The organism is Romboutsia sp. LXY-2, from assembly GCF_056171995.1.
Genome location: NZ_JBKFGI010000003.1, coordinates 112,149 through 169,819 on the forward strand (window position 1 = coordinate 112,149; position 57,671 = coordinate 169,819).

A 57,671-nucleotide genomic window follows, 5' to 3' on the forward strand; every position below is an offset into this window, starting at 1 on the left:
AGTATTATTACTAAAATTTATAGAAAAAATACTATTATTTGTAAGTATATGAATATTTTATCATATTATTGAGATAATTAATTTAATATTAATATAATAGTAAGGTTTCGTACATAAAGATTACCATTACTACATAAGATTTACGTGTATGTAAATACTAGTAATAATAATTACAATATATTTACAAAAGAAGTAATAATTAATTATATTCAAATTTATGTTATATAATGGTTAATAGTAAAAATGTAATAAATAGGGAGTAAATTGATATGAGTTCAAAATTTTCATTTAGAAAAATAAAAGAAATACCAAATGATCCAAAGGTAATCCATGCAAAGGGAGCGCTTTTAGAGAAAATGGGAAAAATAGATCAAGCTATAGAAATCTATAAGCAAGCGGCAATAGAAGGATATGTAAAATCTCAGTACACGTTAGGTAATATTTATAGAAGTAAAAAACAAAATGCGGAAGCAGAAAAATGGTATAGTATGGCATATAAAAATGGATATGAAGATGCTGCTTTTGACATTGGCAATATGTATTTTGAAATTGAAGCCTATGAATATGCATTATATTGGTACGAAAAGATTGCTGTATTAGGTGACATAAAGAGTCAAAACAATTTAGGAGTTACACACTTTTATTTAAAAGATTTTGCAAGAAGTGAAAAATGGCTTAAAGAAGCATGCGATACAAATTTTCCTAAGGCATGTTATAACCTAGGAGTTTTATATAATCATTTAGATAGAAAAGAAGAAGCACTTGAATATTATAAGAAAGGATCTATATTGTTAGATGAAGATGCAAAATATAACTTAGCAGTATTAAGTAAAGATGTTGATGAAAAAAGTGCAATAAGTTTATATAAACAGCTTCATAAAGTTGGGCACATAAAGGGGTGTTACAATATGGGTCTAATGATGGAGATATCTAATAATCTTGAAGAAGCGGAACGTTTTTATATAAAAAGTGCAGATAAAAATGATGTTAAATCTCAATATAGACTAGGATGTATATATGATAATCAAAATCTTAAAGAGGAAGCTATAACATATTATAAAAAGGCAATTGATAATAAACATACTAAATCGCAATATAAATTAGGTAATTTATATAATAAGGAAAATCATATAGAAAGCGCAAAGATGTATTACACAATGGCAGCAGAAAACAATATGTGTGAAGCTAAAAATAATTTAGCTGGTTTATATTTTGAAGAGGAAGATTACGAAAATGCAATAAAGCTTTATGAAGAAGCTATAGCTGATGGTTGTAAGGAATCAATAGAAAATTTAGGTGATTTATATTATAAAAAAAATGATATAGAAAAAGCTATATCATATTATTTGAGAAACTCTGGTAGTTTAACTTGTCAGAGTAAGCTTGGTACTATATATGAAGAGTGTGAAAATATAGATGAAGCGATAATATGGTATGAAAAAGCTGCAGAAAATAATGATGTATATAGTATGTATAAGTTAGGATGTATATATGAAAATAAACATGACTTAGAAAAATCAAAAGAATACTTTATTTCTGCATCAAATAAAAATCTAATAAATGCACGAATTCATTTAGGTAGAATACATTTTAATGAAGGTAGCTATGAAGAAGCAAAAAAAATGTTTGAAGTAGCGGCTAATGAAGATAATATATATTCACAACATATGGTAGCAGTGATACATGATATGTATTATAAAGACTATGATAATTCTAAGTATTGGTACGAAAAGGCAAGGAGCCAAGGGTGTGTTGAATCAATATATAACCTTGGACAAATAAATTTAAAGTTGAATGAAAACTCAGAAGCTGAAAAATACTTTAAAGAAGGAATGAAGTTAGGTAATAAAAAATGTGAGTATATGCTAGCAAATCTTTATTATAAAAAGAGTCTGGATATGTATGAAGTACTAGCCAATGAAAATTATGATGATTGCAAAGAAATAATAAATACTATGCCAAAGATAAATTTAAATTTTGATGAAGTATTAATAGCACCATTTGAATTGCAAGAAGAAGATGAAGAAGAGTATGTACCAATATATATACTAAGTATTGAAGAGGATTTAAACGAAGAATTTGAAGATATTCAAGGGGATATGAAGATTGGAACGATAAAAGAATAATAAATTAGTAATATTTTAAGCTATTCACATATATTATATTTGTGTATAGCTTATTTTTATACACATATATTATTGTTCTAATTATAGGTATTGAGTCATTAAATAATAACATACAAAAAATAATGTCCTTATGGAAGTAAAAGAGTTTATTTAAAAATTAAATAATAAGTGAGGGAGAGAGTAGTATGAGATTTTTACATGTGGGCATTCCAACAAAAGAAATCAAAGGAGAAGAAGTATATTTAAAAGATCTAAAAGTTTATTGTACGAGTCCAGAAAAACATCCTTACAGTGTAGAATATGTTAGATTTGAACCTTATTCTTCACTTCCAGAAATATTGAAAGTTCAACCACATATTGCTTATAAAGTAGATAGCATTGAAGAATCAATTAAAGATGCTGATGAAGTATTAGTTGAACCATTTAGAGTTGGAAACGCTATAATTACATTTGTTATAAAAGATAATTTAATTATTGAGTGTGTCAAATATAAATAAAATATAACAAAGCTATGTTAAATAACATAGCTTTGTTTCATACAAATCATATAAATATATTATTTCAAGTTAATAAGATGATAGAAGAAATAACACATATAGAACATATATACATATTAAAGATATGCTTTCAAATTTGTTGATATCTTTCTCTCGAAGAGCAAATATATAAGTTATTGTTGTAGCAATAATCATAAATATTATATCTAAAAGTAATTCTGAGCTAATAGGCATTGGTGAAGCTAGCGAAGAAACTCCTAAAATAAAAAGAATATTAAAGGTATTAGAGCCAATTACATTTCCTAATGCTATGTCTGATTCACCCCGTGAGGCAGCTATAATTGCAATAATAAATTCTGGAAGAGAAGTTCCTATTGAAATTATTGTTAGTCCAATAAGCTGGCTACTTACCCCCCAGTTATCGGCAATAATAATAGCACTTTCTACAACAATCTGACTACCAATTATTAATCCTATTACACCAATCAAAGAAAGCAGTAAAGCTTTGTTTAAACTTATACATTTTGCAACGCTATCTTGGCTACTACTATAACTATCAACATCTAAAGATAAAGAGACTTCATCTAGCATAAATTTATTTCTTGGTTTTAGTGTAACTTTTAATAAGGAATGAATAAAAACACCAAAAAAAATAACTAATATTATACCATCAGTTCTACTTAATCTGTTTACTAATCCAGGACTAAATACCATATCGCTACATAGTATCAAAATTAGTATTGAAGATAGTATCAGAAAAGGAAACTCTTTATAAATAGCGGCTTTTTCCATATATAAAGTTTTTATAAATCCTGCCATACCTATGACAATAAGTAAATTGAATATATTAGAACCGATAACAGTACCAAACGCTAAATCATTTTGGGATTTTAACGAGGCAGTAACACTAACAGCAAGTTCTGGTGCACTAGTGCAAAATGCAACTACAGTAAAACCAATTATAAGAGCCGGAATCTTTAGATATTCAGCCATAAATGAAGCGCCGTCTACAACATAGTCAGCACTTTTTATTAATAATCCAAAGCCTAGCAACAACAACATAAATTCCATATTATTCCCCCACCAGTGTTATGTAAAATGATAAAAAACCTTCAAAGCAAATAAATTATATTTGAATTGAAGGCTATGAATTTTTTGTATATAAACCTTATATGATAAAAATACTTAAATTATAATAGCTTATTTCTAGACATGAAGAAAGTTACTATTAAACATATAAAAGAAGTAATAAGCATAATTATCCAAAAACCATTATAATGACTTTCTAAAGGTATCCCACCAACGTTCATACCAAAGAATCCTGAAATTATAGTTGGTATAGTTGTAATTAAAGTAACAGACGTCAAGAACTGCATAACATTATTTTGGTTATTACTAACGATAGCACTAAATGCATCCATGATTCTACTTAATATATCTCCATAAATAGTGGCCATCTCAAGAGCCTGCCTATTTTCAACGATTACGTCCTCCAATAAATCCTCATCATCTGAGTATTTTTTTATTGTAGTTGTTCTAACTAGTTTACTTAATACTAATTCATTGGCTTTTAATGACGTAGAAAAATAAACTAGTGATTTTTCAAGTTCTAGAAGTTGAATTAGTTCCTTATTTTTCATAGACTTGTAGATTTCTCTTTCTATAACTGTAGTCATTCTATTTATTCTTCTTAGGTAATGTAAGTAATACGATGCATTTTTGTGAAGAATTTGTAAAATGAAGCGTGTCTTTTTAAAAGTATAAAAATCCTTTATATGTCCAACTATAAAGTCATTTAATATTTTTGTTTGAGCTGTACATACTGTTAATATTGCATTATCCATTACTATAATACCTAGAGGTATTGTAGTATAATGAGTAGCGTTTGAATCACTATCATCTACAGGAATATCTATAAGTATAAGGGTATGATTGTATTCTACTTCTATTCTTGAACGTTCCTCTTCGTCTAGTGCTGATTTTATACTTTCAACGTCCAAATTTAAAAGTTCTGATATTTCATTAATTTCACTTTGATTTGGTTCAATAAGATTTATCCAGCAGCCAGTTTCAAAAGAACTAAGTTTCTCTAATTTAGAATCAATAGTCTTATAATATCTTATCATGGCACACATCCTTTATTCAGTTTTATATAAATCTCATCATTTAATATTATCTATAAAATAACTAATTTATATAATCAAATAAAGGAATTAGTTTATTTATTTTAGATAATGATAAATGATGGCGCGAGTTTTTTTGTCCGGCAAGGGACTATGATCCATCTCTAATCACTCTCCTATTTTTTTTAAAGATTAATTACTCTTATATAATTTATCATTTTTAGAACATAGTTTCAATAGATTTTTAAAAAAGTATAAATACTATATAACTATAGTATAGCACGAAGTAAAGATCTATAATATAATTAAGGAAATAATTGTTAATAAGGGGGATACTATGCGATATAGAGAGTTTGGAAAATGTAAGGAAAAATTGTCTATTTTGGGCTTTGGATGTATGAGATTTCCAGAAAAAGATGGAAAAATAGATGAAGTAAAAGCAACAGAAATGTTAAGACATGCAATAGATAATGGGGTAAATTATGTTGATACAGCGTACATATACCATAAAGGGGAAAGTGAATCATTTGTGGGTAAGGCGTTAAAAGATGGATATAGAGAAAAAATAAACCTAGCTACAAAGCTTCCAACTTGGTTAATAAAAAGTAGAGAAGATATGGATAAATATCTAAGTGAGCAGTTAGGAAGATTAGATACTGAATATATAGACTATTATTTGATACACGCTTTAAATAAAGAGACTTATTATATGGTAAGAGAACTTGGTTTATTTGATTTTATAAATAAAATAAAAGAAGAGAAGAAGGTAAGATATGTAGGGTTCTCTTTTCATGATACATTAGAAGTATTCAAAGAGATAATTGATGATTTTGATTGGGACTTTACTCAAATACAATATAATTATTTAGATGAAAATTATCAAGCAGGTACAGAAGGATTAGAGTATGCTGCTTCTAAAAATCTAGGTGTAATAATAATGGAACCTTTAAGAGGAGGAGCTTTAGTAAATAATCTATCAAAAGAAATTAAAGCTATAATTGAAGAAGCTCCAACAAATAAAAATGCAGCAGGTTGGGCATTTAAGTTTTTATATGATAGAAAAGAGATTGGTGTAGTACTAAGTGGAATGTCATCTATGGATCATGTAATTGATAACTTAAAAATAGCTGATGAAGAAGGTACACAAAACTCTATGACTAATGAAGAAAAAGAGATTATTAGTAAACTTAAAGATAAATTTAAATCTAAGATTAAGGTTAATTGTACTGGATGTAAGTATTGCCTACCTTGCCCAAAGGGAGTAAGTATTCCAACATGCTTTGAGTTACTAAATAATGCTTCCATGTTTGACGCAGTTGAAAAAATTTATAATACACAATACAGTTCACTAGTAAAAAGTGATAATGATGCATCATTATGCGTACAGTGTGGAATATGCGAAACAAAGTGTCCTCAAAATATAGAAATTAGAGAAATGCTTAAAGTAGTAAACAATACATTTAATTCAAAATAAATAAGTATATAAAGAGCCAGCATAATAATGCTGGCTTATTATATTTAAGTAAGGAAATAAGGAAGAGTAAACTCAATTATTTATAAAAATATTAAGGTTTAGAAATGCTCCTAGACAATCTGAATTTTTACAATAATCAACTATATCATAATGGACGTTATTACTATCTAATATAGATATAGCTATATTTCCAAGTATTGCATGTGTAACACTGTTTGGACTGCCATCTATATCGGTAGCTATTTTAATTAACTCTGGCTCACTAAAATTGACTAATGATCCACTTAAAGCTTTAACGCAGTCATACGTTTTATCTTCCCAGTCATTGCTTTTAAAATATTATTTTTTTATAGTATGAGATTAAGGTGTTTAAGTCAATAATTTTTTTATAACTCATTTTATAAAATTAACTATTATGGATTTTGTAACTAATTTTAACTAGTTTAAAATGGAAAAGTCTTGTATGATTATATAAAGTAATTTTAAAATATTTTTTGTTTAAAAATATAAAAAACTAAGGGAAAAAATAATGGTATTAATATATAATTTTATGAAATATATTCTTAAATTACTATAATTATTCAAATAAAATTCATAAAGAGTTCATATAAGATGGATATAATAAAAGAAAAGGAGGTATTAAAAACATGGCAATTTTATTAATTACAGCAGCGTTAGTACTAGTTATGTACGGACTAACTGTTTTATCATATATATCAGAAAACCACATATTAGAAGACATGGTAGAAAATAATTAATTTTATATAGACGTGAAAATTATGAGATGGATTATCGCTCCGAGATTTATATATAAGTTCTATGTCATGCAGACCCAAAAGCGGTCTGCAAATGACATGTGAACTTACATATAAATCCCTGCGCTGGATCCATCTCATAATTTTTTTGCTATAAAAAATAGGGAAGAGCAGGAGTAATAAAAAAGAGTTGCAAAAATGATAAATCATTTTTACAACTCTTTTGTTTAAAGAGAATTAATTCTCTAATATTTATTATTTAGATGCTTGTCTTGACTTGTTGTATCTTAATCTATCATGCTCGTTTAAGAATCTTTTTCTTAATCTTATAGCATCTGGAGTTATTTCAACTAATTCATCATCTTCTATAAATTCTAAAGCTTCTTCTAGAGTGAATGTTCTAGCAGCTTGTAATTTAACAGCATCATCAGTACCAGAAGCACGAACGTTAGTTAACTTCTTGTTTTTACATGGGTTAACTGTCATGTCGTCTTTTCTTGAGTTCATACCGATTATCATACCTTCGTATACATTAACAGCAGGTTCAACGAACATTTGAGCTCTTTCACTTAAAGCACTAAGTGCATAAGCCATAGTTGTTCCAGAACCTTGAGCTACTAAAACTCCGTTTGTTCTTCCTGGTATTTCACCTTTGTGCTCTTCGTATCTTTCGAATGATCTAACTAATGAACCTTCTCCACGAGTATCGTTTATGAATTCAGATCTGTATCCAAGTAATCCTCTTGTTGGAGCGATGAATGTTATTTTAACATAATCACCTTCTATTTCCATAGCTTCCATCATTGCTTTTCTTAAGTTTAGTTTGTTTATAACAGTTCCTGAGTAAACTTCTGGACAGTTAACTATAACTCTTTCCATTGGTTCCATTAGTTTACCTTCTTCTTTTATGAATAAAACTTCAGGCTTAGAAACACCTATTTCATATCCTTCACGTCTCATGTTTTCAAGAAGTATAGATAAGTGAAGCTCTCCACGTCCTGATACTCTGTATCCATCAGTAGTATCCATTGGCTCAACCTTTAGCCCAACGTTAACTTCTAATTCTTTATCTAGTCTGTCTTTTAAGTGTCTTGTAGTAACGAATTTACCACTCTTACCGCAGAATGGAGAATCATTAACTAAGAAGTTCATAGATAATGTAGGTTCTTCTATGTGTATAAGTTCCATTGGTAATGGATTATTAGCTTCACAAATAGTTTCACCTATAGATATATCTGATATACCAGCTACAACAACTATATCACCTGCGTATGCTTCATCTTTTTCTACTTGGTTTAATCCTTCATAAACTGTAAGTTTAGCTATTCTTCCTTTAGCTACAGAACCATCAGCTTTACATATAGAAACAGTTTCACCATTTTTTACAGTTCCTTTGTAAACTCTACCTATTCCAAGTCTACCTACATAATCATCGTATGCAAGTGCAGAAACTTGTAATTGTAAAGGTTCATCACTATAGTCAGGGTAAGCTTCAACGTGTTCCGTAACAGTTTCAAATAATGGAGCTAAACTTTCGCTTTCATCTTCCATTTCTTTCTTAGCTATACCTTGCTTAGCTATTCCGTATATTATAGGGAATTCACATTGCTCGTCAGTTGCATTTAAGTCAACAAATAAGTCGAAAACTTCATCAACAACTTCTTCAGCTCTTTGGTCTTGTTTATCTATTTTGTTTATGAATAGTATCGGTCTAAGTCCAGCTTCTAAAGATTTTTGTAAAACGAATCTTGTTTGAGGCATTGGCCCTTCACTAGCATCTACTAGTAATATAACTGTATCAACAGTTTTTATAACACGTTCAACCTCAGAAGAGAAGTCACTATGTCCTGGTGTATCAACTATGTTTATTTTGTAATCCTTGTAGTTGATAGAACAGTTTTTTGAATATATTGTTATACCTCTTTCTGCTTCAAGGTCGTTACTATCCATTACACAGTCTTTTACTACTTCGTTATCTCTGAATGTACCAGATTGATGTAAAAAAGCATCAACTAATGTTGATTTCCCAGCATCGACGTGGGCAATAACTGCAATATTTATGATTTTATTTTTTGATGACATTATCAAATTTCCTTTCTATTTTAAAATAACTTATTAAGTATATCACAGTATATATGTGTATACAAGATACTATTAGTTAAAATCACAACTATTAATTATTAGAATGTGACAATAATATTTTGTGCAAAATAAATAAGTTTAAAGTCGATTGATGGTGTGATGAGAATACTATATAATATTAATAGAAGGGAAAATGTTTTATTCAGGGGGCGTAAGGGGTGTTAACGAAAAAAACAACAAATGTAATATCTTTTAGAAGAAGAAAATTAGAAAAAAAATACAGAGCATTAATAAAAAATAAAAAATATATTTTTTTATTTGTGGGAATACCAATTTTATTAAGTACTGTGCTCAGTATTGACAAGTATTTTGTTGTCACAAGCTTAGAAAGTAAAGGCATGGAATATAATCCATATGTTTACATTAATACTGATTATATTGCAAATGAAACCCAAGATAATCAGTATGTGGATATTAAAGAATATTATAGACATAAACAAAAAGTTGAAGATTTTTTTGAAGAAAAGAAAGAATCCATTTGTAAATATTAAAGTAATTTTGTTTAGATATTATTCATGTGGGTATAATTTTAATATCAAAAATATCTAGGAGGACAAAATTATGATTAGAGTATGCCCACATTGCTCAAATGTTGATGTAAATAAATTAAAAGAAACTTTTGGAGCTGAAAATATAAAAACAGGATGTATAGGTGCCTGTAGAGCATTTTCAAAAGAAGCAGTTGCAAAAGTTGATGGAGATTTAATTATAAAACAAAGTGAAGAAGATTTAATAGCTGAATTAAAAAAATAATAGATAAGACTTAAAGCCATAATCTAGGTATAGATTGTGGCTTTTTTACATATAAGGTGTTTTTAAGGACTAATTATATATATTAATAAAAAAAATAAATAAAATAAAAAACGATTTTCGGCTTTTTTATAAATGAGAAAAATGTTGTATTTTGCTTATGATAATAATAAGTAAATTAAATCTAAAAAAAACTATAAAAACATTAAATTGTTAAATTATTTCATGATTTGATAAAAATAACCATTTATATCATAATATATGTAGCATGGGATTAATTGGGGGAAAAAGGGGTGACTTTAAAATGAATTTAAAAGCATTAGTAAGTAAAGATTTAAGAAAAAAAATAGAACCAGAGGTGTTAACCAGGCATATTACTAGTTTGTGCTACATTACTAGCAATAAGTATTGCCAATAGTCCAATTAAGGAAGTTTATAATTATATTTTTAGTGATATTAAAATAATTGGCAAGTTTAACTTACATACAATTGTTAATGATTTTTTAATGGCAATATTTTTCTTAGTTGTAGGATGTGAGATAAAGCATGAAATACTTTATGGAAACTTATCATCAATGAAAAAGGCGGGATTTCCTGTTATAGCAGCTTGTGGAGGCGTTGCTGTACCAGCGCTAATATACTTATTTTTTAATTATAATACTAACTTTGTAAATGGTATTGGAGTGCCGATATCAACGGATATTGCATTTGCTATTGGAATATTTATGATATTAAAAAATAAGTTAAATCCGAGTCTTAAAATATTCTTACTATCATTAGCAGTAGTTGATGATCTTATATCGATTTTAGTAATAGGTATTGCTTATTCATCACATATTAATGTATCAGGAGTTATGGGAACAATGGTAATGATGTGTATTTTGGTTTATATGAACAAAATCCTTAAAATAACGAAAATATTACCATATATAATGATGGGTTTAATACTATGGTATTTTGTTTATACAAGTGAAATACACTCAACTATTAGTGGTGTATTATTGGCTATGGTAATGCCTTCTAAAAAAAATGATAATAAAGAGTCTTTGGTTGAAGAGGTTCAGAATAAATTAACGCCATTATGCAATTATTTTATTTTACCATTATTTGCATTTTCAAATACAGCTATTACATTAGGCATGGATCTAAACTATAATGATATGGGTACATTAATGATGGGTATAATATTTGGGCTAGTAATAGGGAAGCCATTAGGAATTATGTTATTTAGCTACGTAGGTGTAAAGCTACATTTAGTAGAGAAACCTAAAAATACAAGCTGGAGTTCATTACTTCAAGTTGCTATACTTGCAGGTGTAGGATTTACAATGTCAATATTTGTATCTGAAATTGCATTTTCATATAATCATAATATTGTAGATGCAGCGAAAATGTCCATTTTACTTGCTGCAATCTTATCGGCAGGACTTACATATATGTCAATTTCATTAAAGCCTATTTTAAGTAGAGATTTTATTTTATCTCATATAAGGCTTGGTAAATAGAAGAAAGGACAACCTTAAAAAATTAAGGATGTCCTTTTTTTATTTGATAATAATTTTATTTATTCATGCTAAATTCACAATAAAGAGATAAAATAGTAATATGAAAGAGAAATAATAAATGTTTAGGATAAGAATGGAGATGATAAAATGCCAAAATCTATATTGGTCGTAGAAGATGATGTTAATATACAAGAATTGATTGTAGAGTTCTTAGGAGCAGAAGGTTATAACGTAGATTCTGCTAATGATGGTTTAGAAGGAATACAAAAATTCAAGCAAGGAAATTATGATCTTGTAATGCTAGATATAATGATGCCAAACTTAGATGGATATTCAGTGTGCAAGATGATAAGACAACAATCAGATACTCCCATAATATTTTTAAGTGCATTAAATGAAGAGTCAAATCAAGTTAAAGGTTTTGAGTTAGAATGTGATGATTACATAACTAAACCATTTTCTTTTAATTTACTAATTAAGAGAGTAGAAGCAGTGCTAAGAAGAAGTAAAGATAGTCATAATGACAATAGCTTGTCATTTGAAAAATTAAAGTTAGACTTAAATACATATACAGCTCAAATAGAAGACGAGGTAATCGAATTAACTTTAAAGGAATTTAATATTTTAAAAATGCTTATAGAAAAATTCCCTCAAGTAATAACAAGAGAGCAGTTATTAGATAGCATATGGGGATATGATTATTATGGTGATACTAGGATAGTTGATGCACACATAAAAAATATCAGAAAGAAGATGCAATTGCCATATATTAAAACGGTTAAAGGGATAGGATATAGCCTTGAAAAAGATATTTAATAAGTGGGAACATGTAAATATAAGATATAAGTTATTTTCAATAACTTCAGCCTTATTAATTGGACTTGCTATTGCAATATATTTAGTCTTATATTTTTTATTACCTTCATATTATCATAGTTATAAAACTAAAAATCTTCAAGGTGCGATATATGGATTAGTCGAAACTGCAAAACATAATGATTTAGATTATCTAAAACAAGAACTTAAATATATTTCTAGAGAGCAAAACCTTGGGATTTCATTAAGAGATCCTAGTGGTAGAATTGTATATGGTAAGAATGAAATTATTTTACTTACTTACACCAAAAACAGACTTGAAGAAAATGCAGAGGAATATGCTACAACTGTTTTTATAAGAACAAATGAAAGTGATCAACCATATAAGTTAAGTGTAGTTATGCCTCTACAACCAATAGATGAGGCAAATGAAGTAATAAGAAACTTAATGCCGTTTATTATATTGTTATCTTTAGGTATAGCAATACTGGGGGCATATATTTATTCAAAGGTTATTACTAAGCCACTTATAGATATTATTGAAAGTGAAAGAGAAGAAGAAAACAGACGTAAGGACTTTGTAGCAACAATTTCTCATGAACTTAAGACACCAATAACAATAATCAGTGGGCAATTAGAAGGTATGATATATAATGTTGGAAAATATAAAGATAGAGATACATATCTACAAAAGTCATATGAATCTACTCAAGAGCTAAAGGATTTAGTCAATGAGATGATGGAAATGTCAAAAGCCGATATACTTGAAACTAAGCTAAAGCTTAGTAATTTTGATATAAGTGAACTTTTAATTAAACTTGTTGAGAGACAAACATTTTTAATTGAAGATAGAAAATTAAAAACAGAAATAACTATTGAAGAAAATATAATAATAAGAGCAGATGAAGAAAAAATCACCAAAGCTATAAATAATATAATAAACAATGCGATAAAATACTCGCCAGAAGGTGGGACTTTGATAGTTAGATTATATAAAGATAAAAATATAAAAAAAGCTTGGAGACATAGTCAGCGGAAGATTCGATTAGAAGTTGAAAACACTGGTACAAAAATAGAAAAGAAATACCTTGATGAAATTTTTAATCCTTTTTTCAGAGTTGAGAAATCTCGTTCAAGAAAAACTGGAGGAAGTGGCTTAGGATTATATATAGTAAGTAAAATACTAAAGAGTCATGGTTATGAATATTCTTTACGAAATAAGTCAAAGTCAGTAATATTTACAATTATTTTGTAAAAAAATATAATTTCAATGATTGTTCATAAAAAACTCACACTAAATTCACATTGAAGTATTATTATATAAGTATAGAAAAACAAGCTAATAATTCGTAAGATAATACAATACCCGAAAAGCTGATAATCTCCCCCTCACATCCTCCAAAGAGATTATCAGCCCCTTAGGCCCATAAATTTAATTTATGGGCTTTTTTTTATTATTTGCCAGATAATCAACTATATATCCCATTATTATTATACCGGGAATATCTATAAGTAGTCTAACAAATGTAAACTTGTAACCAAGAGCACCTATTTCAAAAAGTAGTGTAGATAACTTTGTTACACACCAGGCGTTCATGAATATTATTATATTTGAAAATTTTACTCCCTTTTTTAAAAGAACTGCTGTGAAAGGAAAAGCAGCATACATAGGACCAGCAGCCAATGATGCTATTAATATAGATAATAAAATACCGACAATTCCAGAATTATCTCCCATGTATTTCATCATCGACTCTCTAGAAACCCATACATCTAAAAGGCCGAGCATTAACATAATAGGTGGTAAAACTGATAGCATTTGTAAAAAGCTTGACTTTGTGCTATTAAATGCGCCAATGCCAAGATTCTTATTAAAAATAAAAATAGCGATCAAAACAAATATACAAATTAATGAGTACTTATATCTTTTTAGAAAATATTTAAGATTCATTTATAAAAACACCATCCCCATAATGAAAGCAACAATTATAGAAAATAAAAAAGCTATAAAATTTCTAAAGAATGCAGCTCTTTTTCCTATATACTTTGCCTCTAAACTAAATGTCAAAACACCTACTAAAGTAAGAGTAGATACTAATGCAGAAACCTGAGCATATCCAGCGCCACTTTTTAATAATGTATCAGCAGTAGAAAAGGCAACAAAGGTAGGCATCATTGTAATTGAACCAATTATTGCAGAAAATAATGTACCTAAAAATCCAGAATCTTCTCCTATTATTAGTGAAATAGTATTAGTATCAAGAATAGATAATATTATACCTACGATTATAATAATAGAAATAAATTGTGGCATAATATTTTCAATAGATTTATATGCAATTACTAATGCTTTTTTTGTTTTGTTTTTGTCTTTTTTTAATGAGAATAAAAACAATATTACAGCAACACCATAAAGAATATACGAAGTCATAATTATCCCTCCTAGTTATATTTAATAATATGAAAGAATCAGTAAATTAGTTAATGTATAATAATAAACTAAATATAGGAACTAGTTGGATAAATAATATTAGTTTTTTGGGGGAAAATAATAAAAACATATTTAGGAGGTTTTTATTATGTCTAAATTAACTAATGATTTTAATAATATGAAAAATGATTTACAACAAGGAATAAACAAAGTTGGACATGCTATTAAGCACACTGCCACTGATTTAAAATCTGATGCTCAAGGTGCATTACACAATATGAATAATATGAAGGATAATTTAGTAGACAAGTATGACGATAATGCATTTGGTAAGAAAATAGAAAAACAAGTGAAAAAAATAAAAAAATAGTTTGATTGAATATACTATATTTAAAACACCTAGTTTTTACTAGGTGTTTTTTTCTGTAGCTTATGTATTTAATACTGTAACTTATGTAAAATATTGGTAATATTATATGCTATTATATATAATTGTACTAGAAATATAAAAGTGGAGAAGAATTAATCATGACGAATATTGCAATATGTGATAATGAAATTATTATAGTAAATAAAACAAAAAAACTATTAGAGGAATACGGAAGTTATAAAATAAATATATTAACTTTCACATCTGGAGAAGATCTAATAAATAGTAGTATAAATTTTGATATTATTTTTTTAGATATAGATATGGAAGGTCTAAGTGGGATAGATACAGCAAAAAAAATAAGGGCGTATGATAAAAAAGTTAAAATAATTTATATTACTAATTACACTGACTATACATATGAGGCATTTGGTGTTCATGCTTTTGCTTATTTAATAAAGCCTATAAAAAGTAATGAATTATATAAACAATTAGATGAAGCCCTTTCATATACAGTAGAAGAAAATGATGAGATACTTGAATTTATCACAACAGAAGGTGTAGTTAGGGTTAAGTTAAATGATATATTTTATTTTGAGTATCAATCTAGAAAAATTATTATGAAGACAAGAGATAAATCTTATACATTAAACAAGAAAATATCTGAAGTGGTAAAAGAAATGGAGGATTATGGTTTTGAGATACCTCATAAAAGTTTCTGTATAAATTTATACAATGTTAAGTCTGTAAAGGGCTATGATATTTATATGATGGATGGAAGTATTTTACCTTTATCTCAGAAAAAATCTAGTTGCTTTAGAGACAGTCTGAATATTTATCTTAGCAATCGAATGGATAAACAAAGAGGGAGAAATAGATGATAGATCTTTATTTTATTGCATTTTTATTGTTCCCTATTATGGGAAATATGTTTTTAATATATACATTTTTTGATTTTATGAGAAGATTGGATAGAAATATATATGGAAAAAAAGTATATTATTGGGTTGCATTTATATTATTCTTTTTAATATCTACACTATTGTCATTTATGGGTAATATAGTTACAAATATTTTAAGCTTAGTGGTAGGAATATTATTAATAGGACATTTTCTTTTCAATAATTCTAAAATATATTTAATATATTATTTTATATTTTCAGTTAGCTTTTTATTATTTGATATTATAGCCCAGAATGCATTTTTAATAATAGTATCTTTACTGAAAATAAGCTTTAAAGATATGTACTATAAGCAAATCTTTGCAGTTGTGGTTGTAAGATTTATTGAATACATATTTGTTAAAATATTTACTAAGTTAATAAATAGAAAAAAAGTCGAAAAAGTTACATTATCACAATTTATTGGTTTTTTAATAATACCAACAATTAGTATAATATATATTTACACACTGGTAATGTATTTACAGTTGTATTCTGGATTTTTTGAGGTAGTATTATTCATCATTAATATATTTTTAACTATAGGTTTAAATATATATACAACCTATATTTTCGAGACTATATCGAAAAATAATGTACTGCAAAATGAAATTAATTTATTTCAGCAACAAACAGAGTTGCAGTACAAATACTATGATAATTTAGAAAAAAAATATGAAGAGTCTAGAAAGATAATTCACGATATTAGAAATCATTTACAAACCGTAGAAAGCTTGTATTGTGTTGGTGATAAAGAAACAGGAAAAAAGTATACAGAGGATATTCATAGGATGTTAAATGAATTGAATCAAAAGTATTACACTAGAAATAGAGTCCTTAATATTATTTTAAATGATAAGTTTAATAAAATAAAAAATACACATATAGATTTAAAATATAATACTGGTGATGTAGGTTTAGAATTTGTTAGAGATATTGATATTACAACAATATTCTCTAATCTTTTGGATAATGCTATAGAAGCTGCATATGATGTTAAAGAAAGTAGCTATATTAAATTAGATATAAATAAGTTTAATGACTTCATAGTAATAAACATAATAAACTCAACAAAGAGTAAGCCAATAAAAAAAGGTAAGACATTTAAATCAACAAAGAAAGACCATCAGGGGCTAGGCATTGGAAATATTATAAGAACTTTAGAAAATTATGAAGCATCTATGGTTATAGACTATACTGATAATGAATTTAGAGTAAATATTCTTATTCCTACTTAAAAATAGTTTTGGTTATTGGGGAGGGAAGTATGGTTTCCGAGAAGGTTATATTTGCTTTGTAATTTAGCGTATTAATATGTTTTTTAGCACCAATTTCTAGTTTTATATATTTTGATAAATCCAAAAATAAAACTGTAAAGCTTTTTTTATATGTATGTTTATATTCTTTGCTTCATAAATGTTAATAAGAATACCAATACTAACATATGTATTGCCGACTGCATCATGGTATATTAAACTAACATTCAATCCTTATTTATATGAATTATTATTGGGATTATAGGAGTTGAAGCATATATAGCTATATGTACATTATTATTAGGGATATTTATATTTAAATCTAAAAAATTATTAGATAAAAAGGATGGGGAGTTATTATGAAGAAATTTAAATTACTATCAATGGTACTTTTAATAGGTGGGATGATAGTAGGATGTAGCAGTTCAAAATTAAGTGATGTTTATGATGAAGAAGAAGTAAAAACAAGTGGAGTAGGAGTAATTGAATTATTAAATGAAGAAAACTATGATGGATTAGAAGCAAAAATGTCTGAAAAACTTAAATCAGCTGCTTCGATAGAAGAGCTAAAAAAAGTTTGGCAACCAATAAAAGAAACTGTAGGAGAATTTGAAAAAATTAAAAAAGAAACTGTAGTAGGAAATGAAGGTTTAGCAACTATAGCCCTAATGGCTAAATACAAAAATGGAAATGTAACATTTACAATTACATTTAATGAAAATCTTGAGCTAGAAGGATTATATATGAAATAAAAGATCAAAATATAATAAGCATAAACGCAAAAGACTAGAGTAATATCTAGTCTTTTTTTACACATTATGGTATTACAATGCTCGCAATATATGCATAACTCATGTAATCAAGTGAGATGAATTTTTAATTTGAAAATCTATTTCTTTAATATATTAATATAGCTATACTTATAGTAAGTAATATTGTATTAAAGTATGGGGGATGGGAATATGAGTCTAATTGAAGCACAAGTAAAAAAATATTATGAAAATTATGATGAGGACAAAAGATTAATAAAAGATAAGTCGCATAGTATTGAATTTATAACAACAACATCATATATAGACAAATACATACTAGACAAAAACAAAATGTTAGAGGTTGGAGCAGGAACAGGAAGATATTCTTTTTATTATTTAGAAAAAGGATTTGATGTTACAGCTTTTGAACTTTCAGAAAAGCATATAGAAATAATGAAAGATAAAAGTAATGAAATAAAAAAGGGTATAGATATTCAACAAGGCAATGCTTTAGACTTAAGTAGATTTAAAAACAACAAATATGAAACCGTATTATGTTTAGGACCCATGTATCATTTAACATCAGAAAATGACAGAATAAAGTGTATAGATGAATGTTTAAGAGTATTAAAACCAGGCGGAATAATAGCTGTTGCATATATAAGTAAATTTGCTCATTTTATAGATATGATAAGAAGAAATAAAGATGATATTAATGATAATGGACTTTTTGAGACATTAGAAACAGGGATAGAGTATGTAGATAACAAAGAATGTTTTTACTTTTCATCATACGATGAAATAGAAGAACTAATGATAAATAATAATGTTGAAAAATTAAGTCATATTGGAACTGATGGAATATCAGATATGCTTAGATCAAATGTAAATGATTTTAGTGATGATGAATTCCAATTATGGATGAAATATCACTTTAGTACATGTGAAAATAAAAGATTAGTAGGCTATAGCAAGCATTGTTTATTTATTGGAAGGAAAAAGTAAATATTATATGTTTAATAGATTGTGAAATTGTATGGGTACAATATACGTTTTTAAAGAAGTTATTGATAGAAACTACCAAACAATCACTTTTTTTAGTATTATAATTGTATGATATAAAATCAAGCAGACATCATAAGTATAAGCGTACAGTTAAAATAGAGGGAGTGGTTGAGATGGAAAATGTAAATAATATTAGTCATACTAAGACTAAAAATATGGTTATGTGTGGATTATTAGCTGCCATTATATGTTTAACAACTGCATATATTTTTCACATACCTTTAGGTGGGAATAATGGTTATGTTCATGTTGGAGATGCATTTATATATTTAGCAGCAGCAATATTACCAACACCATATGCAATAGCTTGTGCAGTAATAGGAGCAGGTCTTGCAGACATTGTAACAGGAGCAGCAATATGGTTTATACCAACTGTAATTATAAAATCTATATTAGTTTTATGCATTTCTTCAAAAGATGAAAAAATAATAAATACTAGAAATGTACTTGGAGCTGCAGTTGCTGGAACTTTAGGTGTAGTTCTATATATGGTAGCAGAAGGAATTATATTTGGAAGCTTTACTAGTGCCTTTGTACTTTCTTTACTAGGATTAGTTCAGCCAATAGGAAGCTTAGTAGTTTTTATAATATTAGGACTAGCATTTGACAAAATTAATATGAAAAAGCGCGTTTAATCATATAAATAAATATAAAATATAGAATAAAAGAGAGCCTAAAATAGTATTATTTAATAAGTAATACTATTTTTTTTATATAAATTTAAATATTAAAAGGTTTTAGGGGGTGTTGTTGTGCAAGCTAGTAAACAAAATATGACTACTATGCAGAAACTATTTCCCATTATGACAAATAAGAATTTAGACATGAAGAAAGAAATGTTAGCAGGTCTTACTACGTTCTTAACTATGGCATACATTATAGCGGTAAATCCAAACATATTATCAGCTACAGGGATGCCAGTAGGGGCACTAGTTACAGGTACCTGTCTTGCAGCAGCTTTTGGCTGTATATTAATGGGTATTATAGCAAATTTACCATTTGCTATGGCTCCTGGTATGGGACTTAATGCTTTTTTTGCTTTTTCAGTTGTTCTAGGAATGGGTGTCTCTTGGCAAGTAGCTTTAACAGCAGTTTTTGTAGAAGGGATAATCTTTATTTTACTGACGTTATTTAAGGTACGTGAAGCAGTTGTTAACTCAATACCAGTTAATATGAAATTAGCTGTAACTGGTGGGATAGGAATATTTATAGCATTTATAGGAATGGTAGGATGTGGATTAGTAGCTCCAAATGAATCTACATTAGTTATGCTGGGTGAGTTTTCTCCAACGGTAATAATATGTTTAATTGGTTTATTGATTATTGCAGTTCTTGATAAAAAAGGTGTAAAAGGTTCAATATTATTTGGAATAGTAATAAGTTCACTTATGGCTTGGGGATATGCTCTAATAAATCCAGAAACAGCACAAAGCTTAGGTATATATTTACCAAGCGGTGTGTTTAAGTTTGAGAGCATAGCACCAATTGCAGGAAAGATAGATTTAGGGTATGTTTTCCATCCAGATAACATAGGTACATTTTTAGTAGTTGTATGTACATTCTTATTCGTAGACTTTTTTGACACAGTTGGAACATTAGTAGGTGTATGTTCAAAAGCAAATATGTTAGATGAAAATGGTAATGTTCCAAATGTTGGTAGAGCATTGTTAGCAGACGCTTGTGCTACTACAGTAGGTTCATGTTTAGGTGTTTCTACAGTTACTACTTATGTTGAAAGTTCAACAGGTGTTGTATCTGGAGGAAGAACAGGATGGACAGCTATAACTGCAGGAGTATTATTCTTAATAGCAATGTTTTTCTCTCCTATATTTATTTCAATACCATCATGTGCTACTGCTCCGGCGTTAATATATGTTGGATACTTAATGCTAGGCGCTGTTAAGGAAATTAATTTTGATAATATTACTGAAGGTGTACCAGCGTTTATTACTATAGTAGGTATGGCACTTACTTATAGTATAGGTGATGGTTTAACTCTTGGTATATTGACTTATGTATTAATTAACGTATTATATAATATATTGGGAGCTAAGAAAGCCGAAGATAAGCAAAAAGTTTCAGTCGTCATGATTGTATTGGCAATTTTATTTGCAATTAAGTTGATGCTATTATAAATTAGTTAGATATACTTCACTAGTAATATGTAATGTATTACTGGTGATTTTTTTGCAAATATTGCAAAATTCTACATATTAATGATATAATAAATGAGTTTTATAATGTTGTATTTGGGTAAAGATAATTATATATACAATGACTAGTTCGTGACTATAAATTATAGATACAAAGGAGAAAAAATGAGAAAAGTAGAATTATTAGCACCAGCAGGTGATTTAGAAAGATTAAAAATAGCATTTACTTATGGAGCAGATGCATGTTATATAGGTGGAGAAATCTTTGGTATGAGATCGGCAGCTAAAAACTTCACTATAGAAGAAATGGAAGAAGGAGTTAAGTTTGCTCATGAAAGAGGAAAGCAAGTATTTGTTACAATAAATATTATTCCTAGAAATGAAGAGCTTGACCAATTAGAGAACTACTTATTAGAACTTGATAGAATAGGCGTAGATGCGGTTATAGTAAGTGATCCAGGTATATTAACTATGGTAAAACAAACTATACCAAACATGGAAATACACATAAGTACTCAAGCAAGTACTACAAACTCTCAAGGTGCAAACTTCTGGTACAACCAAGGTGCAAAGAGAGTCGTTATGGCTAGAGAATTATCATTTAAGGAAATAAAAGAATTAAGAGATAATACTCCAGAAGATATGGATATAGAAGCCTTCGTACATGGAGCTATGTGTATGTCATACTCTGGTAAATGTGTTATAAGTAATTACACAACTGGTAGAGATGCAAATAGAGGAGCTTGTGCTCAATCATGTAGATGGAAATATACGTTAGTTGAAGAAAAAGAACCTGGTAAATACGAGCCAGTACAAGAAGGAGTAGATGCTTCATTCTTCTTTAACTCAAAAGACTTATGTATGATAGAATATATTCCTGAAATATTTGAAAGTGGAATAACTAGTTTAAAGATAGAAGGAAGGATGAAAACTGCTTATTATGTAGCAACTACAGTTAGAGCATATAGAATGGCAATAGATGCTTACTATAAAGATCCAGAGAACTGGAAGTTTAATCCTATGTGGTTAGAAGAACTTAAAAAAGGAAGTCATAGAGATTACAATACTGGATTCTTCCTTAATAGACCTAATGAAACATCACACAACTATGAATCAGCATCTTATATAAGAAACTACGATTTTATAGGTATAGTTAGAGATCATGAAGAAAATTCAGATTTAGTTATAGTAGAACAAAGAAATAGAATGTTTGTTGGAGATAAAATAGAAGTTATAGGACCATTTAAAGAAACTATGAATGCTACTATATTAGAGATGTACAATGAAGAGGGAGAACCAATAGAATGTGCTCCACATGCAAGACAAATAGTTAAGATGAAGCTAGACTTAGAAGTTGGTAAAGATTATTTATTAAGAAAGCCAATTGCAACGATCAAAACAGTATAAGTTAACAAATAACTATTTGATAATTCAATCATAAGGAAAAGATGGATGCTTTAATAATTTTTTATTATTGTATTCATCTTTTTTGCTATGAATAATATTATATAGTATAAATTATTTTATATATCAATTTATAACCTAATATTGGAGGAATAAAAATGACATCTAGAAGTATCCTAGCAATACCATTAGTATGTATTGCGCTATTAACAGGATGCACAACTTCAAACACTAAAGAAAGCAAAGATACAAACATTACAAATATAGAAGCAATTAATATAGTTGAAGGTTATATAAGAGAAAATAAAATTTACTATCCAGATTATAATCAAGTTGTTATGTTAGATACTAAGGACAATGTATATCTTGTAGAGTCTTATTATACGATGTATGATGATGCAGGATTTTTAGATAAATATTGTATTGGTACCTTTAAAGTAGATGTAAGTAATGGTGAGGTTAGTGGAAGTACTAGTAAGCCATTACAAGAGTCTGTGTACAGAGGAATAGGTCAAGGCATTGAAAGAAGAACAGAGTGCTATTAATACTTTTAGATTGAATAAAAGGATATTACCATTAGATTGGTAATATCCTTTTGATTTTATAGTAAAATATGATAAGTAATTAGAATAGCAAAAGAAAATAGTATATAATAATCTATATAAAAAATAATAAAAATCGGAGAAAGGGAAGCTGAAATATTTAATGATACTTAAAATTATTATAAATATATTATTATCTATGTGTTTATTTTTTGAAATTATATCAAGAGAAAATAGCATGAACATATTAAGATATTCAATATTAATGAGTTTGATTTGTATTAGTATATCTTTATACATACTCAGTGATTTGAAAATTGTTAAAAAGCATAGAGAAAGAATATTATTAGGAAATGGAATATATATAGTAGTAGCATCTCTTCTATTTAATCCTTTGGTGGTTTTAATAGGACCAATAGTTAGCGATTATATTAAATCGAAGAAATATACTGAATTTTATATATGTATACTTTTAGTATTGAGTGTGATTTTACAAGTGAAACTTGGACTTAGCTATCTTTTAATATGTTTAGGAATTGTAGTAACAATGTTTACTTATGAAAGTGTAAAGAATCAACAGAGAAGAGAAGAAATTGAAAAGAATAATTATATATTAAGGGATAAAATACATTCGATAGAAGAAAAAAGACTGTTAGAGAAAAAGCTAAACTTACAAAATATAGAGTCAATAAAAATCGAAGAGAGAAATTTAATATCTCAAAAAATACATGATAATATAGGTCATACACTTGCTGGAAGTATAATGCAACTTGAAGCAGTTAAAATTGTAGTAAGTAAAGATGTTTCTAAAGGAATTGATATAATTGATAATATAGCTAATAACTTAAGAGAAGGGATGGATGAAATAAGACAAGCACTTAGAAACATAAAACCTGAGCAATCTCAAATCGGTATTAACCAACTAAGGCTAATCTTAGATGAATTTTCAAAAGAAAATAAAATATATACAGAGATAAAGCTTGAAGGCGATATTAATGATATAAGTGTAATATATTGGAGGGCAATAACAGATACAGTAAAAGAAAGTTTGACAAATACGATAAAGCATTCTGATGGAGATAATATTAGTATTGAAATTAGTGTATTGAATAAGATAGTAAGACTTTTCATTAAAGATAATGGAAGTAATAAGAGTAAATTTAATAAGGGTATGGGATTGTTAGGAATAGAAGAAAGAGTTGTTAATCTAGGTGGAGATGTGAGCTTTAATAATGGAGATGGATTTTCAACGCTAATAATTCTAAAGAGGTAAAGACATGATAAAAATAATAATAGTAGATGATGATATTTTAATAAGAGAAAGCTTAAAAATAATAATAGGAATTGATGAGGAAATAGAGGTTCTTGATACTTTAGAAAATGGTAAGGAATGTATAGATTATTTATTAAAAAATAATGTGGATATTGTTTTATTAGATATGAGGATGCCAATAATGAATGGTGAAGAAGTACTATCTGAAATAGAAAGAAGAAAAATTAACACAAAAGTACTAATACTAACAACCTTTGATGAAGATAGCTTAATTACCAGTGCGATAAAATATAACACTAATGGATATATATTAAAGAGCAGTAAACCAGATAAGATTATTAGTGCAATAAAGTCTGTCGCATTAGGAAATGGAGTTTTTGAAGCTGAGATAATTTCAAAACTTGCATCAACTAATGATGAGATAAAGAAATATGATTTCGATGAGTATGAGTTAACTGAAAGAGAAAAAGATGTTGTAAAATTAATCTCAAAAGGATTATCTAATAAAGAAATTTCTAAAGAACTTTTTTTATCTGAAGGAACAGTTAAAAATCATATCACTTCAATATTATCAAAAATGGATCTTAAGCATAGAACACAAATAGCAATTGAATATTTAAAGAAAGTCAAATAAAATAAGTTATAGCAATGATGTCATATACCTTTACAATAAATAAAAGCTAATCTAAGAGGTGAATATATGAAAATAAATGATTATTTATATGGAGAGTTTGAACTAGAAAATGTGTTAGAGGAATTAATTAATACAAAAGAAATACAAAGATTACATGGAGTATATCAAGGTGGAGCTAGTTTCATCGTAAATAAAAAATGGGATGTAACTAGATATGAACATAGTATAGGTACAATGCTCTTAATAAGAATATTAGGAGGAAGTATCGAAGAGCAAATAGCTGGTTTATTGCACGATATCTCACATACAGCATTTTCACATGTAGTAGATTATGCATTAGACAAAAGTTATGAAAATTATCATGAAATAATATTTGAAAAAGTAGTAAAAGAATCTAGTATTCCAAGTATACTAAAAAAATATGGTTTTAGTATAGATAATATACTAGATGAAAGTAAATGGAGCATTTTAGAAATGAAAGCTCCAAAGTTATGTGCTGATAGAGTCGATTACACACTTAGGGATACATACAAACATGGCAGGATAACAAAAAGTGAAGTAGATGATTTTATAAAATCACTATTTGTAGTAGATGGAGAAATAGTGATAAATTCAATAAAATATAGTGAGTGGTTTGTAGATACATATTATAAAGAAGTAGTAGAATATTTTATGCACCCATTAAACTTATTTGCATATGATAGGTTAGCTGAGGCAATTAGGATCTGCTTGAATAATGGAGAGTTAAGCAAAGATGATTTATTAAAAGAAGACAATCAAGTATTAGAAGTTTTAAATAAATCAAAGAATAATAGTGTAAAAAATATTTCAATGACTTTGAACAGCAAGCTAACAGTAATAGAAGATAAAGAAGATTATCAAATGCATAAAACTACAAAGTTAAGATTTGTAGACCCAACAGTTATAGTGGATGGAAGATGTATAGAATCATCTAAATTATCAAGTTTAATAAAAGATATAAACATGAAACTTACGGAAAAAGTAGAAAGTGGAGTATATTTAAAAAGGTTATAATATTAATACTTTTATCAAATTATTATGGAATAAGATATAGTAAACTGTTAATAATATCTTTTGTAAAAAATATTTATATATATGCTTGAATTTTCAGAAAAATAGTACTATAATCAACTTAAAATGTTATGTAAAGGAGGATTAAAAATGAAAAATTACTTTATTGATAGTATGTCAAAAATTAGACAATATTCATTTAACATTTCAGCATATTTTGCTGTTAGTGGGATAAGTGCGTCTAAAATTGAATATTACAACCAATAGAGTGAGAAAATAAATTTTTAATCTTGATATATAAATAACAAATAATGTATATCCGAGCAATTTATCTTGCTCGGATTTTTTAGTGTACAAATTTGTAGATTGATTTGCATGTTATAAACCCGAGGAAGATAAAAGTAAGGGACATAATATGGAGGTATTAATTATGATAGAGTTAGAAGTAAAAAACTTATGTAAGTATTATGGCGGAAATTTAATTTTTGATAATATAAATTTTGATGTTCATAGTAAAGACAGAGTAGCAATAGTTGGAAGAAATGGATGTGGGAAAAGTACAATTTTCAATATAATTGCTAATAAAGAAAGTAAGGATAAAGGGGAGATACTAATAAGAAAAGGGTTAAAGATAGGGTATTTAGAGCAAATACCAGAGTTTGACAATCTAAATGTTAAAGATATACTAAATCTTGGGTTTACTTATTTGATTCCAATTGAAGAGAAACTAAGAACATTAGAAAAAGAAATGCAAAATCTAAATTGTAATATGGATAGTGTTTTAGAAACCTATAGTAAACTTCAAACAGAATATGAAAACTTAGGTGGTTATGAAAAAGAAACATTCATATCAAAAATTTGCAAAGGATTAAATATTACTGATAGATACTTAAATCTAGATTTTAAAAGTCTTAGTGGAGGAGAAAAAACTAGAATATTAATAGGTAAAATATTACTAGAAAGTCCTGATATATTGTTATTAGATGAGCCAACAAATCATCTTGATATGAAAAGCGTAGAGTGGCTTGAAAATTATCTAAAAGACTATAGTGGATGTGTTATTATTATCTCCCATGATAGATATTTTTTAGATAAGGTGGTAACTAAGGTTGTTGAAGTAGAAAATTTATCATCAAAATTTTATATAGGGAATTACACAAGTTATGAAGAACAAAAAGAAGAAAATTTAGAATTAATGAAGCACCAATATAAAAATCAACAAAAGAAAATCGAATCTATGGAAGAGTCCATTAAACAATTAAAATTATTTTCTAGAAATGGATCAAATGAAAAGTTTATTAAGAGAGCTAAAAGTATGCAAAAGCGATTAGATAAGATGGATAAAATTAATAGACCATTTGAAAATAATGATAGTATGAAGATAAATATAGTCAATAATAGTAAACAATCACAAGATGTAATAAGTATAATTGACGGATCTAAATCTTTTGGAGATAAATTGTTATTTAAAGATATTGACATTTTAATAAGGAAAAGTGAAAATGTAGCACTAATAGGTGATAATGGTTGTGGCAAATCTACATTATTAAATATTATATTAAACAATGAAAAATTGGATAGTGGAAGCTTAAAGGTATCTGTTAACTCGAAAATAGGATATCTTCCTCAAAATGTTGAATTTGAAGATGATAATATGACTATTATAGATTGGTTCAGACAAGATATAAACATATTAGAAGGCAAGGCTAGAGAATATTTAGCTAAGTATATGTTTCACAAAGAAGATGTATTTAAAAAAGTTAAATCTCTTTCAGGTGGTCAAAAGTCTAGATTAAAGCTTAGTAAAATTCTTTACTTTGATATTAACTTGCTAATTCTTGATGAACCTACAAATCATTTAGATATTGAAAGTATTAAAGCTTTAGAGGAAGTACTGATGAAGTTTACGGGAAGCATACTATTTGTATCTCATGACAGATACTTCATAAATGTAATAAGTGATAGGATCTTATCTATAGAAAATAAATCAATATTTAACTATAATGGAGACTATGACTATTATAAAGAGAAAAGAGAAGAAAAAGAATTACTATATGATAATAGTAAGGTGAAAGAAACAGATATCGAAGCTAGTAATAATTATAAGAAAAATAATAATATCAATAAAACTCAGAAGGTGAAAAGTAATAATAAATATAAGTCTAACAATTTGGAAAAAGAGATCGAGAATTTAGAGATAAAGATAAAAGAAATAGATAATGTAATTGAAAATAATAGCTCTGACTATGAAAAGCTACAGTTACTTTATGAAGAGAAAAGTAAGATAGAAGAAGATTTAGATAATTTATTATGTAAGTATATGGAAATTTAATAATCATAGCTAGTAAATATAAGTTAGTAGTTTATTATTAAGTTCATATAAATATGAGTAGATTGAGGTAATTGTTATATGGTGGAAAATATATAAATAGAAAATTATGGGGGATATAATGGTAAATATAAAACGTATTGGTCAAAAAAATAAAAGTGATATAAATATTGCTAATGAGACATTTCCTATCTATGGAAAAATGGTTCCATCTTATATAAATGAACAATGGACATATACTATAAAACATTTTAATAAATATGAAGCCTATGAAATGACTTTTCCTGATACAAACTATAGCTACGATGAGCTTTATCAAAATAGTTTTTTTGTAGGTGCTTACTTAGGGGATGATTGCATTGGACTTGCCATTTATCAGAAATCATGGAATAAATATTTATATTTGTACGATTTGAAAGTGAACTTAAAGGCAAGAGGCTGTGGCATTGGACGAATGCTGATTGAGGAAGGGAAAAGTATAGCAAAGGAAAATGGGTACAAAGGAATATACACTCAAGGACAAGATAATAACCTTAATGCTTGTTTGTTCTATGTAAAGTCGGGATTTAAAATAGGAGGTCTTGACACTATGGTTTATTGCGGCACGAAGCAGGAAGGAAAAAGCGATATAATCTTTTATCTAAATATCTAAAATCCAGCTTATAGAGTAGTACAGTGAAGAATATTAATTTATTGTGAATTTTAAAATGCAACTATACAAGATAGAAAAATATCTTATATAGTTGTATTTTTTGTGCAATTAATCATGACTTTAGTCATAGTTAAATCATGACTATATACACTTAAAGAATTCCTGAAATTACCATATAATTAAAATATAAAGTTAAGATAAAGACATTATTAAATAAATGGAGGAGAAAAAATGAAATATGTTGAGATAAGTAATTTATATAAAAGCTTTGGTGATGAAATTGCAATTGAAAATCTGAATTTATCTATAGAAAAAGGAGAAATATTTGGATTATTAGGGCCAAATGGAGCAGGAAAAAGTACTACAATTAATATTCTTTGCTCTATTTTAGAAAAAGATAGAGGCAGTATTAAAATATGTGGTAAGGAGCTAGCGAAAAATGATCGAGGTATAAAAGGGAAACTAGGGATAGTACCTCAAGAATTAGCAATATTTGAGGATATGACAGCTTTAGAAAATGTAATGTTTTTTGGAAGTTTATATGGACTAAAAGGTAGAGAATTGAAAGCAAAGTCAATGGAGGCATTAGAGTTTGTAGGTCTAGAAAATACAAAAAAACTTAGTAAAACTTATTCTGGAGGTATGAAAAGAAGGCTAAATATTGCTTGTGGAATAGTACACAATCCAGAACTTTTAATATTAGATGAGCCCACAGTGGGAATAGATCCTCAATCTAGAAATCATATAATGAGATCTATTCAAAAACTAAATAAAAGTGGATGCACAATAATATACACATCTCACTATATGGAGGAAGTAGAAACTTTGTGCAATAATATTGCAATTATGGATAAAGGCAAGGTTATAGCAAAGGGTACAAAGGAAAGCCTAAAATTAATAATAAGTAATAAAAATAAGTTTGAAGTATTGGTAAGCGATATAACAGATATTGATGAGAATGAACTATTAGCTATAAAGGGAATTGATAGCATAGAGTTTAAGGAAAATAAGATATTTGTTAGCATAGATAGAGAAATCAATAGCTTAAATAAATTCATATCTTATCTATCTTCGAAGGAAGTAAAAATTTTAGATATTAAAAGTGATGTAGTAACTTTAGAAGATGTTTTCTTAAATCTTACAGGAAGAAAGCTTAGAGATTAGGGGTGGTGGTATGAGTATAATATTATCTTCTATAAAAAGGTCTATTCGAGACAAAAGTTCTTTATTAGCAAATTTAATGCTAGTATTGATTCTTCCATTTATATTTTCAATGATGTATGACACTGATTTAGAAAAAGAGACAATAAATTTGGGAATACATGGAGAGGAGAATAGCCAACTAACTATATCATATGTTGAGTTTATGAAAAACTTTGACAAAGAAAATGAAAATATAGAGTTAAATATTAAAGTAAATGATAAGGAAAATAGCAGTAATGTAGTTATTGAAATAGATGAAAGTAATAAATCTATAAATTTTAAAGGAAGTAAGACTTTAAGTATTGGAGAAAACATTGTAGCTGGAGTAAGTGAAGAGTTCTTTAATATGTTAAGCATGGAAGAAGTTATTTATCAGTCAGGAAATAATAAGAATTTTATTAATAATAATATAATTAAAAGTACTATCTTCGAAAATAATGAAGAAAAAGTTAATTATCAAGTATTTTTTTCAATTGTTATGTTAGAAATGGTAACTTTAGTTGGTAGTATATTTGCATTTAAAAATACATTTTATATAAAAGAAAATATAGGTCATAGAGCTAAAACATCGCCAATAAAAATTTCTAAGCTTATGACTTTTGAATTGGTAGGTTCCTTTATAATAATATTTTTACAATCAATAGTAATTTTATTTATGTCTTCAATTATTTATGGAGTAAATATTAATCTAAATAATATCATACCAATAGTTTTGTTGCTAGGGGCATTAAGCTTACTAGCTGTATCATTAGGTATATTGTGTTCTGCTATATCAAAGAAAAAGTCTATGGGAGAAAATATGGTATCGCTAATAGTAACAGCTATAACACTTGCTTCTGGGACACTAATGCCACACACAGATATTAGCAAAATGACGTTTACAGATATAAATCCATTTAAGTGGATACATCAATCTTTATTTTCTCTTGTAGAAAGTAGTAATGCACAATATTTTAATTTAGCACTAGGAATGACTATGACTTATTCAATAATAATGATGATAATAGCAGTAGTTATTTTAAATAGAAAGGTGGTGGACTAGATTGAAAAATATATTTATTATTTTAAAGCACAATTTAAAAAGTGTAATGAAAAATTGGTTCTGGTTAATAATCATCTTTCCACTAGTAATGGGTATAGGTTTTAATTTATTAATGAATAAAGTAGATAATAATATTACTAAAGGAGTATCTATAGCAGTATACAGTAATGATAAAAGTGAAGTGTTTGATAAATTGTTACCAAAAGATAAATTTAAAAAAATAGATATCAAAAATAGCCCACAAGAAGTAAAAGACATAGTAAACAATGGTAATGCAATAGTTGGATTAATAATCGATAGTAATGATTTATATAAAGATATAAAAGAAGGAAAAAGTAATCTTATAGAAATAATATCTAAAGAAGGATCATCAGAGAAAGACTATGTAGTGAGCATTATAAACAGTTATATTATTCAATTAACTTCTCTTGGAGATAGTAGAGAAGAATCTTTAAATTATTATAATAAATTTGATAGTAATAAGTATAGCTTTAATTATAGAGGTAGTGACTTAATTGTTGTCGTATATTATTTAACTACATTTGGTTTATTTAGTATGGGGTTCTTGCTTATAGCTGGAAGGGGACTAAATCCTTTATTAAAGGAAAAAGAAAATAAGATAGATAAAAGGATTTTGGTTTCAAAGATTAGCAAAGTAGAGTATATTTTAGGTCATATACTAGGCTGTTTTGTACTTCTAATGATGCAATGTTTAACACTATTGATTGCATTCATGGTTTTAAATAACAACTTCAATGTAGGCTTTGGATGGATGGTATTAATATCTTTTGCATTATCATTAATAGGAATTGCAATTTCTTTATTGGTGTTATCAGTTTCAAATAATTCAACTATGTACTATACCTTATTAACAATAGTAATTACTCCTATATCACTTTTAAGTGGAGGATTTATACCAATCGAGTTTATGCCAGATATGGTACAAAAGTTATCTTTAGTATCTCCCTTAACATGGATAAATTCAGCTTTTAAAAAGATAATTATGAGTGGGGAAGTTAGTGGTATAATATTAGATTTCGTAGCATCTATTGCAATATCAGTAGTGTTAATTATGTTATATTTGTTAATAGAATCAAGGAAAAAGGCTAAAACAGAATAAAAGAAGAAGGGATACAATTTAAATTTAATTGTATCCTTTTATAATGTTAAGAACTTTAGGTAAAACTAAATTGGAGATGTAAAAAGGAGAGTAAATATGGATAATAAATTTACAGCAAGAACATCATTAATTATTGGAGAGGATGGAGTAGAAAAACTGAAAAACTCTCATATTCTTGTAGTTGGAGTAGGTGGAGTAGGAAGCTTTTGTGCAGAAGCTTTAGTTAGATGTGGAGTAGGAAATATGACAATAGTTGATTACTCTGAAGTTGAGTTAACAGATTTTAATAGGCAGTTACCAGGACTTAACTCAAATTTAGGAAAAGATAAAGTAGAAGTAGTGAAAGAAAGGCTTATTGATATTAATAAGGATTTGAATATAAGCGCAATAAAAGCAATTTTTAATGAAGAAAACAGTAAAGATATATTAAACAAGCAATATGACTATGTAGTAGATGCAATAGATATGGTTTCATCTAAAATTCATCTTATAGAAGAATGTACTAAGAAAGAAATTCCTATTATTAGCTCCATGGGAATGGGCAATAAGTTAGATCCAACAAAGATAGAAATAAGTGATATTTCAAAAACACACACATGCCCTTTGGCTAAAGTAGTAAGAAAAGAGTTAAGAGATAGAAATATAAATCATTTAAAGGTAGTTTTTTCAACGGAGCAACCATTAGAAGTAAAGGAAAAAGTTTCTAATGGACATAGAATATTACCTGGAAGTTTATCTTTTATGTCATCAAGTGGTGGATTAGCGATGGCATCTCAGGTAGTAAAAGATATTTTAGGTTTATAAAAATATGTAAAGGTATTAATGAATTATAGTTAATACCTTTATTTTTATGTAAATATATAAAAGATTTATATAAAAGTTAACAAATGAACTACTAATGGAATATATATATTGTATGCAAGATATAAGGAGGTGGATTTATTGAATAGAGCAGAGTTAAAGGAACTTTCTAAGAGTCAACTGAAAGGGCATTGGAAAATACCTGTACTTACAATGTTGGCTTATTGTATAGTAACTATAATAATCTCTACAATACAGGAGCATTCCTATTCAGGAATAGGAGTATTTTTATGCTTTGTTATACTTTTAGGCTTTGAAGTTTGGGCATTTGTTGGATTCCCAAATTTTTATTTGTTATTCATTGAAAAAGAGGGAAATGCTACCTATAAAGATTTATTAGTTTCAAAGGGAGTATTATTAAAATCACTAGGATATATTGTTTTAATGTCAGTAATAGGAGCGATCATTGGTATTGTAATAGGATTAGCAACTGTTTCATCAATGACATATGTTTTATTTAGCGATGGACATTTTGGTGCAGTATCATGGTCTTTAATAATAATAACAATAATAATAGCGGTTGGATTAACTATTTTTAGTTTAGCAATAGCAATGACAGGATATATCATAGTAGATAAGCAAAATGTTGGATTATTTGAGGCAATAGGCCTAAGTATGAAGATGATGAAAGGTTATAAGTGGGAATTATTTGTAATATACCTAAGCTTTATTGGATGGGGAATTCTGAGCATCTTAACACTTGGTATTGGATATTTATGGTTAGCACCATACATGACTTTAACTGTTACTAATTTTTATAAACAATTAGACCATAACAATAGTAATCCAGAAGAATACTCAGAATACTAGAAAATTAGTGCTATTTAGTTAAGTTAATAAAAAATAAGTGCCGATAAACTATACTGCTTTAATCATATAGTTTATTGGCACTTTTTATATAAGAATTACTAATCTAGTAAAGTATTTACTATATATTTTTTATCATTTGTAATATAAACTCTATTTACTCTTTTTGTTAAGCAGCATAATATTTCATGGTCAATAGTTCCCATTTTGCTAGATATATCACCTATTCTGATTCCATCAATATCACCAATTAGTGTTACTTCATCTTCCATATTTACTTCTAAATCAGCCGGTATCTCTATCATAGTTTGGTCCATACAAATTCTACCTACAATATTAACTAATCTACCATTTATAAAAGCCTTAGGATACTTTTGAGTTCTAGGGAAACCATCTGCATAACCAACTGGCATAGTAGCTATTTTTACATCTTTTCTAGCTGTGTATACTCCTGCATAACTTACACTAGTGCCTTTAGTAATTGTTTTTATATTACTTATTTTACTTTTTAATTCTAAACCAGTTTTAAGTGAGATATCTCTTTTAACTTCATCAGAAGGGTAACATCCATATAAAGAAATACCTAATCTTACCATATTGAAGTCATAATCTCTTAAATCTAAGATTGCAGCACTGTTAGATACGTGCTTTATAGGAACATTTAAATTAGCTTCATTTAATGCATTTATTACAACGTTAAACTTACTCATTTGATTAGAAGTTGCTTCTTTATTTTCTTCATCAGACTTTGCAAAGTGAGTATATATACCCTCAACTAATACATTTTCTAGTTTAATTATTTGCTTTATTTCTTCTAAAGAATCATCGTTAACAACAAAACCAATTCTACTCATACCTGTATCTATTTTTATGTGTACATAAGCTTTTTTATTGAACACTTTAGCAAACTCATTTACCTTCTTTGCTACTTCTAGAGAGTACACAGTTATTCTTATATTATTTTCTATTGCATGTTGAATTTTACATTCATCTATATAACCCATACATAATATAGGTTTTTGAATATTTGCTTTTACAAGAGCAAGTCCTTCTTCTAACCTTGCAACTGAAAAGAAATCTACATTTTTTTCACTGTCTAAGAATTTAGAGACTTCTACAGCTCCATGACCGTAAGCATCTGCCTTAACAACACAGCAAAGCATAGTATCTTTATTTAAAGCTTTCTTAACATTATCTACATTGAATTTTATATTTTCTAAGTTTACTTCTATCCATGTACTTGAATTTATTTTCATATTATTACCTCAGCTTTCAATTAAACGTAAATTTTAAATAGATATATATAATTATTAAATTGAATTTAAAAATTTTGAGATTAAATTAATATGATTTAATTTAATCAACTGAAATGATAATAACATTTATACAATTAAAAATCAATATAATTTAATAAAGATGATTAAAATTAAATTATATTTAATGTCATATAATAAGAGATAGTTAAATTTAAGTAAATATAGAATATTAATTATCTATCGAAGATAGAATGTGTATAGAATTTATCTATACATATATATCTTAAATAATTATATGTTAAAATATTAATTAAGCAGTGTTTTATAGGAGGAGACTTATGATAATAGATACTCATATTCACGAAAATAAATATTCTTTTGATAGTTTTATAGATTTTAAAGAGTGCATACATAAAGCTAAAACTATTGGTTTAGATGGTTTGTGTATAACTAACCATGATAATAATGATATGATAAATGATATCGGAAACTCAACACTTATTGATAATACTCTAATCATTGTAGGTGCAGAAATATTAACATTTGAGGGAGATATACTTGTTTTTGGCGTAAGAGATATCCCAAAGCATAAGGTATCAGCTAAAGAGCTTTTGACATATGTAAATGAAAAAGGAGGTGCAGCAGTTGCAGCTCATCCTTTTAGAAATAATAATCGTGGTATAGGCAATAATATGAAAGAATTAAGCCATCTATTAGTAGGGGTGGAATCATTTAACGGAAGTACTCTACCTAATCATAATGTACAATCCTATAAATTATCAGCAGAGCTTAATTTACCATCTTTAGGTGCAAGTGATGCTCATATAATTGATAAAGTTGGAACTTTTGCTACTAACTTTAACTATAAAATAAGAGACCATAGAGATTTTATTGAAGCATTGAAAGGTGGTAATTTTAATCCTGTAGTGAAAGAAGGAAACATGTTTAAAGATATTAAATGTTATTACGAAAAACATATAAATACATTATTAGATTGTGTTTAATTGAAAATATGCATATTAGATTTTTTTAAGGTTATTTAGAAGTTATATTCTAGATAACCTTTTTTGATAATGAGACTAGTTTCATAAGTTATACATTAATCATACTATACTCTAATAGTATTTTATAATGATTACTAGGAGGGGACAATAGTATGGTGTTTAAGATATCAGATATAGTTGTTATTAAAGATGATGAAAACAAAGATTTGTGGGAAATTACAAATATAATAAATGGATATGTAAACTTGAAAGGTAAAACAAAGCGTTCACTTAAAGTAGTTAAAATTAATGAAATAGAAAAAGCACAAAAAGATATAATAGACATGAAAGTTAAAGAAAGAAAAGAATATTTAAATTACATGTGCAACAATGTTAATTACCTAGGTCGAAAAAATAGACGTAGGGGTAATTCTGAAGAAACTCAAATATTTCAACTTCCTGGGAGTATACTACATCTTGACACTGATAAAGATTATTTAGAACAGTGTCTAACATTATACAAAAACTTAAATATACAAGCAGTTGGGTTTGTATTAGATCCTAAAGAAATGCCGCTGCAGGTAACCTATTTACTTAAAAAAAATAATCCGGATATATTGGTAATTACAGGTCATGATTTATATCAAGAAGGTAAGGATCCATTAGATATTAACTCTTATACAAATTCTAAATATTTCGCCCAAACAGTTTCTAAAGCAAGAGAGTATGAAAAAGATTCAGATTCATTAATGATATTTGCAGGAGCTTGCTCATCTTTTTTTGAACTTTTAATTTTAGTAGGAGCAAACTTCGCATCTTCTCCTAAGAGAATAGAGATAGAAGCATTAGATCCTGCGGTTGTTGCGTGTCATATTGCTCTAACTCCAAGATTAACTCCTGTAGATTTAATGGACTGTATAGAAGATACTGTATCAACTTATGATGGGATAGGTGGGGTACAAACAGGTGGTGCTTTAAAGTACGCAACCTTTCCAAGCATAAATGGGCTATCAAATACTAGTATGAGTTGGCAATCATATGATCATTGTATGAATTCTTTTTCGCAGTATAGTGAAAATAGCTATGAGTACGCTAATAATATTTGTAATATTTTTTATGGGGAATCATTAAAGCAAAATGACTGTATGTATGAATGTGTATATAATAAAGGTCTTGATGAGGAAAATTGTAGTGCTTATGTATGCAGAAAAGCAAATTCAGAAGATGAAAAACTAAATAACATAACAATAGTTATAGATCCAGGACACTCTTCTGTAGGTAATGTGAAGAATTTAGCTAGTTTCGATAGATTTCCTAAAGATAAGGAGTATGAAATAAACTACAGTATAGGAATTAAACTAAAAGATATACTTGAGGGCTATGGTTATGACGTGATAATGACAAAAAGAAGATATGATGAATTAGTGAGTAATGAGGATAGAACTAAAATAGCCAATGAAGTGGATGCAGATTTAGTACTAAAGTTGCACTGTAATAGGGATAATGATAAATATACTAATGGAGCTTTAGGTATTGTATCTTACGATAGTGAATATGATAATGATATATTAAGTATGAATAGAAATAGTTATTGTGAGAATATAATAAATGAATATTGTAATAGAATTCACATTAAAAATAGAGGTGTAATAAAAAAGAAAAATTTTAGGTTATTTAGTGGTTATAATGTACCAGTAGTATTGCTGGGAATGGGATTTTTAACTAATAGCAACGATAATAATATACTAAATGATAATTTGAATTTAGAAAATATAGCACAGGCAATCGCTAACGGGGTAGTGAAATGTTTTAACAATAATTAATAAGTTTATAAAAATTGATAGTATTTAGCGGTTAAATTTACCTAAACTAAAATAGATTATAAAAAGGTATTGATGTAAATTTACATCAATACCTTTTTTATGTATGCTAAAATTCATGATAGCACACAATCTGCGTATAACCCATGTAACCAAGTGATAGAAAAGACAACGATAGTAAGTAAAATGAAATCGCCGACGTAGTCGCTTGAAAAAGCTTTTTAGCAACAGACGATGCATTTGGCTACATGCACGAAGCAAATTTATATTAAGATAAAGCTTTTACTTCTTTATAACAATCTAAATCGCTATATAACTCATCTTTGTATGGATTGACCTTAGTTTTACTAACTTTAGAAACCATGTAAATGAAAACTGATATATTTCCTAATAAAGCAACTAAACTTACTAAAAATAAAGCTGTAGGATTTAGAGAAGCTTTTACAGCAAATTTAGATGTATCAGTGAAGGAAGGTACAGTCATAGCAAACATTACCCAAAAAGCAAGGGTATGAGCTCTATGTTGTAACCAAGCACCTTTTCCAAATATAAATGCACATACTGTTGGAGCAAATAATAATGCAATACCACAGTACCAAGCATGATCACCTAAACAATTATATGTATAAGCGAAGTTCCATAAATCATATGCAATAATCCAGAACCAACACATATCAGGCCATAACATATCTTTACTTTTACTTTGGCTAATACAGATACCTACCCATCCAGTTATGGTAATAATATTTAATATTCCAGCAATACCATTCATGTAGTTCCAAGATCCACTTGTCATCATCATACCCTCGTATAGCTGAGCATTTAAACCAAGTGATCCAATTTGAAAATCACGAATTACAGCTTCAAGTATGTTAATAGCCAGGATTAATGGTGGAAAATATAAGACCCACTTATGATTAGTTGCACCTTTAATATGGCGCATCGCCCAGAACCCCATGCATCCAGCTAAAGCTGAGTAAACCTTTGCATAATGGAACCAAGTATCCATACTAGTACCATCTACAGTCTTTGGCCATACAAAGAAAGTAAGTATTATTGGCAATACCAAGAAAAATGCGATTCCTCCCCATTTCGAACGACGGCTAAGCTCATTAAATAAAATTAATACTATAAAAACGAAAAATAACATTAGCCAATTACTTATTGGCTGTGCTTCAAATAAGTACATAAGATTATCCCCTCATTTTAAAAATTGTTAAATAAACATCAATTCAAAGTAATAATAGCATAATAAAACGCAAAAATCATCAAAATAAATATAAATCAAAATAAAATAAATTCAAACTATAAAATATTCAAAATAAATAAATGTCAAGGTATTACGATTATGCTATAATTTAAGTAAGTAAGTCATTGTTACGAAAAAGGGGGGATATCTATGGAATCATATAAAATAATAGAAATTAAGGAGAGCGTTTTTGAAAATAATGATAAAGACGCAGATTTATTAAGAGAGCAGTTGAAAATCGAGAAAACGTTTTTGTTGAATTTGATGTCATCACCAGGTTCTGGAAAAACAACTACTGTATTAAGAACTATTGAAAAATTAAAGGGAGAAATGAATATAGGAATTTTAGAGGCAGACATAGATTCTGATGTAGATGCCAATACTGTTTCAAAGACGGGAGCAAAAGTGATTCAGTTACATACAGGGGGAATGTGCCATCTAGATGCTGATATGACAAGACAAGGACTAAATGGACTAGGAACAGAAGGTATTGATTTTGCGATATTAGAAAACGTAGGGAATTTAGTTTGTCCTGCTGAATTTGACACAGGAGCTTCAAAAAATGCAATGATTTTAAGTGTACCTGAAGGGCATGATAAATCATTAAAATACCCATTAATGTTTTCGATAGTAGATGTTTTATTAATAAATAAGATGGATGTAATAGATTATTTTGATTTTGATTTAGATGCTGTTACAAATCATGTAAAGAGGATAAATCCAAAGGTTAAGATAATTCCAATTTCAGCAAAAACTGGCGAAGGTATAGATGAATGGGCAAATTGGATAAGAGAAGAAGTATATAGTTGGAATAATAATCGTTAAATAAAAAATTAACTATATAAAGTTTGGGGGGGGGAGTTTATGGCGATTAAGATGAAAGTTTTAGAATTTGCTAATAAAGTTAGTAAAAAGAAAATGGGTTCGAAAAATGAAATTAAAAGTACAGATCCAGAGTATATGATACTAGAACCAGTAGTTAGTGATGAAATGGCTGAAGTAGCGTTGTGTCTAAAAATGCGTACTCCAATGGATGCTAAAGAAGTAGCAACATTATGTAATAAATCCATCGAAGAAACAGAAAAATTACTTTGGGATTTAGCAGTAGCAGGTGTTTGTTTTGTAAATAAAAGAGATGGTATTGATGTATATTGGTATGATACTTGGGTACCAGGCATAATGGAAATGATGGTCAACAATAAAGAAAATGTAAAAAAATATCCACAAATTGCTGAAGCCTTTGAAGCTTATGGAAGAGTTAGAGGACCAAAAACTGCAGGTAGTTTTCCAGTAGGTATAGGCTTAATGCGTGTTATACCAATAGAAAAGGCAATAGAAGGAGAAACAAGAAGAGCTTCATATGAAGAAGTATCGAAATATTTAAATGACAATACAATTTTCTCAGTATCTGATTGTTCTTGCCGTACATCTAGAGAAATAATGGGTGAAGGATGCGGTCACTTAAAGGAAGATATGTGTATACAAATGGGACATGCGGCAGAGTATTATATTCGTACAGGTAGAGGGCGTGAAATTACAAAAGAAGAAGCTTTTGAAATAATAAAAAGAGCAGAAGAAAACGGACTAATGCATCAGATTCCGAATCTTGATGGTTCAGGAAAAACTCATGCTATATGCAACTGTTGCGGATGTTCATGCTTAGCGTTAAGAACTGCAGGTATGTTTAGAAATACAGATATGGTTCGTTCAAATTATGTATCAAAAGTTGATAAAGAAAAATGCGTTGCTTGTGGCGAATGTGTAGATAACTGTCCAGTTAATGCATTAAGGTTAGGGCAAAAATTATGTGGAAATACACCAATAAAAGAGAAGAAGGTAGTTACACCTCGTGATACAGAATGGGGACCTGAGCACTGGAATCCAGAATATAGATACAATAGACAAGATGTGGTTGATACTGGTACAAGTCCATGTAAAACTGAGTGCCCTGCACATATAGGAATTCAAGGTTATATAAAGCTTGCATCTCAAGGCAGATATAAAGAGGCACTACAATTAATTAAAAATGAAAATCCATTTCCAGCAGTATGTGGACGTATATGCCCAAGAAAATGTGAATCAGCTTGTACTAGAGGAGATATAGATGAACCTGTAGCAATAGATGAAATAAAAAAATTTATAGCTGAACAAGATCTAAATTCAGAGCATAGATATATACCACAAGTAAGACATCAATATGGTAAAAAAATTGCAATAATAGGTGGGGGACCATCAGGTTTATCTTGTGCTTACTATTTATCACTTGATGGATACAAAGTTACAGTTTTTGAAAAACAAAAGGTACTTGGTGGTATGCTTACTCTTGGAATACCTAAGTTTAGATTGGAAAAAGAAGTAGTAAATGCGGAAATAGAAATATTAGCAGAGTTGGGCGTTGAGTTTAAGACTGGAATTGAAGTTGGAAAAGATATCTCAATAGATGAATTAAGGTATCAAAGCTATGAAGCTTTTTATATTGCAATAGGTGCACAAGCAGGTAGATTGTTAAATATAGAAGGCGAAAATGCTGAAGGTGTAATAGCAGGTGTTGATTTTGTTCGTAATATAAATTTAGGTGAAAAAATTAAACTTGAAGGAAATGTAGTAGTTATTGGCGGAGGAAATGTTGCTATTGATGTAGCAAGAAATGCCACAAGAGTAGGAGCATCTAAAGTAGATATGTTCTGCCTAGAAACTCGTGAAACTATGCCAGCACTTAGTGAGGAAATAGAAGAAGCTATAGAAGAAGGAATAAAGATAAATAACTCTTGGGGACCAAATAGAATACTTACTGATAGTGGGATAGTAGTAGGAGTAGAATTTAAAAAATGTATATCAGCTTTCGATGAAAATGGAAGGTTTAATCCAAAATATGATGAAAATGAAGTAAAGGTAGTAGAAGCTAACTATGTTTTAATATCAGTTGGTCAAGCTATAGAGTGGGGAAATTTATTAAAAGGATGTAATGTTAAATTAAATCCTAATAATACAATTATAGCTGATTCATTAACATATCAAACTGGAGAAACTGATATTTTTGCAGGAGGAGATTCATATACTGGTCCAAGATTTGCAATTGATGCAATAGCTGCTGGTAAGCAAGCCGCCATATCTATTCATCGTTTTGTACAACCAGGACAAAGCTTAACAATAGGACGTAGTAAAAGGCAATATCAATCTTTAGATAAAGCAGATCTCAATCTTGATGGATATGATAGAATGCCTAGACAAAGTGTACCTCATGTAAATCCTTCTAAATCAAAAGAAAGCTTTAAAGATTTAAGAGGTACATTTACTGAAGAGCAAATAATAAAAGAAACTGAACGTTGTTTAAGTTGTGGAGCAACAACAGTTGATGAATTTATGTGTGTTGGATGTGGAGCATGTACTACTAAATGTAAATTTGATGCTATATCATTAGAAAGAGTATATGATGGTGAAGGTGCAGCATATGAAGATGTAAAACCTATAGTGGCAAAACATATAATTAAGCGTAAAGTAAAGATAGGGGTTAAGAAGGTTAAAAATATTTTCTCAACTAATGAATAATGGCATTTTAAAGTAACTCATATAGATAAAAGTTAAAAAGGACGGTGACAGATATGCATGAGTTAGGTGTTGTAATTGAAGTTGTGAAAAGTGTAGAAAGAGTTGTTGCAGAAAATAGTTTAAGCAAAGTAGATACTTTAGTACTTCAAATAGGAGAATTATCTTCAATGATTCCTAAATATATAGAGCAGTGTTTTCCAGTAGCTGTTGATGGAACGATTTTAGAAGATACGAAACTAGAAATTGAAATATTACCAGGCAATGCTATTTGTAAAGATTGTAATAAGGTATTTAATATACTTGAAAATAATAGTACTTGTCCTAAATGTAATAATAAGGATTTTGATATTTTAGGAGGTAAAGAATTTATGATAAAAGAAATAATTGCTTGCTAAAATGACAAATCGTAGTGAGCATAAATCCACTATGACTTAATTTTTGTAGTCATAACTAGTAATTCTGATATGATTAAGCTAGGAGATGAGTATCTGATAGTAGATAGGGGGGATATTTTTGGATAGATTGGAAGAATTACTAGAAAAAAAGTTTTTAAAAGATAGTGAATTATTAGAACTTGAAGACAATGAAAAGGTACTAAAGTGTAAGTATATTAAACCATATAATGCACACTATAATGAGTTTTTAGTAGTATTAAATGAAGATGGTGAAATAGTAGAATATAACATATACTTAAAACATAGATAAAGTATATTTAAATAAAAAAAGGAGTCATATTGACTCCTTTTTTCATTTATTAATTATTATTCTATTCTTGTATAGATTTATTGTTTTTTTCATGATAGATTTTTTTCATCATATAAATAAATACTGTTAAAGCAAAAAGTATTAGTAAACCAGTCATAACAACTTTAGCTGAACCTGTTAACATACCACCTACATAAGAGTAAACTATTGTTGCTGGAAGTTGGCCAATACCAGTAGCAATTATGAAAGGTATAAACTTCATAGAAGTAAGACCAGCAGCATAACTTACTAGGTCAAATGACATAAAAGGTAATAATCTTGCTATTAGTATTGTATGCTTACCATATCTATTAAAAAAGTCATCAATGCTATCTAAAGCGTATTTACTTGTAAGCTTAATAACAACATCTCTTCCTAAATATTTTGCTATACAAAAACATAAAGCAGCTCCAGCCATAGCACTCGCCCAAGAAAGCATTGCTCCATAAATCCATCCAAATATTGTAGCATTTGCAAATGTTATTAAAAATGCAGGTAATGGTGCAGCTACAGATTGAAGTAACATAAGTGCAAAAGAAATTATTGGAGCCCATATTCCAAATGATAGTATATATTCTTTTACAGCATCCAAATCTAATGAGCTAAGGGATACAATCATTTGATTTACCATATTATTTACTGGAGGTACAAAGAAATAAATAGCAATAATCCCTAATAATATGACTATTTTAGTTAACATATTTTTATTTTTAGTATTAATTATACTCAACCCCTATCTTAATTAAAATTAAAATTTTATAATCTATTATTACAATTACCATATAATTATAACAAAATAATACAATATGAAATTACAAATGTAGAAATAAAGCATAGAAAATAACTATAAAGAATATTAGCATTATAGAACATATCTATAATACTATTTAATTTGCAAACTATGTAAAAAAATGTATTATTATAGAGAGTGGAGTAAATATATTAATAAGTAATAAATAATAGGATGTGAAATGATTAATGAAGATAAATTTAAGTAAAGAGACCTTAGAAGAAATAACTATTAATGAAAGTAAGTGTATAGATTGTAAAAGATGTTACAAACCATGTCCAATGATGAGAGAATATTCATCTTCTCCAAAATCTTTAATGAAAGATATCCTTGATGAAAGTAAAGTAGATAAAAATATACCTTATTCATGTATGCTTTGTGGAGCATGTGATAACAAATGCCCTAAAGATATTGATGTGAAAAATATGTTTTATAACATGAGAAAAGATATTTTTAAAAATAATAAAAAGGATTTAAAAGATATTGGCTACAATACAATTAAATTTCATCAAATAAATAGTTTTTCTCCAATTTTTTCAAGTAGTGTTAATAACATTAAAAGTAAAAGGATATTTTTACCTGGGTGTAGTTTGTCTAGTTATAACCCTGAATTAATACAAGATACATTTGAGTATTTAAAAGAAAACTTAGGTGATATTTCTCTTGTAATGCAGTGTTGTGGAAAGCCAACAGAAGCTATGGGTGATATGAAAAAGTTTAAAGCTTATTACTCGAAGCTAGAAAAAATGTTTAAGGAAGAAAATATAACTGAAGTTATTGTAGCCTGTCCAAATTGTTTGAAAACAATAAGAAAGTATAGTGAAAATGTTAAAGTTACTCCTATATGGGAGATTATAAGAAAATATGGATTGCCAAATGAGGTAGTGAATAATTATAGGAATTTAGGTATTAGTTTTACACTACACGATCCATGCCCAATTAGGAAAGAAAATAACATACATGATGATGTTAGAGGTATACTATATAACCTTGGACTTGATATAGTTGAATTTGATAAAAATAGAGAAAATAGTGAGTGTTGTGGTTCGGGTGGTATGGTAAGAGCAACAAACTCAAATATATCATCCAAACAAAGTAATAAAAGAGCAGAAGATGCAAAAACTGATACTGTAATATCTTACTGTCAGTCTTGCTGTGAATCAATGTTAATTGCAAATAAAAAAACATTACATGTGTTAGATTTTATTTTTAATAAAGACGTAATAGATAAAAATAGTTTCACTCAAAAATCTACATCTGCTTTAAAGAAATGGAACAACAGATATAAATCTAAGGTGATGGTTAAGGTGAATAATATAGTACCTTAATTGGTAACGTATAGAAAAATATTGAAATATTAAATATAATAAATGGAGGCTTTAATTTGTGAAAAAGGACAATTCAAAAGTAGTTAAGATATTAGTCAGTATACTAATAATTTTAACACTAGGATTTATTATTTATAAAATTTATAGTATGAATATTGGAATCGATGATATTAAGACTTATGTAGAATCATTTGGCAAAATTGGTGCATTAGTTTATATAATAATGTTTGCATTGGTGCCTTTAACTTTATTTCCAGATTCTATACTTGCAATTGCAGGTGGATTAGCCTTTGGATTAGCTAAAGGGTATATTTATACAACTATAGGTGCTTTAATTGGTGGAAGTATATCTTTTTATATTTCAAGAAAATTAGGAAGAAATGTAGTAAAAAAGTTAACTAAGGAAAAATTAGATAATTTAGAAGAAATGATAAATGAAAGAGGATTCTTTATAGTATTTATGTTAAGGCTAATACCATTATTTCCATTTGATATAATAAGTTATGGTGCAGGTTTAACTTCAATTTGCTATAAAGACTTTATACTTGCAACTTTTGTAGGAACTATTCCTGGAATATTAGTATTTACAAATATAGGTGCTGAATCTGTAAACATTGGAAGTAATAGTTTTTATGCATCTATTGCAGCTTTAATATTGTTGTTTGTAATTTCTATATTCTTAAAAAATAAATTTTTAAATAAAGAAACAAAATTAGAGAATTAATAGCAAAAATTATTAAAAGATAAGGAGCAAAAATGTTAGACACACATGCAAGAAAATATGTAAATCCAATAATAGAATTTGGAGCAAAGTTTTTTATTAAATGCAATCTAAGTGCAAATAATGTTACTTTTATTGCATTATTAATAGGATTGTCTACATCAATATTCATTTATTTTGATATGCCAATTGTTGCAGCTCTCTTACTATGGCTATCGGGATATTTAGATGCTGTAGATGGTGCTATAGCAAGAAGAAGTAATACATCTTCTTCATTTGGTACTCTATTAGACATTGTTAGTGACAGATTAGTAGAAATAGGAATGATAGTAGTACTTGGATTAAAATATGACCATGTTAGGTTTGAACTTATTATATTATTAGCATGCATTCTTATATCAATGACAGTATTCTTAACGGTAGGTGCATTAACAGAGAAAAATGGGATGAAATCTTTTTACTATCAAGCGGGAGTAGCTGAAAGAAGTGAAGGGTTTATATTATTTAGTATTATGTTTTTATTTCCTAGCTATCTTAATATAACTACAAACATATTATCTTTTTTAATATTAGTCACAGTAGGACAAAGATTTTTGGAAGCTAAAAAAATATTAGATTAAAATAGAAAGGGAGATAAATTAATGAAACAAAAAATATGCTTAATAATGTGCCTAATACTTAGTATTACTTTTGTTGGTTGCTCAAAACCAACTAATGAAAGCACTAAAAATATACTAGAAAGTAGTTACGAGGAAATATTAGAATCTGCAAAAGGAAGTGCAGTTAGTTTTTATGGTTATGGTGGAAATGAAGTGATGAATAAATGGTTTGACACTTATGTAATACCACAAATGAAAGAAAAATATGATGTTACTGTAAAAAGAGTAGGAATGAATATTGACGATATTTTAAATCAACTAATGTCAGAAAAACAGGCAGGAAGTGATAAAGGTGTTATAGATGTGGTTTGGATAAATGGAGAAAACTTTAAGAATGCAAAAGAAAACGAATTATTATTTGGACCTTTTGTAGACAAGCTACCTAACTACAAAAATTATGTAGATGGAAATTCGAAAGAAATAACTACGGACTTTGGAACAGAAGTAGAAGGTATGGAAGCGCCATGGGGTAAATCTCAATTTGCTTTAGTTAAAAATTCATCTAATGTTCCAAGTGAAATAACGGATACAGAAAGTTTAAAAGCATTTATAAAAGAAAATCCAGGTAAATTTACATATGCAGCATTACCAGACTTTGAAGGAAGTGCATTCGTAAGAAATGTAATATACGATATTGTAGGTTATGAAAAAGTAGCTAATCTAGAAGAAGATGAAGAAAAGGTAAAAGAAGTAATACAACCTGCAATAGATTATTTAAATGAAATAAAGCCATATTTATGGAATAAAGGAGAAACATACCCAGCTACTACACCTCAATTAGATAATATGTACTCTGATAATGAGGTATACTTTACAATGACTTATGCACCAAATATGGTTCAAGGAAGAATTGATACTAAGGAATTTAGCAAAGACTCAACAATTGTAGAATTTGATAAAGGAAATATTAGCAATACTCATTTTCTAGCAATACCTAATAATTCAAAAAATAAAGCAGGAGCAATGGTACTTACTGATTTTCTAATGAGTATAGATGCTCAAGGATCTAAAACTGATACAGCTAACTGGGGGGATATAACAGTTTTAGATATGGGTAAAGTACCAAGTGAAGAAAAAGTTAAGTTTAAAGATACATCAAATATTGAAAAGTCAGTACCTGAATTAAAGGCAGGTTTAGTACCAATAATAGAAAAAATATGGACTAATGAGGTTTTAAATGGAAAAAAATAAATTAAAGCCATACTTATTACTAACACCTATTTCAGTATTATTAATAACTATTATGAGCATTGGTCTATTTAATTGTGTAATTCAAAGTTTAGGATATTTTCCACAGATAGGGCAAAATGAATTGACTCTAAATTATTATAAGGAGGTTTTAAGAGATGAGAATTTCTTGAAATCTCTTCTATTTAGTATAAAAACATCTTTTATTTCTACGTTCTTGTCAGTAATAATAGGTGTTTTATTTGCGTATATTCTGTCTCAAAGTAAAAGTTCAAAAATAAGAGATTATTTATTAAATTTACCAGTAATAGTTCCTCATATTGTGGTGGTATTATTAATGATTACCATATTTTCGCAAACGGGCATTGTATCAAGAATATTATATAACCTTAATATTATTACTGATTCGCAAGAGTTTAGATTTAACTTATTTGATAGTAAGGGGATAGGAGTAATACTAGTATATTTATGGAAAGGTATACCATTTACAGCAATAACCACTTACAACATATTGAAAAGCATTAATGGAAAATTAGAAAAAGTATCAATAAACCTAGGTGCTACAAAATTGCAAAGCTTTAGATATATAGCATTACCACTATCAATGCCAGCAGTAATATCATCATTTATTATATTGTTTGCCTTTTCGTTTGGATCATATGAAGTACCTTATTTAATAGGAGCCACAACTCCAAAGGCTCTGTCAGTTCAAGCATACATAAGCTATACAAGTTCTGATTTAGGACAGAGGATAAACTCTATGGTCATAAATGTTGTTTTATCGGTTGTTAGTTTTATATTATTAATAGTTTATAATAAAGTTTTTGAGAAAAGTAATAAATATAAAGTATAGGTGAGATCATGAGAGATAATTTAAAAAAACTATTATCAAATTTAATACTTATTATTTTTTTATCGCCATTATTAATACTTTGTGTGTGGTCATGTGCAAGCACATGGGCATATCCTCATTTGCTTCCTACAGAAACTTCATTTAGAGGATTTGAGTATATATTTACAAACCAAAGTATATGTTCAATTATATATAGTTTTATTATTTCAATTATAGTTGTACTTATTACTTTACTTATAAGTATTCCAGCAGCTAAGGCAATTACTATATATAACTTTAAGGGTAAGAAGTTTTTTGAGCTATTAATATTATCACCTATTATAGTTCCTTTAATATGTGTGGCCATGGGAATACATATTATGTTTATAAAAATAGGAATAGCTAACACTTTATTGGGTGTTATAATAATAAATATTTTACCTTGTATTCCTTATGCTGTAAGAATATTAGGAGATTCATATTTGTTAATAGGAGATAAACTAGAAGTTCAAGGGAAAATGTTAGGAGCATCAACATTTAATGTTTTTAGGTATATTACTTTCCCACTTCTAATACCAGGCATAATAGGTGCGGCTAGTATGTCATTTATTATATCTTTTAGCCAGTATTTTCTTACAATATTAATTGGAGGAGGGCGTATTATTACATATCCTATGATTATGTTTCCATACATACAAAGCGGTGATAGAACAATAGCATCTTTATATAGTATTGTATTTTTAATAGTAAGTATTATAGTATTAATATTAGTAGAAAGTAGTGTAAAAAAATATAATAAATTACAAAGTGATTCGGGAAGAAATGAAATTTAAGGAGAAGAGTTATGTCATGTGTAAAACTTGTCAACATAACAAAAAAGTTTAGTAACAAAAATGTATTAAATAATATTGACTTAGAAATAAATGAAGGAGAAATTATTTCATTATTAGGAAAGTCAGGCTGTGGAAAAAGTACTACTCTACAATTGATAGCAGGACTTATTAGTCCTGATAGTGGAGATATTTTATTTAATAATGAAAGTGTAATAGATTTGCCAACAGAAAAAAGAGATGCAGTAATAGTATTTCAAGAATATTTATTATTTCCTCATATGAGTGTATTTGAAAATATTGAATTTGGTCTTAAAATGCGTAAAGTTGATAAAAAGATAAGAAAAGAAAAAGTAAATGAATTATTAAGATTAGTAAAGCTAGAAGGATATGAAAAGAAATACCCATATGAATTATCTGGCGGTCAAAAACAAAGAGTTGCAATAGCAAGATCTATAGCTGTTAATCCAAAAATATTACTGCTTGATGAGCCTTTTTCAAATCTGGATATTAATCTTAGAAATGAAATGAGAGAATTTGTTTTAGAACTTCAAAAAAGATTAAACATTACCACAGTATTAGTAACTCACGATAAAGAAGAAGCTTTAATGATGAGTGAAAGAATTGCTGTTATGATTGATGGAGAAATAAAACAGTTTGATAAGCCTGAGATTTTATATGAAAATCCTATAAGTAAAGAGATAGCTAATATTTTTGGAGAGCGTAACTTTATTAAAGGAAAAGTTATTAATAATAGGTTTATAAGTAATAGCATAGTGTTAGACATAAATATTAATACTAATGCTGATTTGAATAATGATATAGAGCTTATGATTCCTATTGAAAATATTATTATTAGTAGTATTACAGAAGATAATATTACTGGTAGTATAATCAAAAAAAGATATGCTGGAGGTAAAACATATTATAATATTGATGTTAATGGTCAGGTGCTAAAGGCTATTTCTAGTGAGAATAATTATTTAATTAATGAAAGTGTTGGAATTATTATTGATGATAAAAATATATTATGCTTTAATACTTAAATAAAAAATAGGTTTTAGATTTAGTAATAAAAAAGGAGCGATAGCTCCTTTTTTTATTAAAGCAATATAGTGATTATCTATAATGAGATGCTTGAATATAGAAATATTCAATTATACATGAAAAAATAATTTGATATAATAATTATGGGAAAAAAATACAGAAATTTGGGGGATCAAGATGAAAATAAATAAAAAAGTAAGATCATTATTATTAGCAGCAGTTTTGACTGTATCTTTTGCAAGTTTAGTTGGATGTACTAACAAGAATGAAGAAACAAATAACTCAGGTCAAACTGAGCAAGCTACAAATACATACAAAGATATTAAAGGTGATGAAGCTCTTAAATTAATAGAAGATAGTAAAGAAATAGTAATAATAGATGTTAGAGGTAAAGAAGATTACGAAAAAGGTCATTTAACTAATGCGATAAATATATCTGTAGATGATATAGAAGGAAGATTAAATGAATTAGAATCATATAAAGATAAGCCAATAGTATTATACTGTAACTCAGGTAAGAAAAGTGGAGAAGCAGCAAAAATATTAGCAGACAATGGATTTAAGAATGTAAATAACGCTGAAGGTGTTAAAGATTATAAATACGATTTAGTGATATATAATGATGTAAATGGATATGATGCTGAAAAATTAATAAGTGAAAATAAGGATATTGTTGTAGTAGACGTAAGAGATGAAAAAGAATTCAAAGAAGGTCATATAGAAAATGCTATAAACATATCTTCTGAAGAAATAGAAAAAAGAATTGATGAATTAAGTGATGCTAAAGACAAAACAGTATTATTATACTGTAAGTCTGGAAGAAGAAGTGCAGAAAGTGCTAAGATACTTCAAGAAAAAGGATTCACAAATGTATATAACTCTGTAGATGGAGTTTCTGAGTATGAGTTTAAATTAGTAAAATAGTTTAGAGGAACCATTTTATATAAATTACTTATTAAAAATGGTTAATTTAATAAAATTAAATATATAATAAAACCATATTGAATATTTTCAATATGGTTTTTTTTGTGATATAGTAGTAAAGTATGTTAAAAAATGGAGATAATAAATGTGATGAAAGGAGATTGCAATTATGGCTAATAAAAATGATAAATATGAAATTATAGAAGATCCAAGATATAAACAATGTAATAAAGAAGCCTTAATGGGACTTTGCCTTGGTATATTAAACTTAATATGGTGGTTTGCTTGGGGATATGGGCTAGGCAATAAACCAGTATCAGAGTATACATACACATTTGGATTGCCAACATGGTTTTTTATGAGTTGTATAGTTGGAAGCATACTGTTTTCAATATTAACAATAGTTATGATTAATAAATTCTTTAAGCATATGTCCTTAGAAGTATTATCAGAAGAAGAAATTGAGAAATACAGAAAGGAGTATGAATAATGAATTCTATTAATTATGGAGTATTATTCCCAATAATCATATATTTTTGTGTTGTATTTGGTGTTGGTTTTTACTCTATGAAATATGTAAATGAAGCGAGAAATGGATCAAGTAAAAAAAATGAGTTTATGGATGAATATATGACTGGTGGAAGGGGATTAGGCGGTTTTGTCTTAGCCATGACATTAGTTACTACATATTTAAGCGCAGGAAGTTTTATAGGTGGTCCTGGAACTGCATATACACAAGGGCTAGGTTGGGTGTTTTTAGCAATGGCTCAGATGCCAACAGGATACTTTACTTTAGCAGTTTTAGGTAAGAAATTTGCAATAATAGCTAGAAAAATAAATGCAGTAACAATAACAGACTTTTTAAGAGAAAGATATAAGTCAGATGCAGTAGTAATACTTACTTCTATATCTATAGTTGCCTTCTTTGTTGCAGCTATGGCAGCACAGTGGATAGGTGCAGCAAGATTGTTGCAAGGTGCAGTAGGTCTTCCTTACTCTATAGCCTTAACAGCTTTTGGCGTAACTGTTATAGTTCATACTGTTATTGGAGGATTTAGAGCAGTAACGATTTCTGATACTGTTCAAGGTGTAATAATGACTATAGCAACAATTGCCATATTTGTTGGAACAGTTGTTGCAGGTGGAGGAATAGAAAACATAGTAAGTAATATGCAGGGAATTAATGAAGGATTAATTACTCCCTTTGGTGTAACTGAAGGAAATATGACCATAGCATGGGTAACTTCATTTTGGATACTCGTAGGATTTGCTGTTGTAGGGATTCCATCTGTATCTCAGAGGGCTATGAGTTATAAGGATACTAATAGTTTGCACCAAGGACTAAAATATGGAACTGTAGTTTCTGTGATTTTACTATTAGGTATGCATTTAGTCGGAGCATTTGGTAGTACACTTGTAACAGGAATAGAGTCAGGAGACCTTGTTATACCTACATTAACTACACAGTTATTCCCATCTGTAATAGCAGGGTTATTATTAGCAGGTCCTTTAGCATCAATAATGTCTACGGTTGATTCTCAGTTACTTGTAGCGTCAGGAGCAATTGTAAATGATCTATATGCAAACTATATAAACCCAAAAATAAAAACTAATTCTAAAAAAATAGGTAAGATTAGTATATTAGCAACTAGTGTACTTGGAATAATTATATATATTGTTGCTTTTAATCCACCAGAGTTAATAGTATGGTTAAATATATACGCAAATGCAGGTACTATATCAACATTCTTATGGCCAATATTATTAGGCCTATACTGGAAAAGAGCAAATGCACAAGGGGCTTTAGCAGGAATAATATCTGGGGTAGGCTCATATATATTATTTAGCTACGTTTGGGTTAGACCTTTAGGAATGCACACTATAGTGCTTCCTTTAATAATTTCTTTAACACTTTTTGTAATAGTATCACTTAATACTAAGTCTCCATCAAGAGAAACTATTGAAACATTCTGGGGAGTATACACAAATAAAAAATAGGATAAGACTATGTAGGAGCTTAACAATAATGCTCCTATTTCTAATACTAAATTATTAGAGTTTAATAAAAATGATATTGAAGTTAGTTTAATAAAGCTGTATGATAATTATTATAAGTATGTATAATATATTCCGTGAGAAATAAATTAATATAGATTTAAGGAGGGATAATATGTCTAAATATATTAGGGAGCCTGTTAATGGATTTACTCATTTAGCAGGAGCAATACTTTCATTTATAGGATTACTAGCATTAGTAATAAAAACTACATTAAATAATCCAAGTGCTTTAGCGCTTACTTCAGTTATAATTTTTGGTACCAGTATGATACTTCTATATTCAGCATCAGCTATCTATCATATGGTTGTTTCTTCAGACAACGTAATTAAATTTTTGAGAAGACTTGATCACTCGATGATATTTATATTAATAGCTGGATCATATACACCATTTTGCTTAATAGCTTTACAAGGCATGCAAGGTTGGGTATTATATACAATTATTGCAACGGCTGCAGTAGCAGGTGTGTTATTTAAAATGATATGGTTTAAATGTCCAAGATGGATATCTACATTATTATATGTTGCCATGGGATGGGTTGCAGTTTTTGCAATAGCACCATTATATAAGGCATTATCATTAACTGGAGTGTCATTATTAGTTCTTGGTGGTGTTTTTTACACAATAGGTGCAGTAATTTATGCAGTAAAACCTAAGTGGATGAAAATGAAACATTTTGGATACCATGAAATATTCCATGTATTTATTATGTTAGGAAGCTTAACTCATTTCTTCTGTGTATTTAAATATGTAATATAGTTATTAAGATTTAATTAAATAATCTAGAATATTTATAGATATTAAAAGGTGAGCTAAAAATAGTTCACCTTTTTTAGTATAAAGAAATTATGATGGCTAATGTTAAGAAGTCGTTGAGTACATGAACGGAGGGAATTCTTTAATTATTTTTTAGTTGTACCTATTTGATCTTCTACAAAATCAACTGATTGTTGAGACAATATCTTAGCATAATAGTAAAATTCTAAAGCGTTATAGTATTCTGTATCATCCTCTGTATCTAACATTATTAATAATTCCGAAAGACCACGTCTGTAAAAATCAGCAGCATATTGCAGTAGTGCAATATTTCTTGCTTCCATACTATTTTCATTTACGTTGGATGCATAATTAGCAAGACTTGACTGGATACCTTGAATCTTAGTTGTATAAAAGTTTATCTCTTTTTTTAATTGAGAAATTTTTTCTATACTATCGGAGTTTTTAATGACTGTTTTACCAACTAAGTAGTAATCATTTTCTATTTCTTTTAAATCTTTGACAAAAGACCCAAATGATGGACCAGGTATATTAGCTAAAGCGCTTATGTTGATAGTAGCAAAGATTGATATTATTAAAGTTAATATTAGTAGTGAAATATATTTATTTTTAAACATGATGCACCTCTTTGTAATAAATTCTTATATTTATGCTTACCTTTTATATACTTTTTTATTACTGTAACATTAATGTCATAAATATAGTCTATAATAGATACCAAAAGAATCAATAAATAGATTAGATATAAAAGCTATGAATAAGATTTTTAATCAAGAAAAGTCAAAATATAGCTTACTAGTAAAATTTATTAAAAAAGAAGATTATATATTTGCAGTTGCAACAACCATTGAACACTCACAAGAAACTATGGAAATAATAAATAGATTTAATGTTATTATGAGTCTGTTTTCTGTAATATTAATTAGTATATTGACATTTATTTTATCTAATAAAATTATAAAACCTATAATCAAGTTAAATATATTATCACAGGACATTTCTAAACTAAACTTTAGAACAGAAGAAATGTAAATACATGTTACATTAATAAAAGTATATGGTATGGGAATATAAGATGGTATAGATGATGGAACATACTTAGCTACTATAATAGAAGAAAGTGGGAATCTAACAAATATTATTAATACTCTTTTATATTGGACTAAGTATGAAGAAAAAGAAATAAATAGAAGTAATTTTAAGTTAAGAGATAAGATAATGGATATATTAAAAAATATGAGATAGTTATTATGGATAATAATATTCAAGTTAGTACGAGATTTGATACTGAAGACTCTATAATAAATGGTATAAATAATATTAATAAAGATGAGCTAGAAAATCTTTGGAAGCCATTTTATGTAATTGAAAAATCTAGGAATAAAAAATTTTCTGGAACTGGATTAGGCTTAAGCTTAAGCATTGTAAAAGAAATACTAGAAGCCCATAAATATGAGTATGGCTTAGATATTAACGACGATAAAATTGAGTTTATATACTCTTTAAAATGATTTAATAAGTTAATGAATATTTAGTGAGAATTAGAGTAAATCTAATTCTCTTTTTTTATATGTCGCAGTATTGTAACATAACAATGATAAATTTATTATTAGTTAATTATATAATAAAAAAATAAAATAAAATAAACATTTGGAGGGTAGTTATGGTATTGTAGTGAAATAGAGAAATTTAAGAAATTATATAGGACAGATAAAATAATGATGTATATAGCAGCAAAAGGAGAAAGTATGAATAACAAAAAAATAAGTAATATAATTATAATAGCTATCTTAATTTTATTGACAAGTGTATATGGACTAGTGAAATATTTTTCATTGAAAGACATTAATAAATTACAAATAAATGTTAATAATTTTATAGACTATGTAGATAAAGTAAGTGAAAATAAGGCACAAATAAACTGGAAGTATGTTTGTGCAATAGTAGGAGTATTAGAAGATAACAACTTTAAAAAAGTAAGTGAAACAGATATTAAAAATATTGCAAGTAAATTTATAAATGATGAAAATAAGTTAAAATCATTGGATAGTGTTTTAAAAGAATTAAACTTTAATGAAAAAGAAATAAAAAGAATATATAAATATTTAGATGATCTTAAGTATTATGGCAAGGTGCCTAGCAAATTACAAGAAAATAGCAAATATATTAAGTTTATAGAGGAGATTAAAGAAGGAGCTATTAGTAACTATAGTAAATATGGAATACTTCCATCTATCACTATCGCTCAAGCAATACTAGAAACCGGTTGGGGTGAATCTGAATTAGCAAGTAAATATAATAATGTATTTGGAATTAAAGCAGATAAATCTTGGAATGGAGATACCATAACTTTAGAAACTAAGGAATACTTTGATACAATGATTAAAGATAAGTTTAGAGTTTATAAAGATAAAAATCAATCTATAGATGACCACGGAAAGTTTTTATACGAAAATAATAGATACAAAGAGTATGGATTATTTAGTGGAAATACTTATTTGTATCAAACTAAAGCTCTACAAGATGCAGGATATAGTACACATATGGATGAAAAAGGTGAGAAAATATATGCAAAACAGATTATTCAGATAATTCAACAATATAACTTACAAATTATTGATAGTGAAGTTCAAAGTAAATCGTAATATAATAAATAATATAGGCGTCGGGAAAATCGACGCCTGTTTGTATAAATAATGTTATATGATTTATAATACTGGCTTATTTGAATTCCCTCTAACATCAACATCTATTATTTCTATTACTTCATCGCCTCTATATCCAACAAGGTAACTAGTCATATTTGCACATGAACATGAGTGATTTGGTATTATTTGTATTTTATCGCCAACTTTAAGGT

The 57,671-nt window shown here is 27.9% G+C and carries 57 protein-coding genes (1 of these 57 only partly in view); 47 read left to right on the plus strand and 10 right to left on the minus strand.

Annotated elements, in window-relative coordinates; translation table 11 throughout:
• Window positions 1–269 precede the first annotated feature (269 nt).
• Window positions 270–2,126 (plus strand): tetratricopeptide repeat protein, encoded by a 1,857-nt coding sequence (locus tag ACI48P_RS06385; RefSeq protein ID WP_475214648.1) that lies wholly within the window; start codon window positions 270–272, stop codon window positions 2,124–2,126.
• 185 nt (window positions 2,127–2,311) lie between these two features.
• A complete protein-coding gene (locus ACI48P_RS06390) occupies window positions 2,312–2,623 on the plus strand; it encodes a hypothetical protein (RefSeq protein WP_475214649.1) in 312 nt (103 codons plus the stop codon).
• A gap of 69 nt (window positions 2,624–2,692) precedes the next feature.
• Here the strand turns inward: ACI48P_RS06390 and ACI48P_RS06395 are convergent, their stop codons facing one another.
• Together ACI48P_RS06395 and ACI48P_RS06400 are read right to left on the minus strand one after the other, a co-directional pair.
• Window positions 2,693–3,685 carry a calcium/sodium antiporter gene (locus tag ACI48P_RS06395; RefSeq protein WP_475214650.1) on the minus strand — a complete coding sequence of 331 codons (993 nt, stop codon included), beginning with the start codon at window positions 3,683–3,685 and terminating at the stop codon, window positions 2,693–2,695.
• Window positions 3,686–3,813: 128 nt separating this feature from the next.
• Complete coding sequence (locus ACI48P_RS06400; protein ID WP_475214651.1) at window positions 3,814–4,749, minus strand: magnesium transporter CorA family protein; 936 nt, start codon at window positions 4,747–4,749, stop codon at window positions 3,814–3,816.
• A 334-nt stretch (window positions 4,750–5,083) separates the two neighbouring features.
• On the opposite strand from ACI48P_RS06400, the gene ACI48P_RS06405 reads away from it, so the two are divergent.
• Entirely contained in the window at window positions 5,084–6,220 is a 1,137-nt protein-coding gene (locus ACI48P_RS06405; RefSeq protein ID WP_475214652.1) for an aldo/keto reductase, read from the plus strand.
• A gap of 1,010 nt (window positions 6,221–7,230) precedes the next feature.
• Here ACI48P_RS06405 and typA read toward each other — a convergent pair.
• Window positions 7,231–9,057 carry a translational GTPase TypA gene (gene typA / locus ACI48P_RS06410; RefSeq protein ID WP_475214653.1) on the minus strand — a complete coding sequence of 609 codons (1,827 nt, stop codon included), beginning with the start codon at window positions 9,055–9,057 and terminating at the stop codon, window positions 7,231–7,233.
• A 218-nt stretch (window positions 9,058–9,275) separates the two neighbouring features.
• Between typA and ACI48P_RS06415 the strand changes: the two genes are divergently transcribed.
• From ACI48P_RS06415 to ACI48P_RS06435, 5 genes are all read left to right on the plus strand, one after another.
• Window positions 9,276–9,608, plus strand: coding sequence for a hypothetical protein (locus ACI48P_RS06415; RefSeq protein WP_475214654.1), 333 nt, complete (start codon window positions 9,276–9,278; stop codon window positions 9,606–9,608).
• Window positions 9,609–9,678: 70 nt separating this feature from the next.
• Window positions 9,679–9,870: a DUF1450 domain-containing protein gene (locus ACI48P_RS06420; RefSeq protein WP_475214655.1), complete on the plus strand. Its 192-nt coding sequence runs from the start codon at window positions 9,679–9,681 to the stop codon at window positions 9,868–9,870.
• A 419-nt stretch (window positions 9,871–10,289) separates the two neighbouring features.
• Entirely contained in the window at window positions 10,290–11,372 is a 1,083-nt protein-coding gene (nhaA, locus tag ACI48P_RS06425; RefSeq protein WP_475215029.1) for a Na+/H+ antiporter NhaA, read from the plus strand.
• A gap of 147 nt (window positions 11,373–11,519) precedes the next feature.
• Window positions 11,520–12,188, plus strand: coding sequence for a response regulator transcription factor (locus ACI48P_RS06430; protein ID WP_475214656.1), 669 nt, complete (start codon window positions 11,520–11,522; stop codon window positions 12,186–12,188).
• Window positions 12,172–13,443, plus strand: a complete 1,272-nt coding sequence (locus ACI48P_RS06435; protein WP_475214657.1) for a sensor histidine kinase — start codon at window positions 12,172–12,174, stop codon at window positions 13,441–13,443. The genes ACI48P_RS06430 and ACI48P_RS06435 overlap by 17 nt, the downstream gene beginning before the upstream one ends.
• Before the next feature lie 177 nt (window positions 13,444–13,620).
• Here the strand turns inward: ACI48P_RS06435 and ACI48P_RS06440 are convergent, their stop codons facing one another.
• Both ACI48P_RS06440 and ACI48P_RS06445 read right to left on the minus strand, forming a co-directional pair.
• Window positions 13,621–14,139, minus strand: a complete 519-nt coding sequence (locus ACI48P_RS06440) for a permease (RefSeq protein WP_475214658.1) — start codon at window positions 14,137–14,139, stop codon at window positions 13,621–13,623.
• On the minus strand, window positions 14,140–14,619 hold the full coding sequence (locus ACI48P_RS06445) for a permease (RefSeq protein WP_475214659.1): 480 nt from the start codon (window positions 14,617–14,619) through the stop codon (window positions 14,140–14,142). It abuts the gene before it with no gap.
• Between the two features lie 148 nt (window positions 14,620–14,767).
• Between ACI48P_RS06445 and ACI48P_RS06450 the strand changes: the two genes are divergently transcribed.
• The 19 genes from ACI48P_RS06450 to ACI48P_RS06540 all read left to right on the plus strand — a co-directional run bounded on the left by ACI48P_RS06450 (window position 14,768) and on the right by ACI48P_RS06540 (window position 34,058).
• Window positions 14,768–14,989, plus strand: coding sequence for a hypothetical protein (locus tag ACI48P_RS06450; protein ID WP_475214660.1), 222 nt, complete (start codon window positions 14,768–14,770; stop codon window positions 14,987–14,989).
• Between the two features lie 158 nt (window positions 14,990–15,147).
• Window positions 15,148–15,870, plus strand: coding sequence for a LytR/AlgR family response regulator transcription factor (locus tag ACI48P_RS06455; RefSeq protein WP_475214661.1), 723 nt, complete (start codon window positions 15,148–15,150; stop codon window positions 15,868–15,870).
• Window positions 15,867–17,168, plus strand: coding sequence for a sensor histidine kinase (locus tag ACI48P_RS06460; protein WP_475214662.1), 1,302 nt, complete (start codon window positions 15,867–15,869; stop codon window positions 17,166–17,168). The genes ACI48P_RS06455 and ACI48P_RS06460 overlap by 4 nt, the downstream gene beginning before the upstream one ends.
• Window positions 17,169–17,545: 377 nt before the next feature.
• On the plus strand, window positions 17,546–17,938 hold the full coding sequence (locus tag ACI48P_RS06465) for a DUF3887 domain-containing protein (protein WP_475214663.1): 393 nt from the start codon (window positions 17,546–17,548) through the stop codon (window positions 17,936–17,938).
• A 210-nt stretch (window positions 17,939–18,148) separates the two neighbouring features.
• Window positions 18,149–18,943, plus strand: coding sequence for a class I SAM-dependent methyltransferase (locus ACI48P_RS06470; RefSeq protein WP_475214664.1), 795 nt, complete (start codon window positions 18,149–18,151; stop codon window positions 18,941–18,943).
• Window positions 18,944–19,116: 173 nt separating this feature from the next.
• The gene (locus tag ACI48P_RS06475) at window positions 19,117–19,638 is read left to right on the plus strand and encodes a TIGR04002 family protein (protein WP_475214665.1); all 522 of its coding nucleotides are present in this window, start codon (window positions 19,117–19,119) and stop codon (window positions 19,636–19,638) included.
• Window positions 19,639–19,785: 147 nt separating this feature from the next.
• Window positions 19,786–21,138, plus strand: coding sequence for an NCS2 family permease (locus tag ACI48P_RS06480; RefSeq protein ID WP_475215030.1), 1,353 nt, complete (start codon window positions 19,786–19,788; stop codon window positions 21,136–21,138).
• A gap of 183 nt (window positions 21,139–21,321) precedes the next feature.
• On the plus strand, window positions 21,322–22,563 hold the full coding sequence (locus ACI48P_RS06485) for a peptidase U32 family protein (RefSeq protein WP_475214666.1): 1,242 nt from the start codon (window positions 21,322–21,324) through the stop codon (window positions 22,561–22,563).
• Between the two features lie 155 nt (window positions 22,564–22,718).
• Complete coding sequence (locus ACI48P_RS06490) at window positions 22,719–23,105, plus strand: hypothetical protein (protein WP_475214667.1); 387 nt, start codon at window positions 22,719–22,721, stop codon at window positions 23,103–23,105.
• A 235-nt stretch (window positions 23,106–23,340) separates the two neighbouring features.
• Window positions 23,341–24,375 (plus strand): sensor histidine kinase, encoded by a 1,035-nt coding sequence (locus tag ACI48P_RS06495; RefSeq protein WP_475214668.1) that lies wholly within the window; start codon window positions 23,341–23,343, stop codon window positions 24,373–24,375.
• A gap of 4 nt (window positions 24,376–24,379) precedes the next feature.
• Window positions 24,380–25,009, plus strand: a complete 630-nt coding sequence (locus ACI48P_RS06500; protein ID WP_475214669.1) for a response regulator — start codon at window positions 24,380–24,382, stop codon at window positions 25,007–25,009.
• Between the two features lie 66 nt (window positions 25,010–25,075).
• Entirely contained in the window at window positions 25,076–26,044 is a 969-nt protein-coding gene (locus tag ACI48P_RS06505; RefSeq protein WP_475214670.1) for an HD domain-containing protein, read from the plus strand.
• 427 nt (window positions 26,045–26,471) lie between these two features.
• Window positions 26,472–28,373 (plus strand): ribosomal protection-like ABC-F family protein, encoded by a 1,902-nt coding sequence (gene abc-f / locus ACI48P_RS06510; protein WP_475214671.1) that lies wholly within the window; start codon window positions 26,472–26,474, stop codon window positions 28,371–28,373.
• A gap of 118 nt (window positions 28,374–28,491) precedes the next feature.
• A complete protein-coding gene (locus ACI48P_RS06515) occupies window positions 28,492–29,022 on the plus strand; it encodes a GNAT family N-acetyltransferase (protein WP_475214672.1) in 531 nt (176 codons plus the stop codon).
• A gap of 231 nt (window positions 29,023–29,253) precedes the next feature.
• Complete coding sequence (locus tag ACI48P_RS06520; RefSeq protein ID WP_475214673.1) at window positions 29,254–30,186, plus strand: ABC transporter ATP-binding protein; 933 nt, start codon at window positions 29,254–29,256, stop codon at window positions 30,184–30,186.
• Window positions 30,187–30,196: 10 nt separating this feature from the next.
• Window positions 30,197–31,267 (plus strand): ABC transporter permease, encoded by a 1,071-nt coding sequence (locus tag ACI48P_RS06525; RefSeq protein ID WP_475214674.1) that lies wholly within the window; start codon window positions 30,197–30,199, stop codon window positions 31,265–31,267.
• 1 nt (window position 31,268) lies between these two features.
• On the plus strand, window positions 31,269–32,387 hold the full coding sequence (locus ACI48P_RS06530) for an ABC transporter permease (protein WP_475214675.1): 1,119 nt from the start codon (window positions 31,269–31,271) through the stop codon (window positions 32,385–32,387).
• A gap of 96 nt (window positions 32,388–32,483) precedes the next feature.
• Entirely contained in the window at window positions 32,484–33,191 is a 708-nt protein-coding gene (locus ACI48P_RS06535; RefSeq protein ID WP_475214676.1) for a tRNA threonylcarbamoyladenosine dehydratase, read from the plus strand.
• 138 nt (window positions 33,192–33,329) lie between these two features.
• Window positions 33,330–34,058, plus strand: a complete 729-nt coding sequence (locus ACI48P_RS06540; RefSeq protein ID WP_475214677.1) for a DUF975 family protein — start codon at window positions 33,330–33,332, stop codon at window positions 34,056–34,058.
• Between the two features lie 98 nt (window positions 34,059–34,156).
• Here the strand turns inward: ACI48P_RS06540 and alr are convergent, their stop codons facing one another.
• A complete protein-coding gene (gene alr / locus ACI48P_RS06545) occupies window positions 34,157–35,311 on the minus strand; it encodes an alanine racemase (protein ID WP_475214678.1) in 1,155 nt (384 codons plus the stop codon).
• A 338-nt stretch (window positions 35,312–35,649) separates the two neighbouring features.
• Here alr and ACI48P_RS06550 point away from each other — a divergent pair, with 338 nt between their 5' ends.
• Together ACI48P_RS06550 and ACI48P_RS06555 are read left to right on the plus strand one after the other, a co-directional pair.
• Window positions 35,650–36,315, plus strand: coding sequence for a PHP domain-containing protein (locus tag ACI48P_RS06550; RefSeq protein WP_475214679.1), 666 nt, complete (start codon window positions 35,650–35,652; stop codon window positions 36,313–36,315).
• Between the two features lie 152 nt (window positions 36,316–36,467).
• Window positions 36,468–38,117 carry a sporulation peptidase YabG gene (locus tag ACI48P_RS06555; RefSeq protein WP_475214680.1) on the plus strand — a complete coding sequence of 550 codons (1,650 nt, stop codon included), beginning with the start codon at window positions 36,468–36,470 and terminating at the stop codon, window positions 38,115–38,117.
• A 265-nt stretch (window positions 38,118–38,382) separates the two neighbouring features.
• Here ACI48P_RS06555 and ACI48P_RS06560 read toward each other — a convergent pair whose 3' ends face one another.
• Window positions 38,383–39,303: a DUF5692 family protein gene (locus ACI48P_RS06560; protein WP_475214681.1), complete on the minus strand. Its 921-nt coding sequence runs from the start codon at window positions 39,301–39,303 to the stop codon at window positions 38,383–38,385.
• Between the two features lie 210 nt (window positions 39,304–39,513).
• Between ACI48P_RS06560 and hypB the strand changes: the two genes are divergently transcribed.
• The 4 genes from hypB (at window position 39,514) to ACI48P_RS06580 (ending at window position 43,617) form a co-directional block, all read left to right on the plus strand.
• A complete protein-coding gene (gene hypB / locus ACI48P_RS06565) occupies window positions 39,514–40,188 on the plus strand; it encodes a hydrogenase nickel incorporation protein HypB (protein ID WP_475214682.1) in 675 nt (224 codons plus the stop codon).
• Between the two features lie 39 nt (window positions 40,189–40,227).
• Window positions 40,228–42,912 (plus strand): FAD-dependent oxidoreductase, encoded by a 2,685-nt coding sequence (locus ACI48P_RS06570; RefSeq protein ID WP_475214683.1) that lies wholly within the window; start codon window positions 40,228–40,230, stop codon window positions 42,910–42,912.
• A 53-nt stretch (window positions 42,913–42,965) separates the two neighbouring features.
• Entirely contained in the window at window positions 42,966–43,307 is a 342-nt protein-coding gene (locus ACI48P_RS06575; protein WP_475214684.1) for a hydrogenase maturation nickel metallochaperone HypA/HybF, read from the plus strand.
• A 118-nt stretch (window positions 43,308–43,425) separates the two neighbouring features.
• Window positions 43,426–43,617 carry a hypothetical protein gene (locus ACI48P_RS06580; protein WP_475214685.1) on the plus strand — a complete coding sequence of 64 codons (192 nt, stop codon included), beginning with the start codon at window positions 43,426–43,428 and terminating at the stop codon, window positions 43,615–43,617.
• Between the two features lie 61 nt (window positions 43,618–43,678).
• Here ACI48P_RS06580 and ACI48P_RS06585 read toward each other — a convergent pair whose 3' ends face one another.
• Window positions 43,679–44,386, minus strand: a complete 708-nt coding sequence (locus tag ACI48P_RS06585; protein WP_475214686.1) for a TVP38/TMEM64 family protein — start codon at window positions 44,384–44,386, stop codon at window positions 43,679–43,681.
• Between the two features lie 248 nt (window positions 44,387–44,634).
• Here ACI48P_RS06585 and ACI48P_RS06590 point away from each other — a divergent pair, with 248 nt between their 5' ends.
• The 11 genes from ACI48P_RS06590 to trhA all read left to right on the plus strand — a co-directional run bounded on the left by ACI48P_RS06590 (window position 44,635) and on the right by trhA (window position 54,793).
• On the plus strand, window positions 44,635–45,774 hold the full coding sequence (locus ACI48P_RS06590; protein WP_475214687.1) for a (Fe-S)-binding protein: 1,140 nt from the start codon (window positions 44,635–44,637) through the stop codon (window positions 45,772–45,774).
• Window positions 45,775–45,832: 58 nt separating this feature from the next.
• On the plus strand, window positions 45,833–46,498 hold the full coding sequence (locus tag ACI48P_RS06595; RefSeq protein WP_475214688.1) for a TVP38/TMEM64 family protein: 666 nt from the start codon (window positions 45,833–45,835) through the stop codon (window positions 46,496–46,498).
• A gap of 32 nt (window positions 46,499–46,530) precedes the next feature.
• Window positions 46,531–47,115 (plus strand): CDP-alcohol phosphatidyltransferase family protein, encoded by a 585-nt coding sequence (locus tag ACI48P_RS06600; RefSeq protein WP_475214689.1) that lies wholly within the window; start codon window positions 46,531–46,533, stop codon window positions 47,113–47,115.
• Window positions 47,116–47,136: 21 nt separating this feature from the next.
• Complete coding sequence (locus ACI48P_RS06605) at window positions 47,137–48,345, plus strand: ABC transporter substrate-binding protein (protein ID WP_475214690.1); 1,209 nt, start codon at window positions 47,137–47,139, stop codon at window positions 48,343–48,345.
• Window positions 48,332–49,195 carry an ABC transporter permease gene (locus tag ACI48P_RS06610; RefSeq protein ID WP_475214691.1) on the plus strand — a complete coding sequence of 288 codons (864 nt, stop codon included), beginning with the start codon at window positions 48,332–48,334 and terminating at the stop codon, window positions 49,193–49,195. Before ACI48P_RS06605 ends, ACI48P_RS06610 begins: the two co-directional genes overlap by 14 nt.
• A gap of 8 nt (window positions 49,196–49,203) precedes the next feature.
• Window positions 49,204–50,007, plus strand: coding sequence for an ABC transporter permease (locus ACI48P_RS06615; RefSeq protein ID WP_475214692.1), 804 nt, complete (start codon window positions 49,204–49,206; stop codon window positions 50,005–50,007).
• Window positions 50,008–50,018: 11 nt separating this feature from the next.
• Window positions 50,019–51,050 (plus strand): ABC transporter ATP-binding protein, encoded by a 1,032-nt coding sequence (locus tag ACI48P_RS06620; protein ID WP_475214693.1) that lies wholly within the window; start codon window positions 50,019–50,021, stop codon window positions 51,048–51,050.
• 178 nt (window positions 51,051–51,228) lie between these two features.
• Window positions 51,229–51,975, plus strand: a complete 747-nt coding sequence (locus ACI48P_RS06625; protein ID WP_475214694.1) for a rhodanese-like domain-containing protein — start codon at window positions 51,229–51,231, stop codon at window positions 51,973–51,975.
• Window positions 51,976–52,144: 169 nt separating this feature from the next.
• Complete coding sequence (locus ACI48P_RS06630) at window positions 52,145–52,465, plus strand: YhdT family protein (protein ID WP_475214695.1); 321 nt, start codon at window positions 52,145–52,147, stop codon at window positions 52,463–52,465.
• Entirely contained in the window at window positions 52,465–53,973 is a 1,509-nt protein-coding gene (gene panF, locus ACI48P_RS06635) for a sodium/pantothenate symporter (RefSeq protein ID WP_475214696.1), read from the plus strand. Before ACI48P_RS06630 ends, panF begins: the two co-directional genes overlap by 1 nt.
• A 172-nt stretch (window positions 53,974–54,145) precedes the next feature.
• The gene (gene trhA, locus ACI48P_RS06640) at window positions 54,146–54,793 is read left to right on the plus strand and encodes a PAQR family membrane homeostasis protein TrhA (protein WP_475214697.1); all 648 of its coding nucleotides are present in this window, start codon (window positions 54,146–54,148) and stop codon (window positions 54,791–54,793) included.
• Window positions 54,794–54,936: 143 nt separating this feature from the next.
• Here trhA and ACI48P_RS06645 read toward each other — a convergent pair whose 3' ends face one another.
• Window positions 54,937–55,428: a hypothetical protein gene (locus tag ACI48P_RS06645; protein ID WP_475214698.1), complete on the minus strand. Its 492-nt coding sequence runs from the start codon at window positions 55,426–55,428 to the stop codon at window positions 54,937–54,939.
• A 136-nt stretch (window positions 55,429–55,564) separates the two neighbouring features.
• Between ACI48P_RS06645 and ACI48P_RS06650 the strand changes: the two genes are divergently transcribed.
• The 3 genes from ACI48P_RS06650 (at window position 55,565) to ACI48P_RS06660 (ending at window position 57,456) form a co-directional block, all read left to right on the plus strand.
• Window positions 55,565–55,843 (plus strand): hypothetical protein, encoded by a 279-nt coding sequence (locus tag ACI48P_RS06650; protein WP_475214699.1) that lies wholly within the window; start codon window positions 55,565–55,567, stop codon window positions 55,841–55,843.
• A gap of 218 nt (window positions 55,844–56,061) precedes the next feature.
• Entirely contained in the window at window positions 56,062–56,322 is a 261-nt protein-coding gene (locus tag ACI48P_RS06655; RefSeq protein WP_475214700.1) for a hypothetical protein, read from the plus strand.
• A gap of 237 nt (window positions 56,323–56,559) precedes the next feature.
• Window positions 56,560–57,456, plus strand: coding sequence for a glycoside hydrolase family 73 protein (locus ACI48P_RS06660; RefSeq protein WP_475214701.1), 897 nt, complete (start codon window positions 56,560–56,562; stop codon window positions 57,454–57,456).
• A 63-nt stretch (window positions 57,457–57,519) separates the two neighbouring features.
• Here ACI48P_RS06660 and ACI48P_RS06665 read toward each other — a convergent pair whose 3' ends face one another.
• Window positions 57,520–57,671 carry the final stretch of an alanine racemase gene (locus tag ACI48P_RS06665; protein WP_475214702.1) on the minus strand. It continues 961 nt past the right edge of the window, so only the last 152 of its 1,113 coding nucleotides appear in the window; its start codon lies beyond the right edge, outside the window — the gene reads right to left on this strand; the stop codon is at window positions 57,520–57,522.

Bases quoted from the DNA above. Each gene is read 5' to 3' on its own strand.
- ACI48P_RS06440 (WP_475214658.1), bottom strand. From the start codon at position 14,139: ATGAATCTTAAATATTTTCTAAAAAGATATAAGTACTCATTAATTTGT.
- ACI48P_RS06605 (WP_475214690.1), top strand. From the start codon at position 47,137: ATGAAACAAAAAATATGCTTAATAATGTGCCTAATACTTAGTATTACT.
- ACI48P_RS06515 (WP_475214672.1), top strand. From the start codon at position 28,492: ATGGTAAATATAAAACGTATTGGTCAAAAAAATAAAAGTGATATAAAT.
- ACI48P_RS06455 (WP_475214661.1), top strand. From the start codon at position 15,148: ATGACGAATATTGCAATATGTGATAATGAAATTATTATAGTAAATAAA.
- ACI48P_RS06385 (WP_475214648.1), top strand. From the start codon at position 270: ATGAGTTCAAAATTTTCATTTAGAAAAATAAAAGAAATACCAAATGAT.
- ACI48P_RS06490 (WP_475214667.1), top strand. From the start codon at position 22,719: ATGACATCTAGAAGTATCCTAGCAATACCATTAGTATGTATTGCGCTA.
- ACI48P_RS06505 (WP_475214670.1), top strand. From the start codon at position 25,076: ATGAAAATAAATGATTATTTATATGGAGAGTTTGAACTAGAAAATGTG.
- ACI48P_RS06560 (WP_475214681.1), bottom strand. From the start codon at position 39,303: ATGTACTTATTTGAAGCACAGCCAATAAGTAATTGGCTAATGTTATTT.
- hypB (WP_475214682.1), top strand. From the start codon at position 39,514: ATGGAATCATATAAAATAATAGAAATTAAGGAGAGCGTTTTTGAAAAT.
- ACI48P_RS06445 (WP_475214659.1), bottom strand. From the start codon at position 14,619: ATGACTTCGTATATTCTTTATGGTGTTGCTGTAATATTGTTTTTATTC.
- ACI48P_RS06645 (WP_475214698.1), bottom strand. From the start codon at position 55,428: ATGTTTAAAAATAAATATATTTCACTACTAATATTAACTTTAATAATA.
- panF (WP_475214696.1), top strand. From the start codon at position 52,465: ATGAATTCTATTAATTATGGAGTATTATTCCCAATAATCATATATTTT.
- ACI48P_RS06615 (WP_475214692.1), top strand. From the start codon at position 49,204: ATGAGAGATAATTTAAAAAAACTATTATCAAATTTAATACTTATTATT.
- ACI48P_RS06570 (WP_475214683.1), top strand. From the start codon at position 40,228: ATGGCGATTAAGATGAAAGTTTTAGAATTTGCTAATAAAGTTAGTAAA.
- ACI48P_RS06500 (WP_475214669.1), top strand. From the start codon at position 24,380: ATGATAAAAATAATAATAGTAGATGATGATATTTTAATAAGAGAAAGC.
- ACI48P_RS06465 (WP_475214663.1), top strand. From the start codon at position 17,546: ATGAAGAAATTTAAATTACTATCAATGGTACTTTTAATAGGTGGGATG.
- ACI48P_RS06430 (WP_475214656.1), top strand. From the start codon at position 11,520: ATGCCAAAATCTATATTGGTCGTAGAAGATGATGTTAATATACAAGAA.
- ACI48P_RS06590 (WP_475214687.1), top strand. From the start codon at position 44,635: ATGAAGATAAATTTAAGTAAAGAGACCTTAGAAGAAATAACTATTAAT.
- ACI48P_RS06405 (WP_475214652.1), top strand. From the start codon at position 5,084: ATGCGATATAGAGAGTTTGGAAAATGTAAGGAAAAATTGTCTATTTTG.
- ACI48P_RS06655 (WP_475214700.1), top strand. From the start codon at position 56,062: ATGGATAATAATATTCAAGTTAGTACGAGATTTGATACTGAAGACTCT.
- ACI48P_RS06390 (WP_475214649.1), top strand. From the start codon at position 2,312: ATGAGATTTTTACATGTGGGCATTCCAACAAAAGAAATCAAAGGAGAA.
- ACI48P_RS06610 (WP_475214691.1), top strand. From the start codon at position 48,332: ATGGAAAAAAATAAATTAAAGCCATACTTATTACTAACACCTATTTCA.
- ACI48P_RS06600 (WP_475214689.1), top strand. From the start codon at position 46,531: ATGTTAGACACACATGCAAGAAAATATGTAAATCCAATAATAGAATTT.
- ACI48P_RS06620 (WP_475214693.1), top strand. From the start codon at position 50,019: ATGTCATGTGTAAAACTTGTCAACATAACAAAAAAGTTTAGTAACAAA.
- ACI48P_RS06650 (WP_475214699.1), top strand. From the start codon at position 55,565: ATGAATAAGATTTTTAATCAAGAAAAGTCAAAATATAGCTTACTAGTA.
- ACI48P_RS06525 (WP_475214674.1), top strand. From the start codon at position 30,197: ATGAGTATAATATTATCTTCTATAAAAAGGTCTATTCGAGACAAAAGT.
- ACI48P_RS06555 (WP_475214680.1), top strand. From the start codon at position 36,468: ATGGTGTTTAAGATATCAGATATAGTTGTTATTAAAGATGATGAAAAC.
- ACI48P_RS06475 (WP_475214665.1), top strand. From the start codon at position 19,117: ATGGAAAATGTAAATAATATTAGTCATACTAAGACTAAAAATATGGTT.
- abc-f (WP_475214671.1), top strand. From the start codon at position 26,472: ATGATAGAGTTAGAAGTAAAAAACTTATGTAAGTATTATGGCGGAAAT.
- ACI48P_RS06660 (WP_475214701.1), top strand. From the start codon at position 56,560: ATGAATAACAAAAAAATAAGTAATATAATTATAATAGCTATCTTAATT.
- ACI48P_RS06550 (WP_475214679.1), top strand. From the start codon at position 35,650: ATGATAATAGATACTCATATTCACGAAAATAAATATTCTTTTGATAGT.
- ACI48P_RS06575 (WP_475214684.1), top strand. From the start codon at position 42,966: ATGCATGAGTTAGGTGTTGTAATTGAAGTTGTGAAAAGTGTAGAAAGA.
- alr (WP_475214678.1), bottom strand. From the start codon at position 35,311: ATGAAAATAAATTCAAGTACATGGATAGAAGTAAACTTAGAAAATATA.
- ACI48P_RS06420 (WP_475214655.1), top strand. From the start codon at position 9,679: ATGATTAGAGTATGCCCACATTGCTCAAATGTTGATGTAAATAAATTA.
- ACI48P_RS06625 (WP_475214694.1), top strand. From the start codon at position 51,229: ATGAAAATAAATAAAAAAGTAAGATCATTATTATTAGCAGCAGTTTTG.
- typA (WP_475214653.1), bottom strand. From the start codon at position 9,057: ATGTCATCAAAAAATAAAATCATAAATATTGCAGTTATTGCCCACGTC.
- ACI48P_RS06395 (WP_475214650.1), bottom strand. From the start codon at position 3,685: ATGTTGTTGTTGCTAGGCTTTGGATTATTAATAAAAAGTGCTGACTAT.
- ACI48P_RS06520 (WP_475214673.1), top strand. From the start codon at position 29,254: ATGAAATATGTTGAGATAAGTAATTTATATAAAAGCTTTGGTGATGAA.
- ACI48P_RS06450 (WP_475214660.1), top strand. From the start codon at position 14,768: ATGTCTAAATTAACTAATGATTTTAATAATATGAAAAATGATTTACAA.
- ACI48P_RS06480 (WP_475215030.1), top strand. From the start codon at position 19,786: ATGCAGAAACTATTTCCCATTATGACAAATAAGAATTTAGACATGAAG.
- ACI48P_RS06495 (WP_475214668.1), top strand. From the start codon at position 23,341: ATGAACATATTAAGATATTCAATATTAATGAGTTTGATTTGTATTAGT.
- ACI48P_RS06400 (WP_475214651.1), bottom strand. From the start codon at position 4,749: ATGATAAGATATTATAAGACTATTGATTCTAAATTAGAGAAACTTAGT.
- ACI48P_RS06470 (WP_475214664.1), top strand. From the start codon at position 18,149: ATGAGTCTAATTGAAGCACAAGTAAAAAAATATTATGAAAATTATGAT.
- ACI48P_RS06535 (WP_475214676.1), top strand. From the start codon at position 32,484: ATGGATAATAAATTTACAGCAAGAACATCATTAATTATTGGAGAGGAT.
- ACI48P_RS06485 (WP_475214666.1), top strand. From the start codon at position 21,322: ATGAGAAAAGTAGAATTATTAGCACCAGCAGGTGATTTAGAAAGATTA.
- ACI48P_RS06460 (WP_475214662.1), top strand. From the start codon at position 15,867: ATGATAGATCTTTATTTTATTGCATTTTTATTGTTCCCTATTATGGGA.
- trhA (WP_475214697.1), top strand. From the start codon at position 54,146: ATGTCTAAATATATTAGGGAGCCTGTTAATGGATTTACTCATTTAGCA.
- ACI48P_RS06630 (WP_475214695.1), top strand. From the start codon at position 52,145: ATGGCTAATAAAAATGATAAATATGAAATTATAGAAGATCCAAGATAT.